The following is a 57,138-nucleotide window of genomic DNA, read 5'->3' on the forward strand; positions in this document are numbered from 1 at the left end:
GCGCCGTGATCGTCCACTGGAAGCCGATGCCGTCGATCTGCTCGACGCCATCGAGGGTTTCGGCCACCAGCACATCGCTTCCCAGCGACGTATGCAGTCGCAAGAAGCGCTGAGCGTGTGACGGGCCGGCCAGTGCCGCCCGCAGGTTGTTTACCAGTTCCATGGTGTTTCCCCGACGTCCCGGACTTCAAGGTGGTCTGCATGCGACGTACGCATCGGTTGCCTCCGCTTCCCGCTTCCGCGTGGCCTGCGCCCCTTCCGGGCCGCAGGCACACACGGCGATCAGGCCGCCTGGACGATCTCTTCCAGCTGCAGGCGCACGCCTTCGCTGATCTTCAGGCGATAGTCGCGGCCACCGGCGGTGATCTGCACTTCACGCGCATTGCTCACCAGCTGCGGCTTGCCCACGACCGGGGCATCCATGTGGATGCGCCAGGAACCGCGGCTGATCTGCGCAGCGATGTTGCGGGCATCCTGGCGGGCAGCCGGCACAGCGGTGTCCAGCAGTTCGATCACGTGTTCCGGACGCAGCCGGTTCCACGAACGGACGCGGTCCAGCTCACGACCCAGGCCCAGTTCCAGGCTGTCGCAGTGGTTCAGGGCTGCTTCGCGGTCAAATCCAAAGAATTCCATCAGCGTTCTCCTTTTGCTCAGTGTCATGACACTTTGTATTTGAAGTCACCCTTCTTGCCGGCGGTGACCTTGATGGCGTTGATCCGGTTCCCCTCGGCCATTGCTGCCAGCACGCTTTCGGCGATCTCCGGCAGCAGGGTTCCATTGAGGATGTGGTCAACGTTGCGCGCACCCGAGTCCACTTCGGTGCAACGTGCAAGCACGGCCTCCACCAGGCTGTCGTCCCAGCTGAAGGTGGCCTTGTGATTGGCGATGACGCGATCGCGGATGCGGCCGAGCTTGAGCGTGATGATCTGCACCAGCACGTCATCGTTGATGGGGTAGTACGGCACGACCTTCAGGCGGCCGAGGAAGGCCGGCTTGAAGGTACGCATCAGCACCGGGCGCAGGGCCTCGCCAAGCACATCGGCCGCAGGGATCTCCTCGGCCGGCTTGTTCAGGCAGGCCTGCATGATCTGCGAGGAACCGATGTTGGAGGTGAGGATGATGAGCGTGTTGCGGAAGTCGATCTCGCGGCCTTCGGCATCATCCATCACGCCCTTGTCGAACACCTGGAAGAACATTTCCAGCACGTCCGGATGCGCCTTCTCGACCTCGTCCAGCAGCACCACGCTGTAAGGATTGCGGCGCACGGCCTCGGTCAGCACACCGCCCTCGCCATAGCCGACGTAACCGGGCGGCGAGCCCTTCAGGCCGGACACGCTGTGGGCCTCCTGGTACTCGCTCATGTTGATGGTGACCAGCTTGCGCTCGCCGCCGTACAGGATGTCGGCCAGGGCCAGCGCGGTTTCGGTCTTGCCGACACCGGACGGGCCCACAAACATGAACACGCCGCGCGGCTTGTTCGGGTCTTCCAGCCGCGCCGTGGCGGTACGCACGCGCTGGGCGATGGCATCCAGCGCGTGGTCCTGGCCGATCACGCGTTCAACCAGCAGGTTGCCCAGCGTGCGCACCGTGCGGATCTCGTCCTTCACCATGCGGCCCAGCGGAACGCCGGTCCAGGCAGAGACGATTTCGGCCACCACCGTACCATCCACCTGCAACGGCACCATCGGGGTTTCACCCTGCAGCTCGCGCAGCTCGGCCTGCAGGCGTGCCAGCTCGGCATGCTGCGGCGACTGCACGGGCGCCGCCTTGCCACACTTGGCGGCAGGCTTGGCGACGGCGACATCGCCGTCACCGTCATCGGCAGCGCCATCGCGCTCGACCGGTTCCGGGCTGCCCTGCTCCAGCTGCTGGCGCAGTGCGGCGATCTTCGTGGCCAGGTCGCGTTCGCGGCCGAGGCGCTCTTCGTTGCTGGCCAGTACCGCCTGCGCTTCGCTCTGCTGGACATGCAGTTCCGCCAGGCGCTCGCCATGGTCGCTGCCGCCGGCGGATTCGCGTTGCAGCGCGCTGATCTCGGCGTGCAGTCGATCCAGGTGCTTGCGCGTGTCTTCGATGATGGCCGGCGTGGCACTCTGGCCCAGCGCCACCTTGGCGCAGGCCGTGTCTAGCACGCTGACCGCCTTGTCCGGCAGCTGGCGGCCGCTGATATAGCGGTGCGACAGGCGCACGGCTTCGGTCACGGCCTCGTCCAGCACGCGGATGTTGAAGTGCGACTCCATCAACCCGACCATGCCGCGCAGCATGGCGGCAGCCAGTGCTTCGGTGGGCTCCTCCACCTTGACCACCTGGAAGCGCCGCGCCAGGGCGGCATCCTTCTCGAAGTACTTCTTGTACTCGCTCCAGGTGGTGGCCGCGATGGTGCGCAGCTCGCCGCGGGCCAGTGCCGGCTTCAGCAGGTTGGCCGCGTCATTCTGGCCGGCCGTGCCACCGGCACCGATCATCGTGTGCGCTTCGTCGATGAACAGGATGATCGGATGCGGGCTCTTCTTGACCTCATCGATGACGTTCTTCAGGCGGTTCTCGAACTCGCCCTTGACGCTGGCACCGGCCTGCAGCAGGCCCATGTCCAGGGTGTGCAGCTCGACGCCCTGCAGGACATCGGGCACGTCCTTGTCGGCGATGCGCTTGGCCAGGCCCTCGACCACGGCCGTCTTGCCGACGCCAGCTTCGCCGGTGAGGATCGGGTTGTTCTGGCGCCGGCGCATCAGGATGTCGACCACCTGGCGGATCTCGCCGTCGCGGCCGATCACCGGGTCGATCTTGCCCTCGCGTGCGCGCTGGGTGAGGTTGGTGGTGAACTGGTCCAGCGCCGGGGTCTTCGACAGGCCGCCCTTGGCCTCCCCTGCCCCCACCTCGTCGCCTTCGGCCGGCTCGCCGGTTACCGACGCGTCGGCGAAGCGGACCGTCTGCACGGCTTCCTGCGAACCTTCGGTCAGCTTGGCGAAGTCGTGCTTGAGCTCATCGCGCTTGAAGCGCACGAACAGCTTCGAGCCGCGGTAGGCCAGCTGCGCCAGGTCGGGCTCGGTCAGCAGCGCCAGCAGCAGGTGGCCGCTGCGGATGCGGGTGGTTTCCGAATCCAGCGATGCGATCAGCCAGGCATGCTCGAACAGCTTGGGAATGTGCTGGGAAAACACCGGCGTGCGGCTGTTGCCGTTCTTGAACTGGCTGATCTCGTCGTTGAGATCGCGCTCCAGCGACTCGGGCAGGATGCCGCTGCGGCGTGCGATCAACACGAAATCGCTCTGCGGCTGCTCGAGCAGCGCCAGGAACAGATGTTCCAGGTCCACCTCGTAGTTGCCGCGCGCCATGCACAGGTTCGCAGCCCGCTCGGCCGCCTGGCGGCAGGTGTCGTCCAGCTTGCTGATCAGGGTTTTGAGGTTGATGCTCATGCGGAAACGCGCACTCCTTGCTGGAACCGTTCAGGGGCCGGCGGCGCGACGGCCACCGGCAGGTTGTCATTGCAGCGTGTGGATGCCATAGGTGGTGTCCTCACGCGAAGTCACCTGCGGCTGGGTGCAGAGGTAGCTGTCCCAGCCAAGGCGGGCGCCACCGCCACTGCCGAGTGCGCTGCCCTGCACATCCTCGGCACGCAGCACCAGCCGTACTTCGTATTCAAGAATGCCGCCGGTCAACAGCGACAGCCATTTGGCCAATGCTTCGGCAGCACTGCCGCCGGGCAGGAAATCATCGAACTGATCACGGCGCAGCGGGCCGATGCGCAGGCGCAGGCGCAGGTCGCGCTGCCAGACCCGGTCGCCGGCCAGTGCGCTGGCGCCAAGTACGGCGTTGGCCTGGCCCAGGCGGGTTGCCTGCCCCGCCGGCACCCGGTACCACGCGCCGACGAACTGCTCCACGTGCAGGGGCACCTTGAAGTAGTCCGAAAGCACGCGTTGCATCAGCGCTGCCGACACCGGCCGCTGGCGCACCGCACCGGCGTAGTAGGCCACCGCTTCGTCAAAGATGTCGCCCTTGCCCTCGTGCAGGCGATCGCGCAGCTCGCTCATGCCCATGCCGAGCAGCGACAGCACCAGCGGCAGGAAACGCTCGCGCCGGTCCAGTTCGTACTGCACGGCCAGGCGATGCTTCTTCCAGGCGGCATAGTGCAGCGACACCGCGCGGCTGGAGAAGATGTCCAGGAAGGCGCGTGCGGTGCGATCGCGCTGGTACAGCTCGCGCAGCTGCAGGGTTTCGGTGTAGTGCAGCGGCAACGCGCCGGCGGTACCGAGCAGGCCCATGAACTGCGGGGTCAGGTGCACTTCGGCGAGCGTCTCGCCGTGCAGTGCCTCCTCGATCGCCTCCTGCCCCTGCAGCCGGTCGCCCTGCAGCGAATAGACCTCGCCCTCGGCCGATAGCTCGGTGGCGGGGAAGCCCAGCGAGAGCGAATTGCGGAAGCGCACCCGCATGGGCACGGCCTGGCCGGGCTTGACGCCCTGCCGCTGGAACACCTGCTCGAGGACCCGCACCGCCTGGAAGAACTGGAAGCGGTGGGGCTCGGCGAGCAGCTGCTGGGCTACGCCAGGATCGATTCGCCGCTGCGCGCTGGGCATCGGACGATCTCCTCCCCGCTGTCGCTGGACACCAGCACCAGTCGGGTAAAGCTGTTGGCATGCACGTACAGTGCAAAGAAGTGGTCCATCACCTGGGCGAAGGCGGCCACACCGGTACCCACGAAATGGGCTTCATTGAGGGTCAACCGGATCTCCAGGCCACGGACCACCGAGGCGAACTGGCGGCCATGCATCCAGGTGGTGACCGGGGTCTGTTCCAGTTCGAGGATGCCGTCGATCTGGCGCGCCGAGACGTTGCTGCCCGACAGGTCGTACAGGCGCAGCATCTCCTTCAGCGCGGGCAGGCCACTGGCCGTCAGCGAAAGCTGGTTGAGGGAAAGATGGGAGATAAGGCGCCACTGGGCATTGCGGCCATGGCGGAAGCGCAGCGGCTTGGTCGGCTTGCGCAGCAGGCTGATCGCCTTGGCCGGGCTGCCGCCCTCGATGTTCAGGTCGCCGCCGGCCACGCCGAAGGCGAGCTGGTTGGGCAGGTCACGATTGCTGCAGGTCAACTCCAGGCTGACGGTATCGGTCTGCGGCAACACCGGGTTGAACGCCAGGTCGACGAAGCTGATTTCCGTCTCGAAGCCCGGACTCTGCCGCGCGACGTCCTCATCACGGCGCGCCACCCAGTACTGGCCGGTGCGCTCGGGATCTTCACCGTGCTGCAGCGAATAGAACGGGCGGAACGCCTGGATCAGCTCGCCCTGCGGGGTCTGCCGGATGCGGTGTACCGAATCGATCGAATGCACCTCATAGGCGAACGCGCGACGCGCGTCGGCCAGCACCGGATAGTTGACCGTGCGATGGGTGACCCGGATCGGCTCTCCGCTGGTCTTGAACAGGTTCACGATGGGCGTGCAGCCCAGGCGCAGGTTGTGCGGCCCCAGCTCCTCCAGCACCATCGTGCCGTTGCGGTCCTGCCCCTGCGCGTTGAGCACCAAGTGCAGGGTGAAGCGGCGGCTCGCACTGGCGATGAGTGCAGGCAGGTGCAGGTCGACGAAGCCGAACTTCTCCGGATAGGCGAACAGTTCGGTCAACAGGCGATAGGCCGGATGCGATCGCGCCGGGAAATCGATCAGCGCCTCGTTGTAGGCGAAGCCGACCGGGCTGAGCGGCACGGTATCCAGCCGGCGCCAGCGGCCATCGCCGTCGGACTCGACGTAGGCCGCCTTCACACCCAGCATCAGTGCGTCGCGCAAGGCAGCGCGCACCGACGGCTCACCATCGAGGAACAGGCGGAGGTGATCGGTGCCCAGCTGGTGGAAGCCCAGCTGGTCGGACAGCAGCTGGAAACCAAGGGAAATCTGCCCGCCGGTACCGGACGGCAGGGTCGTCGCCATCGGCGCATCGGCCACGCTGCGGTAGACCACCTGCTGCACGCCGATCGGCGCGAGTACGACGTCATAGGCGGTGCGGAAATCGCAGGGCACGCCGCGAACCGGGCGGCTCTGCAGGGCGGTGCCGCGCGGCACCCGCACCGGGGCGCTCAACTTGGACGCCACCCCTTCCATGTCGAAGCAGGCGATGGAACAGGACGGGAACGGCCGCAGGTAATGCGGGTACAGCACGTCCAGCAGCGCATCGGTGAATTCCGGGTAGTCGTCCTCGATGCGCTTGGAGACGCGAGCGGTCAGCAGTGCGAAAGCTTCGATCAGGCGCTCGACGTGCGGATCCTGGCTGCCGTCGGCAGAGAGCTGCAGGCGTCCGGCGATCTTCGGGTAGCGCTCGGCAAACTCCCGGCCATAGCGACGCAGGTAGCCCAGTTCACGTTCGTAGTAAGGCAGCAGATCCTGCATCAGGCGGCCTGCGTACGACGTGCGCGGCTGACCTGGTACTGCAGGGTCGAAGGCTGCAGCATCGCGTCGAAGCTGACCGGCTCGCGGGCCGGCTCCAGGTCGAGCAATGCATGGATGGTGAAGTGCAGGCCACCTGCAAACTGGTTGCCTGCATCCAGATGGACAGTGACATTGCGCAGGCGCCGCTCATGGCGCGCCACGGCCTGCTCCAGTGAACGGCAGATCGCAGCGCGATCGTACGCATTGGCAAGGCTCATCGCCGAGAAATCCGCCAGGCCGTAGGTCAGCAGCGATTGACGGCAATTGGGAAATTCCTTCATGTCCCCTTCCTGGAACGCGGCGCGTGAATTCAGCAGCCCCTCCAGGTCGCGGGCAATGGATTCCTTGTACTGCTCGAGCGAAACGGACTTGAACACAGGCCCGCCGGCCGGTTGCTTCGGCGCGTCGTCGAACAGTTTTTCCAGCAGGCTGGGTTCGAGTCCCTTCATTGGACGATCCACTCAGGTTCGGCATCCGTGCGGGCGGCAGCGGTGCAGCAAAGGCGAGGCCGTTCCTGGCCTCACCTGACGATCAGACTGCGATGGCGCACAAGGCGCCATCGCAGCGACACAACATCAAACGGTGTAGTTCGGGATGTTCTTGGTTGCGCTCCACTGTGCCACGGTCTTGCCACCAACTCCGCCTTCCGGCTTCTGCTGCTGGTAAGTCCACTTGATGGCGCCGAAGCTCAACTGAACAACTTCCTGCGGCATGCCTTCCTTGTCCACCGTGGTGGTGACGCGGTGGACCAGCACGTTCAGCAGCTCGACCATGTAGTAATTGATCGCGTTGCCGTCCTTGTCGGCGCGCATGAACTGGATCTGCGCCTTCGGGAAGGTGGTGCCGTTGGAAGCGGCCTGGTTCAGGGCCGTGGAGGCGAGGTCGATCGACTTGGTGATTTCGATCGGGGACAGGTTCACGCGGGCTGCGGTGGTGCCGCCGGAGGTCGACGCGGTGGCCGAACGCGGCTGCAGCAGGTCCTGCGAGAACGACTGGATTTCAATCCAGTCCTTGTGCTTGTCGTCGTGCGACTCGCCCTTGATGGTGTCAATCGAGAGGAAAGCGTGTTGCATATCTGGTCTCCTAAATTCCGTTCTTCCGTGAGATTTGGTGTGCCAGGCGGGGGCCTGGCGGTTAAGGGGGGCTACGCCCTCTTGAAATAAGCGTCACTGCAATCCGGGGGGTGAACTCCCCTGGACGCTTCAGGTACTGCAAATCGTTACGACTTTTTCGCGGACGCCGGCAGTTCGGCGACCAGACGCAACGAGACAGACAGCTCATCGAGCTGGAAATGCGGCCTGATGAAGGCCACCGCGCGGTAGACACCGGGCTTGCCCGGCACCTCCGAAACCTGCACAGATGCCTCGCGGAGCGGGAACTGGGCCTTGGCTTCCTGGGAGGCGTTGTCGTCCAGCAGCACGTACTGGGCGATCCAACGGTTCAGGAACTCCTCGACGTTCCCCGCCGAAGCGAAGCTGCCGATCTTCTCGCGCATCATCGCCTTGAGGTAATGGGCGATACGCGAGACCGCGAAGATGTACTGCAGCTGGGCAGACAGGATCGCGTTGGCATTGGCCGAATCGGTGTTGTACTTCTTCGGCTTCTGTGCCGACTGGGCGCCGAAGAACGCGGCGTAGTCGGTGTTCTTGCAGTGCACCAGCGGCATGAAGCCGAGGTCACTGAGTTCTTTTTCACGACGGTCGGTGATGGCCACCTCGGTGGGGCACTTCAGCGCCACTTCACCGTCGTCGGTACGGAAGGTATGGGTCGGCAGGTCTTCGACCAGGCCACCACCTTCCACGCCCCGGATGGCCGCACACCAGCCAAAGCTCTCGAACGCCTGGGTCAGGCGCGCGCCCATGGCGTAGGCGGTGTTGCACCACAGGAACTTGCTGTGGTCGGCCGCTTCGATCTCCTCGACGAAGTTGAAGCCCTCGACCGTGGTGCCATCCTTCGGGTTGTACGGCAGGCGGCCCAGGAAGCGCGGCATGGTCAGGCCGACGTAGCGGCTGTCTTCGCTCTCGCGGAACGACTTCCACTTCGCGTACTCGACCGTGTCGAACACCTTGGCCAGATCGCGGGGCTTGCCCAGATCGGTGAAGGTCTCCAGGCCGAACATGCCTTCACTGGCGGCGGAGATGAACGGCGCGTGCGCGGCAGCGGCGACGTGCGACATCTGCTCGATGAAGTACATGTCCTCCGGCTGGCGGCCGAGGAAGTAGTCACCGATCAGCGCGCCGAACGGCGCACCACCGAAGGTGCCGAACTCTTCTTCGTAGACCTTCTTGAACAGCGCGCTCTGGTCGAAGTCGATGGCGGACTTGAAGTCCTTCACCAGGTCCTTCTGCGGCGAATTGAAGACCTTGATCTTCATGTTCGGGCCGGTGGAGGTCTGCTGGCACAGGTAGTGCAGGCCACGCCAGCTGCCTTCCAGCTTCTGGAAGGACTCGGCGTGCATGACCGCGCTGAGCTGCTCGGAGATGATCCGGTCGATCTCGGCGATGCGCGCGTCGAGCGTCAGGTTGAGGTTGTCGGAGACCACGACGGTACCGTCCAGGACTTCCTTCGCCAGGGCGGCGATGATGTCCTTGGCGCGGTCGTGCTCGGTCTGCGACTTGGCGACCTTGCTCTTCTCGACGATCTGGTCGAGAAGACCGACGTCTTCCAGTTCGGTGGCCTGGGTGGCCAGTTGGCTGGCTTCGGCTGACATCGATCAGTCCTCCTTGGTCGCGCCGAGCTGCTTCAGCTGCTCGGTGTTGTTGAGCACATCGGTCAGCAGATCTTCCAGCTTCTCGTTGCCAGCCAGCTTGTTGCGCAGATCGGCCAGCTTGGTACGCGATTCGAGCAGGCGACGCAGCGGTTCGATCTGCTGCACGACGGACTCGGGACGGAAGTCATCGATGGAGTTGAACTTCAGCTCGACACCGAATTCGCCGCCCTCGTTGCTGATCTTGTTCGGCACGCGGTAGACCGCGCGCGGCGCGACGCCTTCCATCACTTCATCGAAGTTGTCCAGGTCCACGTTGACGAACTTACGGTCCTTGACCTTGGGCAGCGGCTGTTCCGGATTGCCGCTGAAGTCGCCCATCACGCCGACCACGAACGGCAGTTCCTTCTGCTCGATCGCGTCACCCTTCTCGACGTCGTAGGTGAGCTGGACGCGCGGCGGGCGGATCTTCTGCAGCCGCTTCTGGATGCTTTCCTTCTTGGCCATGTGTGTCTCCTGACTGGGGCCGGTTCCGGATCAGTTGCCGATGTTCTGGAACGGATCGGAGTTGTTCGAACGGGCAGCGGGCTTGGCCGGCTGGGCGGCGGGCTGACTTGCAGCCGGCGCGGCCGAACGCGTCGTGCGGGTGCGGGCGCGGGGCTTGGGCTTGGGCGTCGGGTCGGCGAGGATCGCATCACCCATCGTGGTGCGCAGGGTGTTGGCCAGCGTCTGCGCTTCCTTGCGGGCGGTATCCGATGCCAGTGCACCACGGCCCTGCAGGCGCGTCAGCGACTGGTTGGCAACGCGGAAGCCCGCAACGGTGATCACGCCATCGGCAACCAGATCTTCCGGGTCGCGCTGCAGGACTTCTTCGGCTGCCACGATGGCACGCGCGTACTGCCCCTGGTCGAACTGCAGCTGCGCGATGCGCACCCACGGCTCCTTGCGGGTCGGGTCAGCCTTGGCGGCTTCCTCGAACGCGGAGATCGCCGCATCGGCGCCACCCACCGTCACCTGCGCCTCAGCGTTGCTCAGCGTCGTCTCGAACGGAACGACTTCTGCCTTCTTCGGCGACGAGGAGCAGGCTGCAAGGCCCGACAACAACATCAGCGCGAACATCGGCCGGTACACAGCCTTCCCCATTGCCTTCACTTCCATAGTGATCCCTCGTCGAAATTAATTCCTGAAGGAAGCCGAATCTCCGCGGGTAGAACGCACGGGATTCCTGCCCCATTCGCCGGAAGTGTACATTCGCGAATACGCATCGGTATAGTGAATTTCGTCAAGAATATGGCGGATTTGCTGGACACATTCTTCACATGCCGATGTGATATTCGCGAGGAAAACACGCTGTTTGCGTGACTTTGAACCCACCATCAGAGCCCATCCAACCACATGAATGTGCAGCCCCTCTCATTTCAACGCGTGATATCCGTCACGTTTTTGACGCTGATAATCTCCTCTTCCCTTTCCGGTTGCGCCTCTGACAGCAAGCTGGGCAAGGCGATGGACAAGACCCTGCAGGTCGTTGGCATCCGCGAGGACAAGCCAGAAGCCCCACCCGTCATCCCCCTGCGCCTGTACGCTGGCACCAACCTCAATGCCGGAAACGACAAGCGCGCCTCCGCAGCCGTCGTGAAGATCTACCACCTGCGCAGCCTTCACCGCTTCGAACAGGCCCCCTTCAATGCCTTCCTCGACCAGGCCGGCGAACAGGCCGCACTGGGCGCGGACCTGCTTTCGGTCAATGAAGTGGTGCTGACCCCCGGGGCGCGGCAGGAATTGTCCGAGCAGTTGAGTGAAGGAAGTGCAGTCCTCGGCGTGGTGGCGCTGTTCCGGGCCCCGGCCGAGAACCGTTGGCGCCTGGCATTCGACACCAAGGGCAAGACGCTTCCCCAGGACGGCGTCACCATCGGCGTGCATGCCTGCGCGTTGACCAGTGATAGCAAGGCCCTGTTGACGCGGATCTCCGGCGATCCCGGCAGCCTCGCATCCATCCGCTGCGCGGGGGCAAAGTGAATGGCTGCCAGAATTCTGGCACTCGAATTCCACGATGGGATAGTATCTGCCACGCGAGGCCAGGCCTCGAACAAGTAAATATGTGGAGTGCCTCACACTTTCACATTGAAGCGCCGGACAGCTGTCATCCTGCCGCACGATAACGGCGGCGCCGCTGGCGCGGGCTTTTTTTTCAAGCTATTTCCAAGGATTGAACGTGGCTTATGTAAGCAGGATGTCGAAGGTTCTCTGGGGTGAAGGACTGTTCCTGCGCCCCCAGCATTTCCAGCGCCAGGATGCGTACCACGAGGCGCGACTGCAGGACCTTTCCCAGACGCTGCACCCGTATGCATGGGGCGCGCGTCGCGTACGTTTCGATCCACACGCGCTGTCCGGTGGCACCCTGCGTCCGCTGGACCTGTCGGCAGTGTTTCCCGATGGCGAAACCTACGACGCCCCCGCCCACGACAGCCTGCCCGACGCGGTGTCGCTGCATGAGCTGCCGCCCGGCATCCAGAGCACCGTGGTCTATCTGGCGCTGCCCCTGCTGCGTGACGATGGCGCCAACTGCGCTGACGCCGAAGGCACGGTGCTGGCGCGGTACCGCCAGGCCAACCGGGACACGCAGGACCTGTTCACCGACGCGGTCGAGGCCGAGCTGTCGTACCTGAGCAAGGCCGTGAAGCTGCTTACCGACGACCAGCCGCGTGATGCGTACAGCACCGTCGCGGTGGCGCGCGTGCGGCGCACGTCCAGTGGCGGCTTCGAGCTGGATGATGAGTTCATTCCGCCCTCCGCACAGCTGCAGGCTTCGCCGTTCCTGCACCGCGAACTGCGTGCGGTGCTCGATGCACTGCAGGCGAAGGTGGATGCGCTTTACGGCCTGCACCGGCAGACGTCGCAGAACATCATCGAGTTCCGCTCGGGCGACATCGCCTCGTTCTGGCTGCTGCACACCATCAACAGTTCCTTCAGTGCGCTGGCCCACCTGCTGCACCATCCGCAGCTGCATCCCGAGCGCCTGCACCAGGAGCTGCTGCGCATGGCGGGCGCACTGCTGACCTTCTCCAACGCCTACCAGCTCAGCGACCTGCCGGTGTACCGCCACGACCAGCCGGAAGCGTCGTTCCGCAAGCTGCTGGAGATCGTGCGTGCCCTGCTGGATACGGTGATCTCGACGCGCTACTTCAAGATCGCGCTCAACGAGGTCAAGCCGTCCTACCACCTGGGCCGGCTGGACTCGCAGCGCATCGACGGCGAGGCCTCGTTCTACCTGTCCGTGTCGGCATCGATGCCGGCGCAGGAACTGATCCAGAGCGTCCCGGTCCGCTTCAAGGTCGGTGCGCCGGACGACGTGGAGAAGTGCGTGCTGTCCGCGCTGCCGGGCGTGAAGCTGGTCCACGCGGCGCAGGTGCCCGCGGCGATTCCGGTGCGCCCGGGCAGCCACTACTTCGAGCTGGATGCACGCGGCGCACTGTATGAGCGCATGCTCAAGTTGCAGTCGCTGATGATCTACGTGCCGGCCGGCATTGCCGAACTGAAGATGGAACTTGTGGCGGTGACCTCATGATGAATTCTCCCCTGCCCCCGACCCCGGGCCCGATGCCTTCGCTGACCGCCAACGGCGCGATGGCCAACCCCACGCCGCAGGCCGCCAACCCGCAGAGCCTGCAGGACCTGATGGCCGACGGCTTCTACCTGCTGCTGCTGCTCAAGCGCGGCCAGCTGCCGAACGATGCCGAAGGCTTCGTGCAGACCGTGCAGAAGTTCCTTGATGGCGTGGAACGCAATGCGATGCGCCTGGGCGTGGCTTCGGAAGATGTCTATGCCGCCAAGTACGCCTTCTGTGCCGCCGTGGACGAGGCGATCCTGTCGCAGCCGTCGCAGCTGCACGAGACCTGGGAGCGCAACCCGCTGCAGCTGCGCATGTTCGGCGAGCACCTGGCCGGCGAGCACTTCTTCGATCGCCTGGAAGAGCTGCGCCGCCAGGGCGCCGCGCGCCTGCCGTCGCTGGAGGTCTACCACTACTGCCTGCTGATGGGTTTCGAGGGCAAGTACCGCCTCGAAGGCACCGAGAAGCTGGGCTACCTGACCGCGCGACTGGGCGATGAAATCGTCTACCTGAAGGGCAAGCGCCACGGCTTCGCACCGCACGCGCTGCCGCCGGACAACGTGCGCCACAGCCTGCGCCGCGTGGTGCCGTTGTGGCTGCCGGCGGTGGTGGTGGGCTGCTTCGGCATCGTTGCCTTCTTCGGCGTGCGCACCTACCTGGGCCACGAGACGCGCCAGCAGCTGGCCGCCTACAACGACGTGGTGCAGATGCCCGAGCGCACCGCCCACATCACGATTACCCTGCCATGAGCCTGATGATATGGACATCCCAAGCTCCTCCCTGCTTGCATCCCTCGCCTCGCTGTCGCACCGCGAACGCCTGATCCAGCTGCAGGGCCCCGAACAGGGCCTGGTGGTCGAGCGCTTCGAAGGCACCGAATCGGTCTGCGGCGACAACCGCCTGCAGATCGACTGCCTGGCGACTGACGCCTTCCTCGACCTGGCACCCTGGCTGGAACAGCCGCTGACCCTGCAGCTGCGCCAGGCCGACGGCGCGCTGCGGCAGTGGCATGGCCTCTGCACCGAGGCCGCCCAGCTGGGCAGCGATGGCGGCCTGGCCCGCTACCGCCTGATCCTCGAACCCTGGACCGCCCTGCTGCGCCTGCGCCGCAATGCGGTGATCTTCCAGGACCAGGATACGCGCGCCATCTGCGAGCAGATCTTCGGCGACTACCCGCAGGCGGTGTTCCGCTTCGACGTGCAGGCCGAACTGCCTGTGCGTGCGATCACCACCCAGTACCGCGAAACCGACTGGGCGTTCGTCACCCGGCTGCTGGCCGAAGCCGGCCTGGCCTGGCGCATCGAGCAGGCGCAGGGCGATAAGGCCGCACATACCCTGGTGGTGTTCGAGCCGGGTGCGGAGCTGCCGGACAGCGGCACCTTCCGCTTCCACCGTGCCGACATGGCCGAGGCCAGCGACGGCATCACCGCCTTCGCCGAGCGCCAGCAGCTGGTGCCCAACGCCAGCACCGTGGCCAGCTGGCACAGCGAGCAGGTCAACGCCGTGGCCGCGCAGTCCAGCGCCGATGCCGGCACCCTGCCCGCACTGGAGGTCTACGTGCAGCCGCGCGCCGGCCGCTTCGCCCAGCCCGGCTGGGCCGACGCCGAGGCGCAGGCGCGGCTGGATGCGCTGCGCGTGGGCCAGGTGCTCTACAGCGGCAGCGGCAGCGAGCGCCAGCTCGGTGCAGGCGCCACCTTTGCGCTGTCCCAGCACCCGCAGCATGCCGGCCAGACCTTCCAGCTGCTGGCCGTGCAGCACGTGGCGGTGAACAACCTGGACCAGGGCATCGCCGAACTGCTGGGCAACACCGCGCTGGAACGCGGTGCCTACCGCAACAGTTTCATCGCCACCGGCGCCAGCGTGCCGCTGCGCGCCCTGCCGCTGGACCGCCCCACCCTGCACGGCCCGCAGACCGCGCGCGTGGTGGGCGTGGCCGATGCCGCGCTCAGCCCCAACCGCGAACACCAGGTGCGCATCCAGTTCGGCTGGCAGCGCGGTACCAAACCGAACCCGGGCGGCCTGAACGACACCGGCAGCGCGCAGCCCGGCCATGCCCCCGGTGACCACACCAGCGGCAGCTGGGTGTCGGTGGCCGAATGGGTGGCCGGGCCCAACTGGGGCACCGCCTTCCTGCCGCGCGTGGGCGCCGAAGTGCTGGTTGAATTCCTGCACGGGGACATCGACCAGCCGCGCATCACCGGCCAGCTGTACAACGGCGAAGTCGTCCCGCCCTTCGGCGGCGGCATCGACGAGAACGCCCGCCATCCCGGCGTGCTCAGCGGCCTGCACACCCAGGCCCATGACGGCAGCGGCACCCAGCAGTGGGTGATCGACGACACGCCCGGCCAGCTGCGCACGCGCCTGCACAGCTCGCTGGCCGACAGCCGGCTGGAGCTGGGCTACCTCATCGCCCACCAGGACACCGCCCGCGGCGCCCTGCGCGGCGAAGGCTTCGAGCTGGCCACCCAGGGCTGGGGCAACGTGCACGCCGGCGAAGGCCTGCTGCTGTCGGCCAGCCTGCAGCAGCGCGCCGGCTCCACGGTGATGGACAACGCCAGCGTGGTATCGCAGCTGAAGGGTGCCGAGCGCAGCCTGGAACAGATGCAGCAGACCCTGGGCCAGCAGCAGGTGCCCGGTCTGGCCGAGTTCGAGCGGACCAAGCAGCTGCGCGAGCAGATCGATCCGCAGGCGCAGGGCCGCTACAGCGGCGACGTCAACGGGCAGAACGCGATGAAGCCCGGCAGCGATGGCCGCAGCCCCGGCGAGCAGCCGGTGGAACGGCTGGGCAAACCGCTGCTGCTGGCCGAAGCCCCGCACCATGTGGCCTGGACTACCCCGGCCAGCGCCGTGGCCTATGCCGGGCAGAACCTGCAGATGACCGTGCAGCAGGACCTGCACTTCAGCGCCGGCGAGACCATCGCCACCGTGTCCGGCGAGCATGTTTCGCTGTTCGCGCAGAGCGGCCCGCTGCGGGTGATCGCCGCGCAGGGGCCGGTCAGCCTGCAGGCCAACGACGGCGAGCTGGAGCTGCTGAGCGACCAGGCATTGACCATCACCGCCACCGACGACCGCATCGACGTGCTGGCGCAGACCAAGGTGGTGCTGCAGGCCGGCAGCAGCGCGATCACGCTGGAAGGCGGGAACATCACGTTCAGCTGCCCGGGCGAGTTCAAGGTCAAGGCGGGTGAGCATCCGTTCATGGGGGGCGGCAGTGACGCCCCCGCGATACCGGTCCTTCCGAGTGGCCTGTTTTCATTCAAGGACAGCCTGCGCTTCGCCTTGGAAGGTGCGGACTCGCTGGCTACGGAGATGGGATGGAAGGACAAGGCGTACCGTATCTTCAACGACGAAGGCGAACAGGTCGCCAGCGGTACCATCGGTGAAGACGGCAGGTTGCCGCGGGTAATGGCCGACGGCTTGGGCCGCCCGCTGACCCTGGAAGTGGGCGACGACCGTTGGGAGATGTTGACTTCGACGGCAGGCAATGCGCCCGAGAACGACGGTGATACCCCCGATTCCGATGGCGATGATCCCTTCCTGGGCGATCTCGACGGCAGCGAAGCAATCGGAACGCTGACACCGGAACAGATCCTGGAACTTCTCAACGAATCGCCATCCTCGACATGAACATCCGATCATTTCTGCTCCTGCTCCCGCTCGGCATCTGCCTGGCTTCGCTTGCCCAGGCACAGCAGTACTCGCCCGGCAGCACCGACATCAAGGCCGGCCAAGGCACGGTGCGCGTGAACGCTGGCTACGTCAGCCACTTCAACGCGAACAGCTTCCACGTCTACAGCTTTCAGTACCGCCCGACGGGCACTGATTCAGTGTGGAACCAGCTTCCACTGCTGGCACGCAGCGAGGCACCGCCCGCGGAGTTCCTGGTAAAGGCGACCGCGACGGCTGACTTTCCCTTGCGCGATGCCCGTGTAGTAGTCGAGGCGGGCAAGGTGTCCGTGTACATCGCCGAACTGACGTTCAAGGACACCCCGTATGACGACGATGCAACGGTCGAGCTCAAACGCTATCTGCTGAAGCAGCAACCCGATGAAGAGCGCTGGGTGCTGGTGCTCGACTCCACCCGACGGCTGGCAAAGGGCATCGATGTGACGCAGGCCCTGGCCAAGCTCCCGTCCCGATAGGAAGACACGGAATGCCTACCTATATCAGCGCTGTTTTCAACAAGGAAACGCGCACTGTGGAATTCACCGCCGACAACGGTGACAAGCTCATCCGCAGTGGCGGCTCGCTGGCATGGCTGCTCAACAACCCTGGCAATCTGCGCCCGGGCGGCAAGTATCTGAAGATGATCGGGCAGGCCGATACCAAGAGCGGCAAATTCGCTGTGTTTCCCACAGCGGAGGATGGGCGGGCCGAAAAGCGCGCGTTGCTGCGCCGCAAGTACAACGACATGACGTTGTACAACGCCATGCACACCTACGCGCCCGAATCGGAGAACGATACGGCCGCTTATCTGGCCTATGTGCGCAAGCGATCCGGCGCCACCGACCAGACGGTCATCAAGGACATGACCGACGAGCAGTTCAACGGCATGATCGGCGCGATGGAGCAGTACGAAGGCTTCAACGCCAAGCCCGAGACCCGCAAGGAGCGCATCGTGCATGCGACCCAGGTCACGCTGTCCGATGGTACCCGCCCCCTGCCGTCAACGCCGGTGATCGTGCGCAGCAGCACCGCCGGTGAGAAAAAGGTCAAGACCAACGAACACGGTGCTCTGCCCGCCTTCATCACCCGCCAGCCGGGCGAGATGATCGAGCTGTTCCTGGACGAATCCGGCAAGATCGGGACGCGCATCGGGCAGTTCGCGCTGCAGCAGGCCTCCGCATCCCTTGTGTTTGCGCGCAACATGATGACGGTCGGTGGAAACTCCCAGCCGCACAATCCTGTGCAGCCCAGCAAGGACAAGCGAACGTCACTGCGCTACGTCGTGCAACCCGGCGACACCCTGGCAACCATTGCCAGCCGTTTCAAGACCTCAGTGGACGAACTGGTGGCAAACAACCAGATCCGCAACCGTAACCGCATCTATCCGGGGCATGTGGTGTGGATCTACGGCAAGGCACCAGCCAGCGCCGCCAATGACGGTGGACCTGCACCGCCGGCGGCACGTGCTTCGGCGGCATACAGCGTGCGCTCCGGCGACACGTTGGGCAGCATCGCCGACCGTCATGGCACCAGTGTCGATGCGCTGATGGCCGCAAACCCGTCGATCAGCAATGCAAACCGGATCAGTCCGGGACAGAAAATCACCCTGCCGGCAGGCGCAAAAGCAGCGTCCTCCGCGTCGCAGACCGCGTCAACACGCAATACCGGTTCAACAGCTGCGAGCAAGGGCGATCGCCCTTCCCTTGTGAAGCAGCCGACGAGCACATCGGCGGGGACTTCGACCAGGCAACCTGCGGCAGTGCAGGCGCGTGACACTCGCAGTCGCGAGGGCGAAGGCCATCCGATCTCGATCATTCCCTTCTCCCAGAAGCGCGCTCCCTGGGTCGAGCATGCCTATGCACAGGCACGCAAATGGGCAGGCAAGAAGGAAGCCGAGATCAGCCGCACGATCAATTTCCATTCGGAACTTGGCTACGGCAAGCAGTTCACTACGCTTGCTGGCAGCTCGAACGCGTGGTGCGCCTCGTTCGTGAACTGGTGCCTGCGCAGCGCTGGCTTTGCCACTTCCTCGCCCCACCCCTACCGGGCACGTTCGTTCGCTGCCGACACCACCCGCTTCAGCCAGATCGATGGGCCGGTGTTCGGCGCAGTGGCACTGGTCGGAACATCGCATGTCGGCTTCGTCTACGCGATGGAGCGCGGCCGCCCAGTACTGCTGGGCGGAAATCAGAGCGATCAGATCAACTTCGTCCGCTTCAATCCAGCCACGCTGCGCTACTACGTGCCAAAAAGCTATCTGCCTTTCGCGCAGAAGGAACTCAAGGAATCCAAACTCGATGAACTGGCAGCCACCGATCTCAACGCGGCACTTGGCATTGTTGTGGCCAAGAAGGCTGGCGACAACACGCGCTGAACCGCTGCGATGGGCCCTGATCGCCACCATCGGGCTCGGGCTTGCGGGATGCGGTGCACCCAACTCGCCCGATGCCGAGCCAGCAGGTACCGCTGCGGCAGATGCAGCTACGCTGTCCGGTGAGGCTGATGCGGCCCCCACAGCCAAGCTGGAGATGCTGCCGCCGCTGGGCGACGCGCAGCTGACTGATCTCTACTCCGGCACGCTGCTGAAACAGGTGGTGTTCCAGGACGCCGACGGTGCCGGTGTACTGCTGCTGTCGCGCAGCGAAAAGACCCTGCCGGCCGAAGGCGACGAGGATCCGGTGGAGCAGGTCACCCTGCGTGCGGAGCTATACCGGCGTGCGGACCAGGCGACGCCTTGGACGTCGCGGTGGAGCGTCGACGACCCTATCCAATGCGAAGGCCTGGACCTGGACGCGGGCTATTTCCTCGACCAGGTGACGGCGACCGACCTCGACAACGATGGCCGCGCCGAGCTGACCCTGGCGAGCCACAGCTTCTGTGGCGGCGGGGTGGACCCGCAGCAGCTGCGCATCGGCCTTCGCCAGGGGGAGCAGTATTACGAAGTGCGTGGTGAATCGCTGGTGGAGGTCGAAGGCGATGAACCCTTCGGCGGCGACCGTCAGGACGACCCTGCACTGGCTTCGGCTGCGCCAGTGCTGCGCGCGCACGTAGACAAGGTGTGGGAGGCGATCAAGCGCGGAAGTTCACTGTGACGTCGTCACGATGCCAGAGCCTGTATCAGGCCCTCCTGCTGCTGGCGTTCTCCGCTGCTGCGGACGTCTCCATCGCGCGCACTCCGCTGCACACCTCGCTGCAACGCGCGTGTTCGACCGCCATCGATGACAGGATCGAACTGTTACCGGTGGATGGAAAGCGCGTCAGCGCGTGCCCACCGGGAAATGACGAGGGCTGCCCATACAGCGCCCAGGAAGGAAAGACCTTCTTGAACGACACGCCCGATCTCAACAACGACGGGCGCAAGGACGCGATCCTCACCTACTTCGGAAGCAGCTACGGCGATCTCGATGTTACCGATAGACTGATCCTTGCCCAGTGTGCGGATGGAACCTATATCCGTCTATTGGAGGGCAGCTTCACGACATTGACAGCTCCTGTCGCTCCGCATGCTGCCTGGCCAGCACTGGACGCGACACGGGACTGCCCAGCCGGTCAGAACGGCACCGTCCGTACCGAGAACATCCAGCTGCAGTTCGACGGGGTGACGATGCGGTATCGCGGTCCAGCAGGCATTGACCTGATCCAGGTCTGCAGTGAATAGCGACAGATGCGGCGCAGACGAGCCCCCTGCTTTGATCCAACGCATGCCGTCGCCACAGGCAGGGTAGTATGGTGGCGCCACCATCTCGCAGGAGCGCCGCTCATGACCCGTTTCGGTTCCGCCCGCCTCGCCCTTGCCGCCCTTGCCACGCCGCTGCTGCTGTCGGCCTGTGTCAGCACGCCTGGCCCGCAGGTCAAGGGCACGGGCCTCTGCGACGCCAGCCAGCTGGGGTGGGCCGTAGGCCAGCCGGGCAATGAAGAAAACATGCGCCGGCTGTCGCGTGAGAGCGGCGCGGGCCTGGTCAATCCGATCGGCCCGACCACCATCACCACCAAGGACATCCGCCAGGACCGCCTGCGGGTCTACGTGGACAAGAACAACATCATCACCGCTGCACGCTGCGAGTAACCGCGCCCTAGCGGGCCCGCGGCAGGCTGGCCACCTTGGCACAGTCCGGCAGCGGCCTGTCGGGCACGTAGCTGCCGCCGATGCTGCGGAACACCCGGTCGGCGGCACACGCGGCACGCTCGCCGCTGCGGTACTTCAACTGCGGCAGGACATCGGTGGAGGGCTGGACCTCAAGGCTGGCCCCCGCCTGCCACGGCACCACCAGCAGATCACTGTCGGCCTGCACGTCATCGGCCAGGTGACGAACCTGGCCCACGTGCAGCCAGGCAGGCTTTCCCTCCTGCTGCACGACCGCGGCGACCAGCACATCCTGCACCTCATTGCCGTCCACGCGGTGGGCAGGCAGGCGGATGATGTTCGGCCATACCGCAAGGCGTGCGCCTTCAGGCACGGCCACGGTCACCGCACGGTTCAGCGGTTCGCGTGCGCCGGCCATCGTTTCTTCCACCATCAGCGTGGCAAACGGCGTCTCATCGGCCTGCAGGGCCTGCGCGCACCAGGCGCGGTCCTCGGTGCAGTAGCGGGGGCCGTCCGCCGCAGTGTCTGCAGCAGCGGGCACGGGTGACAGTGCTTCCAGGCGGCTGCCGGTTGCGCTGGGCGCGGCCGCCGCAGCAATCAGCGGCATCATCAGCAGCGCGGCAGACAGCGCTCGGGAAACGGGGACATGGCTCATCAGGCATCCTCTGCGCAGCAGCGCATCCTTGCGAATGCAGCGATGGTAACGCAGTAGATGTTCAATGCCCGTTGCAGTCGCAGCTCCCCCACCCCTTCGCCTTGGAGGTGTGGCCAATACCCGGATTGAACGTGTTGCTCGGGTCGAGCTGCCGGTAGAAGCCGGCCAGTGCCGGCTTGGCCGGATACAGGTGGCCGACGTTGTGTTCGGCCGGGTACTCGGCACCGCGCTGGTCCAGCAGCGCCCACATCGCATGCTCGATCGCCATCGGGTCTTCGCCCTTGCGCGCGATGTAATCCTGATGGAACACATGGCAGAGGAAGTGGCCGTAGTACAGCTTGTGCAGCAGGCGCCCGTCGATGTCGGCCGGCAGGGATTCGAACCAGTCCGCGTCGTCGCGGCGCAGCGCGATGTCCAGCGCCACGATGTCCTGTACCTGCGCACGGTGGACTTCGCGGTAGCGCACCGCCGCACCGGCGACCGCGAAGCGATGCAGGAACGCCTTGCGCCCTTCTTCGGCCGTGCAGCGGAAGAAACCACCCTCGTGGTTGGCGAAACACCCGCGCAGCCAGCGCTCGGTCTCTGCGGCATCCTGTGCCGATACCTTCAGCAGCAGGTGATGTTCATAGCGCTGGCGGAACTCGCCCATGCGCGCCGGCAGATGCGAGGGCAACAGGCCGGTCAATGCCTGCATCACCCGGTCGGTCACCCCGCGCAGGCCCAATCGCTCGAACCAGCCATCGACGCGGCTCTTGAGCGCGAATGCGGCCGGCACGCGCGCGGTGCCCAGGCGGTCGATCAGCAGGAACGTGTCCTTTCCATAACGCTCGCCGATGTCATAGGCGTCGCGATGGATGTACTCACCTGCAATCGGCAGGCGCTCGAAGCCGGTCAGCAGCTGGCGGCGGATGGCGGTGAGCGTGGCGGTTCGGTTGCTGCCGATATAGAAGACCTCGGCGGCTTCCTTTTGGAACGTATCCAGGCGCACGGCAAATACGGCCAGCTTTCCCGCCGAACCGGCCGCTTCGTAATGGCGGCTGGGATCGGCATTGAACCGGGCGGGCGTATCGGCGTCGATCCGCCGCACCTCCTCGGCATAGCGTGGATCGGACGCGGCGCGACCGTCGCCGTCGCCGACGTCGGACGCGCTGTACTGCCCGTCCTGCAGGCGCTGCAGGATCTGCTCCGGGGTATCGCCCAGGGCGATGCCCAGGTGGTTGACCAGCTGCAGTGTGCCCTGCGCATCGACCTGCGCGTACAGTGCCAGCTCGGTGTACGCCGGGCCACGACGCACCAGCGCGCCGCCGGAATTGTTGCAGACGCCGCCCAGCACCGAGGCGCCGATGCAGGACGAGCCGATCACCGAATGCGGTTCGCGCCCCAGCGGTGCGAGCGTCTGCTCAAGGCGGTCCAGTGTTGCGCCTGGCAGGCACAGCACCTGGCGGCCTTCGTTCAACAGCTGGATGCCGGTCAGGCGCAGCGTGCTGACCAGCACGATCGGCCGGCCGTAGTCGTCGCCGTCCGGGGTCGAACCGCCGGTCAGGCCGGTGTTGGCCGCCTGCAGGATGATTGCTGCCCCACCCTGCACTGCCGCCTGCAGCACGCGCCACAGTTCCAGCAGCGTGCCCGGGCGCACCACCGCCAGCACCGGGCCATCACCGAAGCGGTAGCCGCGGCGAAAGCGCCGGGTGGCCTTGTCGCCGGTCAGTACATGGCGGCTGCCGACCGCGTCGCGCAACTGCGCCAGCACGGCGTCGTGGCCACTCATGGCAGGCTCACCAGCGAGTCACGGCCGATATCGGCGATGCGACGCGCGCCGGTCAGCGTCATCGCCACGCGCATTTCCTTGGCGATCAGGTCCAGCAGGTTGGCCACGCCGGCCTCACCCTGTGCGGCGAGCGCATAGACGAAGGCACGGCCCAGCAGCACGGTGTCGGCGCCCAGCGCCAGCATGCGCACCACGTCCAGCCCGTTGCGGATGCCCGAATCGGCCAGGATCTTCAGATCGCCCTGCACGGCATCGGCAATGGCCGGCAGTGCGCGTGCAGTGGACAGCACGCCGTCCAGCTGGCGGCCACCATGGTTGGACACCACGATGCCATCGGCTCCGAACTTCACCGCATCGCGGGCGTCGTCCGGATCGAGGATGCCCTTGATCACCATCGGGCCCTTCCAGAACTCGCGGATCCACTCCAGGTCCTTCCAGGAAATGGACGGGTCGAAGTTGCTGCCCAGCCAGCCGATGTAGTCTGCCAGCCCGGTCGGATTGCCGCGGTAGGCGGAGATGTTGCCGAGGTCGTGCGGGCGACCGAACAGGCCAACATCCCAGGCCCACTGCGGATGGGTGATGGCCTGGCCGAAGCGGCGCAGCGAGGCATTGGGACCGCTCATGCCCGAATGCGCGTCACGATAGCGCGCGCCCGGCACCGGCATGTCCACGGTGAACACCAGGGTGGTCACGCCCGCCGCCTGTGCGCGCTCCAGCGCATTGCGCATGAAGCCGCGGTCGCGGAGCACGTACAGCTGGAACCACATCGGCCGCTGGATGGCCGGCGCCACTTCTTCGATCGGGCAGACCGAGACAGTGGACAGGGTGAAGGGAATACCGCGGCTGTCGGCCGCACGCGCGGCCTGCACCTCGCCGCGCCGTGCGTACATGCCGGTCAGGCCGACCGGGGCCAGCGCCACCGGCATCGCCAGCGTCTCGCCGAACAATTCGGTTTCCAGGCTCAGGTCGGACATGTTGCGCAGGATGCGCTGGCGCAGCGCGATGTCGGACAGATCGGAAACGTTGCGCTTCAGCGTGTGCTCGGCATACGCGCCGCCATCGATGTAGTGGAACAGGAACGGCGGCAGGCGGCGTTGCGCTGCGGCACGGTAATCGGTGGAGGCGGAAATGATCATGGGGTCAACCGGAAGTAATCAGCCATGCGGAGAAGGTAGGCGCGAGGCGCGTGCACGCCGGGCCTCATTGTCATCGAGGGTGCGCAGCGTGGTGTGCACGAACGCGAGATGGGCGTGCGCGGCGGCGCGCGCGCGTTCGGGATCGCCGGCCAGCACCGCATCCATCATTTCGCGGTGCTGGTCGGACAGCGGCGAGAACGTGCGGGCCGAGGTGTAGAGCTTTTCGCGGCTCTGCGAGATGTTGGTCTGCAGCAGCTCGAACAGCCCGCGCATCACCTGCAGCAGCACCAGGTTGTGCGAGGCTTCGGCGATGGACAGATGGAACGCCGCATCGGCTTCGGCCTCGCCGGCCGGATCATCCTTGCCGTGCGCGTCCATCATGGTCTGGAAGGCCTGCGCGATGCGCGCGCGGTCTTCGTCGGTGGCACGCAGCGCGGCATGCCAGGCAGTGGCACCTTCCAGCGCATGGCGGATCTCGAGCACGTCGAAGCGGTATTCCGGATCGCCCTGGAACAGCGGCAGGTACGGTGCCAGCGGCTCGTCCAGCGCCTGCCGGGCCCGCGCGGCCGGCTCGGCCACGTAGGTGCCGCCGCCCACACGGGCAGTCAGCAGCCCCTGGCTGGCCAGCTGCGCGATCGCCTCGCGCAGCGCGGTACGCGAAACGCCAAGCTGCACCGCCAGCGCGCGCTCGGCCGGCAGCCGGTCACCCGGCTTCAGCTGCTGCTCCTGCACCAGCACGCGCAGCTGCGCGGCCACCTTGTCCGAAACCCGTTGCATGCTCATGGCGCCATTGTCGCCCGAAGCATGCAGCGGTGGGTCAGCCTGCCCGACATGGCTCAGGGAATCATCCAGGTCAGCCAGTAGGCCTGGGCCAGGGTGATCAGGCCGACCATCGTGGTGAAGATCAGGCTGTGCTTGACCGTGAAGCGGAACAGGTCCGACTCCCTGCCTGCCAGGCCCACCGCGGCGCAGGCAATGGCGATCGACTGCGGCGAGATCATCTTGCCGGTCACCCCGCCGGTGGTATTGGCCGCCACCAGCAGCACGTCAGACACGCCGATCTGCTGCGCGGTGGTCGCCTGCAGCGCCGAGAACAGCGCGTTGGACGAGGTGTCCGAGCCGGTGAGGAACACGCCCAGCCAGCCCAGGAACGGCGAGAAGAACGGGAAGGCCTTGCCGGTGTGGGCCAGTGCCAGCGCCAGCGTGGCCGACAGCCCGGAGTAGTTGGCGATGAAGGCGAAGGCCAGCACCATGCCGATGGAATAGATCGGCACGCGCAGCTCGCGCACGGTTTCGCCAAAGGTCTGCACGGCGGCCCTGGCCGGCATCCGCAGGGCCAGGATGGCGATGACTGCAGCGAGGAGGATCGAGGTGCCGGTAGCCGAGAACCAGTCGAACGTGTAGACCGCGTCGTAGCTCAGGGGTGTCGGCACGATCGGCGGCATCTTCTGCACCATCTGGTCCAGCCCCGGCACCGGGATTTTCAGCACCCAGCCCTGCAGCGGGCCGCCTGCTGCGAACAAGGCCTTGAACGGCTTGATGCTCCACAGGGTGACCATGGCGGTGAGGATCAGGAACGGCGACCACGCCTTGGCGATCTGGCCGACGCTGTAGCGCGGTGCGTCCAGCGCCTGCGCGGCGGCCTCGGCACTGGTGGCGGTGTCGAACCGGAAGATGCGCACCGGCTTCCAGTGGCGCAGGAACAGGGTCAGGCAGACCAGCGAGGCCAGTGACGCGGTGATGTCGGGCAGTTCCGGGCCGATGAAGTTGGACGTCAGGTACTGGGCGATGGCGAACGAGCCACCGGCCACCAGTACCGCCGGCCAGGTTTCCCGGATGCCACGCCAGCCATCCATGATGGCCATGATCCAGAACAGCACGATGATCGTAAGGAACGGCAGCTGGCGCCCAGCCATCTGGCCGATCTCGAAGGCATCCAGGCCGGTGACCTGCCCGGCAACGATGATCGGGATGCCCATCGCGCCGAAAGCCACCGGCGCGGTATTGACGATCAGGCACAGGCCCGCGGCATACAGCGGCTTGAAGCCCAGCCCGACCAGCAGCGCGGCGGTGATGGCCACCGGCGCGCCGAAGCCGGCCGCGCCCTCCAGGAAGGCGCCGAATGCAAAACCGACCATGAGCATCTGCAGGCGCTGGTCCTCGGTGACCGACAGGATCGAGGCGCGGATGATGTCGAACTGGCCGGTTTTCACCGAGACTTTGTAGAGGAACACCGCACCGATGATGATCCACGCGATCGGCCACAGGCCGTAGACGAAGCCGTAGCCCGCCGCACCCAACGCCTGCGCCAGCGGCATCCGGTAGAACAGCAGGGCAACGCCGACTGCGATGGCCACGGTGAGCGTGCCGGCCAGCCACCCCTTCATGCGCAGCACGGCCAGGGCAATGAAGAAGAACGCGATCGGCAGCAGCGCGATCAGGCTCGACAACCACAGGTTGCCGGCGGGGTCGTACAGGTGTTGCCAGGGCTGCATGGAGGCTCTCGACTGGGGACGGGTTCACCACCGCTTCCGGTGGTTCGTCGTGGCCTTCATTCCTATTGGTCGTACCAATAAGGAGAAACAGCGGACCACTGGACGCAGATTGAACCGTCGATCGTGCGTAGAGCCTATTAGACCATAGGGTTAGACGGATTATTGGTCCTACCAGTTCCCTGCAGAGCACTCACAACCGTTTCTCCACCCGCCGGATCACCGCCAGCACCAGTACGCAGAGCACGCTGACGCCGATGGCAATCACGTACTTGCCGATGCCCACGGCAATGCCGATGGCCGCAGCCATCACCAGTGAACTGGCGGTGGTCAGCCCGCTGACCTGGTCCTCGCGGTTGCCGCGCAGGATGGTGCCGGCGGCAACGAAGCCGACGCAGGCCACGACCGCCTCGATCAGGCGCACCGGGTCGACCTGCAGCAGGTCGCGGTAGCGCTCCTGCTGGAAGTGCTCAGCCACCGAATCACCGAGGCCGACGATCAGCGCTGCCGCCCCGGCGATCAGCATGTGGGTACGCAGGCCCGCAGCGTGCTTGCCCATCTCGCGTTCGACGCCCAGCACGCCGCCGAACAGCATCGCTGCGGCCACGCGCAGCAGGATCGATACGTCCTGGGTAAGTTCCATTGGCGCGCTCCGGGCGTTTTCCCGGAGCGTGGCGCGAGGGGCGTGGCATCACAGTGAAGGCGCCAGCACAGGCGGTTCACCCGCCAGCGCCGGGGGTTGCCCGGCGCTGTCTGCCCTCAGCGCATCACTGCGCCAGGTAACCGCCATCGATCGCGTAGTAGGTGCCGGTCGCGAACGAGGCGTCATCGCTGGCCAGCCAGGCCACCAGCGCGGCCACTTCCTCCGGCGTGCCCAGGCGCTTGAGCGCATGACGGCCTTCCAGCGTGGCCCGTACCTTGGCATCCATCTTGTCCAGCAGCGGAGTGGCGATGAAGCCCGGGCCGACCGCGTTGATGCGGATGCCATCGGGAGCATGTTCCCATGCCGCGGTCTGGGTCAGGCCAACCACGCCGTGCTTGGCGGCCACGTAAGCGGTGGAACCGGCATAGCCCACCTGGCCCAGGATCGAGGCCATGTTGATGATGCTGCCGCCCTTGCCCGCCGAACGCATCGCCTGGATCTGCGCACGCTGGCACAGGAACACGCTGGTGAGGTTCACGTCGACCACGCGCTTCCAGCCATCGACCGGGTAATCGCCACTGCTCGCGGCCGGGCCGCCGATGCCGGCGTTGTTCACCGCCACGTCGATGCCACCGAGTTCCTTCACCGTGCGCTGCACGGCGGCTTCCACCGCCGCTTCATCGGTGACATCCAGGGCGATGCCGGTGGCCTGCACGCCCTTGGCCGTGAGGGTCTGCACGGTGGCGTCCACCGCGTCCTGTTTCAGGTCCCACACCGAAATGCTGGCACCCGATGCAGCGAGCAGTTCGGCCACCGCCAGGCCGATACCGGATACACCACCGGTCACGATCGCGGTCTTGCCCTTGAGCTGGTAATCGATCATCTGTGTTCTCCACGTGTTGGTAAGGCGTGCGGAGCGCGTCCGCCTGGTGATGACGTTACGCCCGCGCGTGTTACGGACATGCCATCCCAGGGCGCCATCGACACGCACGGCCTGCAACGATCCTTCCCATCGCTGAAACGCGTTCGCGCCTATGCTCAGGCCCACACCTCTCCCCTGTGGAACCTTCGATGAGTCCTGCCGCCGATCTGCTGTTCACGCCTACACGCCTTGGCGACATCGCCGTGGCCAATCGCATCGCCATGGCACCGCTGACGCGCAACCGGGCCCTGCCCGACCGCGTGCCCTCGCCGCTCGCCATCACCTACTACCAGCAGCGCGCCAGCGCTGGCCTGATCATCGCCGAGGCGACGCAGATCAGCCCACTCGGCCAGGGCTACCTGGATACCCCGGGCATCTACAGCGACGCGCAGGTTGCTGCATGGAAATCAGTGACCGACGCGGTACACGCTGAAGGCGGACGCATCGTGCTGCAGCTCTGGCACGTCGGCCGCATCTCCCACACCAGCCTGTTGCCCGAAGGCGAAGTACCGGTGGCGCCGAGCGCGATCCGCGCCAATGGCAAGACCTTCACCGCCAATGGCTTCGAAGATGTGTCCGCGCCCCGGGCGCTGGCCATTGAAGAGATCCCGGCACTGATTGAGGACTACCGCATCGCTGCCCGCAATGCGATCGTCGCCGGCTTCGACGGTGTGGAAGTGCACGCGGCCAACGGCTATCTGATCGACCAGTTCCTGCGCGATGGCAGCAACCACCGCAGCGATGCCTACGGCGGCAGCATCGAGAACCGCACGCGCCTGTTGTTTGAAGTAGTGAGCGCCGTGGCCGAAACCATCGGCGCAGCGCGCACCGGCGTTCGCCTGTCGCCGGTCACGCCGGTCAACGATGCGCACGACAGCGACCCGCAGCCGCTGTTCGACCGCGCGGTGGAGCGCCTGGACACGATCGGCGGCCTGGCCTTCATCCATGTGATCGAAGGCGCCACCGGCGGCGACCGTGACAACCTCGCCTTCGACTACGCGGGCCTGCGTGCGCGTTTCCGTGGCCCGTGGATCGCCAACAACGGCTACGACGCTGCGCGTGCCGAGCAGGCCGTGGCCAGCGGCTACGCCGACATGGTCGCCTTCGGGCGTCCGTTCATCGCCAACCCTGATCTGGTTGCCCGCCTGCGCAGCGGTGCTGCGCTGGCCGATCTCGACCCCGCCACGCTGTACGGCGGCGGCGAGCACGGCTACACCGACTACCCTGCACTGGGCGCGTAAGCCAGCGTTGCGGCCCGTCGCTGCGGCGGCGGGCCCGCGCTAGAATATCGTTGCGAGCCGACGCCAGCACTTTCCTCCCCAGCTGAGCGGCTTAGCAATGTCCCGATATTTCACGTTTGCCGATTACCGTCGCTTCGGTGATCGGCACGGCTATGACTATCGCGCCGACCCGCGCGACCTGCGCGATGACCAATGGATCGGTCGTGGCGAAATGCACGAACAGACTCTGCGTGGTGGCCTCAGCCTGGTCGCCACGGATGTGTGCAACCGCGTGGGCTATACGGCCACTGCCGAGCAGCGCCCGGGCCTGTCGATCCGGATGATGCTGGATGGGCAGGTGGATGTGCAGGTGCCGCAGCGTGAGGCCTTCAGCCTGCGCGCGGGTACCGCGATGACCAGCCATCACCGCGAACCGGTCGAAATGCGCGGCGTGCATCCGGGCAGCGTGCGCCTGCGCGGCGTGAGCCTGTGCCTGCCCGCGGAGTTCGATGTGGAGCTGCTGCAGCAACCCGCGCTGCAGCAGGCGCTGCACGGACCCGGGTTCGGCTGCCGGCACTGGGCCATTCCGCACACGCTGCTGCCCGCGCTGTCGCAGTTGTTCGACAGCCCCTGGCAGGGTGGACTGGATGCGCTGTGGCGCGAGGGCCTGGCCCTGCAGATCCTGGCCGTGGGCCTGCAGGCCGATGATCTTCATCCCGCCACACCCCGTGCGCTGCGTGCCGGCCAGCGCGCGCGGCTGGAACGCGTGCGTGCGTTCCTGCGCGAGGATCCCAGCCATGAACACAGCCTGGTCGAGCTGGCGCAGATCGCCTGCATGAGCCCCAGTTCGCTGCGTCGTCATTTCGTGCAGCAGTACGGCTGCTCGGTGTTCGATTACCTGCACGAGCAGCGCATGCACCACGCCGAACAAGGCCTGCGCGAGCGCGGCTGGAGCGTGGAGCAGGCCGCGGCGGCTACGGGCTATCGGCACCCGAGCAACTTCGCAGCCGCCTTCCGCAAGCGCTTCGGGTTGGTGCCCAGCCGCTGGCGCACCGGGCCCTCGAAGGTAGGGTGACCTGCTCTCGCGCGATTCCCGCGCTGGTGGGTGTCGACCGTTGGTCGACACGCTCTTGCATGGCATGCCGGCCAGCGGCCGGCACTACCAACGCCGGGCACGGCCCGGCGCTACCTGGTGGGTGTCGACCTTGGTCGACACGCTCTTGCATGGCATGCCGGCCAGCGGCCGGCACTACCAACGCCGGGCATGGCCCGGCGCTACCTGGTGGGTGTCGACCGTTGGTCGATACGCTCTTGCATGGCATGCCGGCCAGCGGCCGGCACTACCACCGCCGGGCACGGCCCGGCGCTACCTGGTGGGTGTCGACCGTTGGTCGACACGCTCTTGCATGGCATGCCGGCCAGCGGCCGGCACTACCGTTACGCGTCCAGTGCCTGCCGCAGCGGGGCCAGGAAGGCGCCGGCCCGCTGGGCGGCTTCGTCGGCCGAGGCGGCATCGGCCAGCGCCGCCACCAGGGCACTGCCGACCACCACGCCATCGGCCTGGCGGGCCATGGCCGCGGCACTGGCCGCATCCTTGATGCCGAAGCCAGCCACCACCGGCACGCTGGCGCGTGCACGCAGGGCCTGCAGGCGAGCGCTGGCGGCCTCGCTGTCCAGGCGCTCGGAGGCGCCGGTGACGCCGGCGAAGCTGACGTAATAGAGGTAGCCACGGGCCAGCGCCAGCAGCTTGTCGGCACGGGCCTCGCTGGTGGTCGGCGAGGCCAGCAGGACCAGCGCCAGGCCGGCCGCGTCGAACGCCTGCAGCGCTTCGGTGGCTTCTTCCGGCGGCAGGTCCACCAGCAGCACGCCGTCCACGCCGGCTTCGACCGCGGCCTTGGCGAACGCCGCATACCCGGGGATCTCCACCGGGTTGAGGTAGCCCATCAGCACCACCGGGGTCTGCGCATCGCGCTGGCGGAACTGCGCCACGGCCTGCAGCACGTAGCGGCTGCCGGCGCCGCGGGCCAGCGCGCGCTCGGAGCTGCGCTGGATGGTCGGGCCATCGGCCATCGGATCGGAGAACGGCACGCCCAGTTCGATCACGTCGGCGCCGGCCTCGACCAGCGCATGCATGACCGGCACGGTGGCCTCCAGCGACGGATCGCCGGCAGTGATGAACGGGATCAGGGCCTTGCGCTGCTGCTCGCGCAGGCGCTGGAAACAGGCATCGAGTCGGGAAACGGACATGTCAGGTACATCCTTCGATCAGGTCAACGGCGCCGCTGGCGCCCCAATACATTCGGGATACGGTGCCGTCGACGATCTCCACGCGGATCGCCAGGTCGGAACCGGGGTCCTGCCAGAGCAGGGTCTCGCCGGCCTCGGCATCTTCGCCATAGGGCCGTGCGGTGGCGCCCGCTGGCAGCAGCTTCAGGGCCTGTGCGCGCGGCATGTCCAGGTGCAGGCCGAACGGCCCCGGCTGCACCACCACCTGGCCCGAATCGTCGATGGGGGCCAGGTCGAAACGCACCACGTCGCCGTCCTGCACCATCATCGCCACGCCCTCGGGCAGCGTGCCACGCTCGTAATACTCGCAACGCCCGGCCGTGGCCTCGCCGAGGCCTGCCGAATGCCACTGCGCCTCTCCCTCCAGCTCGCTGAAGGGTTGGCCGATGAGCACATCGCCTGCGTGGTCCAGCGCCACCGAGACCACCGCCGGGGCGGTTTCGCCGCCAGCGTCGTCGCCTGCCGTGGGCGCGGGTGCATCCTCGATGGGGCGATGGGCCGCATCATCATCGTTGCTGGCCACCTGCCGCGCCGGGGCAATGGCCGCAGGCGCGGCCGGTGCGGGCGCCAGCACCGGCGGATCGGGCGGCGTGCAGCCGCCCAGGCCGACCGCCAGCACCAGCGCGCCACCGTGGCGCAGCATGCAGTTCACAGCACCAGGCCTTCGCGCGCGGCGATGGTGTGCACGTCCTTGTCGCCTCGGCCGGACAGGTTGCACAGCACCATCTGGTCACGCGGGCGCTCGCGCGCCAGCTTGATGGCCTGGGCCAGCGCATGGCTGGATTCCAGTGCCGGCAGGATGCCTTCGGCATGCGCCAGCAGGTGGAAGGCCTGCAGCGCCTCTTCATCGGTGATGCCGAGGTAGGTGGCGCGGCCGCTGTCGGCCAGGAAGGCGTGCTCCGGGCCGACGCCGGGGTAATCCAGGCCGGCCGACACCGAATGCGTTTCGATGATCTGGCCATCGTCATCGCACAGCACGTAGGTGCGGTTGCCGTGCAGCACGCCGGGACGGCCGGCTGCGATCGATGCGGCATGGCGGCCGGTATGGATGCCGTCACCGGCCGCTTCTGCGCCGAAGATCTCGACCTGGCGGTCGTTGAGGAAGGCATGGAACAGGCCGATGGCATTGCTGCCGCCGCCGACGCAGGCGGTGATCGCATCGGGCAGGCGGCCATACTCGGCCAGCATCTGTTCGCGCGCTTCGCGGCCGACGATGGCGTTGAAATCACGCACCATGCGCGGGTACGGGTCCGGGCCGGCCACGGTGCCGATGATGTAGAAGGTGTCCTGCACGTTGGTCACCCAGTCGCGCATCGCTTCGTTGAGCGCGTCCTTCAGGGTGGCCGAGCCGGAGGTGACCGGCACCACCGTCGCGCCCAGCAGCTTCATGCGGTAGACGTTGATCTTCTGCCGCTCGATGTCGGTGGCGCCCATGTAGACCACGCACTCCAGGCCCAGGCGCGCGGCGACCGTGGCACTGGCCACGCCGTGCTGGCCGGCGCCGGTCTCGGCGATGATGCGCTTCTTGCCCATGCGCGCCGCCAGCAGGGCCTGGCCGATGGTGTTGTTGATCTTGTGCGCGCCGGTGTGGTTCAGGTCTTCGCGCTTGAGCAGGATCTGCGCGCCACCGACATGGTCGCTCAGGCGCTTTGCGTGGTAGATCGGGCTCGGCCGGCCCACGTAATGGGCCAGGTCGCGGTCGTAGGCCTGCTGGAATGCGGGGTCCTGGCGGGCCTCGTCATAGGCCTGGGCCAGTTCCTGCAGCGGGCCGACCAGGGTTTCGGCGACGAAGCTGCCGCCATAGCGGCCGAAGTGGCCCTGGGTATCCGGGAAGGCGTGAAAGTCGGCAATGGGGGAGGCAGACATGGAAGCGACCGCTGGTTCGAGACAGGTGGATACTCTAGCGCACGGATCCTGACCGGAATATCGATATTATCTGGCGCATATCGTCAGGAAATTTCACATGAGCACCTCGCTGCTGCCACCGCTCAATGCCCTGCGTGCCTTCGAGGCCACCGCCCGCCTGGGCGGCGTGGGCCGCGCCGCGCAGGCCCTGCATGTCACCCACGGTGCGGTGAGCCGGCAGCTGAAACTGCTGGAAGATCACCTGGGGCTGCCGTTGTTCCAGCGTGCCGGGCGCGGGCTGCGCCTGACCGACGCCGGGCAGCGCCTGCATGCGGCCTGCGGTGAGGCCTTCGCCGGCATCGAGGCCTGTGTGCGCGAACTGCGCCAACCGGCGCGCTCCCCGGCGCTGGTGCTGGGCTGCAGCGGCAGCGTGCTGGCGCGCTGGATGATTCCACGGCTGCCCGCGCTGCAGGCGGCCCTGCCCGGGGTGAACCTGCAGTGGTCGGCCCTGGATGGCGCCTTCACCGAGGCGCAGGCGGCGCTGGACGCGGTCCTGCTGCTGGCGCAGGCGCCGTGGCCGCGCGGCTGGCAGGTGCGCGAACTGGCGCCGGAACGGGTGGGCGTGGTGGTGGCGCCCTCGCATCCCGCCGCGCAGCGGTTGCGCCATGTGCCGCCCCCGGCACTGCTGAAGGAGACGCTGCTGCACACCAGCTCGCGCCCGCAGGCATGGCCGGCCTGGGCGCAGGCGCATGGGCTGGACCCGGCGCAGTTGCAGATGGGCACCGGCTTCGAGCATCTGTACTACCTGCTGGAAGCGGCCGTGGCAGGCCTCGGGCCAGCGATCGCGCCGGAGCCGCTGGTGGCCGAGGACCTGGCCGCCGGGCGGCTGATCGCGCCCTGGGGATTCTCGGCGACAGGCGGGTTCTGGGTGCTGGCGCGGCCGGACGGCCCGGCCGACCCGCGCGTGGATGCGCTGGCCGAGTGGGCGATGGCGCAACTGTAGCGTCGAGCCTGCTCCACTACCTCAGTCGAGCAAGCTCGACGCTACGACTACCTCAGTCGAGCAAGCTCGACGCTACGACTCCCTCAGTGCCGTGGGTGCGGCCAGCCGCTGCTGCAGGTCTTCGCGCAGGCGCGACAGTTCGACTTCGGCCTGCTGCCGCTGCTGCATGCCTTCGCGATGGATGCTGCGTACTTCCTCCACCGTGGCGATCAGCTGGTCGTGCACGTGGCGCAGCGTGGCCACGTCGATCACGCCGCGCTGGTTGCTGCGTGCGGTATCCACCGATGCCTGGCGCAGCAGATCGGCATTACGGCGCATCAGCTCGTTGGTGGCATCGTCGATGGCGGTGGACAGCTCGACCGCGGCCTTCTGCTCGCCCAGCGAAAGCTGGATGGCGAACTGGCGCTTCCACGACGGGATGGTGATCTCGCGCACCGTATTGAATTTCTCGATCAGCTGCAGCGCGTTGGCCTGGATCAGGCGGATCATCGGCAGCGACTGGTCGGCCGCGTGCTGCATCAGCTGCAGGTCGGACACGCGCTTTTCGATCAGGCGGATCGCGTTGTCGACTTCGCTCTGGCGGATGCGCTGCTGCGGGTCGTCGCTGCCCTGCCCTGCCAGCTGCTCGGCCTGCAGTTCGGCCAGGCGCTGCTTGCCGGCGGCTGCGTACAGGCCCAGCGCGTGGCGCTCCTCGCGCACGATCTCGTGCATGCGGTCGAACTCGCCCACGCGCTTGCCCATCAGCGCCTGCTGCACGCCCACGTCGCCCAGCAGCTGCTCGATCTGCGCGTTGGTATCGCTGAACTTCTGCACCAGTTCGCCCTTGGACACGCGCAGGCGATCGATCAGGCCGCCGATCACCGGCACCTTCGAACGCTGGGCGAAACCGTCCAGTTTCAGGCTGCGCGCGATGCGCACCACTTCGCCCAGCTTGTCGCCGCTGGCATCGAGGTCGCGGTTGCGCACCTGGTCCAGCAGCTGGCTGGAAAACGCTGCCGTGCGCGTCGCTGCCTCGCGGCCGAACACCTGCAGGTTGCCCGGGCGCAGGTCGTCCAGTTCCATGCGGATCTCGGCGATGCGCGGCAGGTCCTCGCGGACCAGGCCCAACGCCTGCAGCGCGCCTTCGTCGAGTGCGGAAGGGGTGGCCGGGGTCGGCACGAGGGTGCCGGGGTGCTGGCTGTCCTGGGTCATCGGGCAGTCTCCTTGCAGGTGGGTTGGCGGCAGCGGCGGCCGGCTCAGCGCAGTCTAGCCTGAGCCGCCGCGACCTCGTCGTCGATCTGTGCATGCAGCGTGGCCGCCTGGCCGGCACGGGCCGCGCCGGTGGCGGCCTGCGCGGCCAGTGCGGCCTGCCGCCACGCTGGCAGCAGGACATCGTGGATGCGGGCGAAGCGCTGCAGCAGCACCTCGTCCTGTTGCTGCAGCAGCTGCCACTGCCCGGCTTCGATGCGGCGCAGTGCCGCCAGCCGCTGCAGGTGGTCGATGCGCGCCGCCAGTGCTTCCTGGCCGGCGCCCTGCAGCGCTGGCACGTCCGCAGCGGCCGCGTCCGCCCAGGCCTGCAGTGCTTCGGCGGCCTGGCCGGTCGCGCTGATCGCGGTGGCACGCATGGCCATGTGCTGCTGCAGCTGCTGGGCCTGCTCGCGTGCCTGCAGGGCGAGAACCCCCAGCTGCGACTGCAGGCCGCGGCCCGCGGCCTCACGCTCGACATCGCGGCCAAGCAGGCGGCCCCACCAGCTTTCCTGCCGGCGCAGGCGTGCCGGGTCGGCAGCCTGCAGCGCCAGCGCGATGCGTGCCAGCGCCTCGACCAGCCCATCGCCGGCGGTCGCCGGCAACGCGACGTCGCGCACGGCCAACGCCTGCAGCAGCGGTGCGCCGTAGTCGGCCAGGCGTGCGACATCCGCCGTGTCCGGCCGCTGCGGCGTCGGCAGGGGCGCCGTATCGGTCATGGCAACGGCGGCGGCATCGGCGCGCTTCCCGCCGGGGCGTCGCCAGTGGCTTCCGGTGGCAGCGACTCGCCGTAGAAGTGGCGCATCAACGCCTCATCCAGTGCGCGCTCCTCCGGCGTGCTGGCCCGCCGCACGCGCGGACGACGCGCGGTGGTGGTGCTGCCGCCGGCCGCGCCTTCGACCTGCTGCCGCGCCCACCCGGCGAAGGCCGCCAGGGTCTGCGATACCTGTTCCTGCTGTGCCTGCGAGGCCACCAGCAGTTGTACCAGCGGAGCCAGCCCCGCCTGCAGGTCCTCGGCCAGCGGCGTGGCCGGGGGGCTGGGCGCGGCAATCACCACCGGCTCGGCGGGCTGCACGGCGGCCGGTGCGTCCGGGCGTGCTTCGGCCAGGCGCTGCAGCGCTTCCAGCAAGGCCGGCCACGGTGCCGGATCAGCCTCCACCAGCGGCGCAGCCGGTGGCGGCAGCTGCAGTGCGCTGGCGATGTCGGCCAGCTGCGCGACCACGCGACCACCGACATCGCTGTCGTCGGCACCCATGGCCTTGTTGCGCAGGAAATCACGCTTGATCTGCGCCCAGCGCTGCGCCTGCGCCTCGTCCAGCACGCCGCGCAGTTCGCCCAGCTTCAGCAGGTTTTCCTCGGCGCCGGTGGTCAGCAGCTGCGCCTCGCCCAGGTAATGGTCGGAGATCAGCTGCTGCAGCTCGTCCTCGTTCATCACCGGCGAGATCTTCTCGGCCAGCTTGTTCATGTTGCGGTAGCTGCCCTGCAGGCGGAACGGCGGCTCGGTGCGGTAGCGGTCATCCTGCGCGGCGCTGGCGATGTACTGCTGGTTGACCCGGTAGACCACGTCGCGCACGCGCAGCATGCGCTGCAGGGTGGCGGTGATCTCGTTGATCTCGGCACCGCTGTAGGCGTGGCTGAGCCCGTTGGTCGACACGTCCTTGCCCATCGCACGATCGACCAGCAGGTACAGGTCGGCCATGTCACGGGTCGCCAGCGGTGCCAGCACCGGGTTGGAGGTCAGGCTGTTCTCGATGTAGCTGAGGGTGAACGCCGCTTCCATGCCGCCCAGCACGTCGCCGAGGTTGTAGATGTCGGCGCGGTTGGCCAGCATGTCCGGAATCTTGAACACCTCGCCCGACTCGGTATACGGGTTGCCGGCCATCACCACGCAGAACTTCTTGCCGCGCATGTCGTAGGTGCGCGTGCGGCCGCGCCACACGCCTTCGATGCGGCGGGTGCCATCGCACAGCGAAATGAACTTCTGCAGGAACTCGGGATGGGTGTGCTGGATGTCATCCACATACAGCATGGTGTTGTTGCCCATCTCCAGGGCCAGGTTGAGCTTTTCCAGCTCCTGCCGCGAGGTGGCGTCGGGCGCCTGCTCCGGATCCAGCGAACGCACGTCGTGGCCCAGTGCCGGGCCGTTGATCTTCATGAAGACCAGGCCCAGCCGGTGCGCCACGTATTCCATCAGCGTGGTCTTACCGTAGCCCGGCGGCGAGATCATCATCAGCAGGCCCATCAGGTCGCTGCGCTTGTTCTCGCCCACCGTGCCCATCTGCTTGGCCAGGTTGTCGCCGATCACGCCGAGGTAGACGTCGTTGATGAGCTTGTTGCGCACGAACGACGACAGCGGCCGCGCCTTGAACTCGGACAGGCGCAGGGCCTGCCGCTCACGGCCGATGATGCCCTGGCGCACCGCCTGGTAGGCGTGGAATGCCGGCACGAACTGCTGCAGGTGGGCGTGCAGGCGGGCCAGGAAATCATCCAGCGACAGCGCCAGGGTGCCCTGCACGATGCGCGGATGCTCGCCGAGCAGGCCGTTCACTTCCACCCGCAGCGTGGCGTCGCTGGCGCGCGTGCGCAGCTGCCGCTGCACCAGCAACAGTGCGGCGGCCTCATCGGTGTAACCGGCATGGGCGGCCTGCGCCGGCAGCCGGCCCAGCGCGCGCAGCCACTGCCCGGCCAACGCCCAGCGCAGCGGCAGCGGATCCTGTCCACGCTGCAGCGCGCGTTCCAGTGCTTCGCGCTGTCCCGCCTGCTCGAGCTGCTGCTGCAATGCCTCCAGCAGCGCCAGCGCATGGCGGCTGCTGGCGAATACCGGATCGCCCGCGCTCAGTTCGTCACCGAGGTAGGCAGCGGCACCTTCGATCGCGGCGGCGTCGAACGGCAGGGCCTGCGCCTGCACGAACGCATCCAGCGCAGCGGCCATCTCCGCGCGCAGCGCCTGGCGTCCTTCGTCGGAACCAAACAGGCGGGCGATGGCATCGGCACCGGCCTGGCGCGCCGGCCACTGCGCCACGGCCTCGTTGCGCTGCTCGGCGGCCCAGAACAGCATGGCCAGTGCGCGGACGCGCGGTGCATGGCGCAGGCTGCCGGCGGCCTGCTGCAGCGGCAGCAGGGCGTGCAGGATCAGCGCCGCATCGTGGTCGTGGATGCCGCGCTCATACCCCTCGCGGTAGCGCGGCGCGGCGAACGCACGCACGCGCTGGTCCAGCGCCTCGGGGCTGGCGAGATCGTGCTGCAGCTGGGCCATGTCCAGGCCATCGCGGCCGTCCTGCGCGGCCAGCAGCAGGCTGCCAGCCAGGTACTCGCCGCGGTAGATCGCATCGGATTCCGAATCCAGGGTCACCGGCCAGAACGGCTTGAGCGCCTCCAGTTCGGGGTCGTGCAGGGTTTCCAGGAAATCGGTACCGGTGAGGTGGATGGCCAGCGTGTCGCCGCGCGGCAGCAGGGTCAGGTCCAGCGCCTGGGTGTTCACGCTGAAACGGTGGCGCGGGCCGAGCCGGACGACGTTGCCGCCGGCTTCGTACAGGTCGCTGCGGTCACGCAGCTGGCGCACGGCCTGGTCGCGCACGCCCTTCAGGCGCGCCTCGATGTCATCGGCCTTGACGTTGTCGCGCAGCGCACGCAGCCGCTCGGCCAGTTCACGCAGCTTGAGGATCAGCGGATCGCCGGCGAAGAACGCGTTGAGCTCGTCGGCGGTGGCGAAGCGCTCGGTGCGCTTGGCCAGGCCATCGAGGATGCGGTTGGCCGCGTCGAGCACCGAGCGCGCCTTGCGCTGGCGGTCGTCCAGCAATGCCTGTTTGTGCGTCTCGAAGGCTTCGACCAGTTCCTCGCGCTTGCTGAGGATGTCGCCGAGGAACTGCTCGTGCTCGCCGAACTGGCTTTCCAGTTCCTCCAGCTGCACCAGCAGGCGCGACAGCTGTTCGTCGGCCTTTTCCGGATCGTTGGCCATCGCCAGCGCACTGGTGATGGACTGCGAGAACAACGCGAACTGCGCGGCGAACTGGGCCACGGCCTCGGCCGAACCGAGCGTGCGGCGGCGCTGTTCGGCACGCGTGCGCGCCTGGTTCAGCCGCCCGTACAGCGCGGAAATCGACTCGACCACGCGGGTACGCGCGGTGGCATCGTCCACCTTCAGGCCGGCCATCAGTTCGGACAGCATGTCCAGGTCGGCAGCCATGCCACGCATGCCGTCCAGCTGCTCGTCCAGCTGGCGCGCACTGCTGGCCTGCTGGGCGGCTTCATCCAGTGCCTGCAGGCGGCTGCCCAGCGGTGCCAGTGCGGCATCGCCGGCCAGGAATTCGCCGGTGGCGGCGCCCACGCGATCCTGCGCCTGCACCAGTTCGGCGGCCATCGCCTCGATGCGCGCGGTGTCGATGTAGCGCAGCTCACGGATGGTCAGCAGCCGCCCGCGCAGCGCGGTGATCTCGTTCAGGGCCTCGACGAAGGCCTGCACCTCGTTCCAGTTCTGCGGCTGCAGGCGGCCCAGCAGCGCCTTGTAGTTCGCTTCCGCCTCGACCATCGCCTGCGCCGACTGCTCGCGGATGGACTGGACCTTCTCGTACTCGTCCAGCACCGACTCGCCGGTGGCGCTGATCTGCCGCAGCAGCGCTTCGGCGCCGTCGCAGGCCTCGTCCCCCAGCCAGTGGTGGGTATCGAACAGGCGGCGGGTGTCGGCCACCAGGCGCTGGTAGCGCTGCACCGAGACATCCTGGCCGTCGATCTCGCGGGACAGGTTGAACAGGTTGGAGATGCCGCGCACCAGCTCGGCATTGCCGATGCGGCCCATGAAGGTGTTGCCGGGCGGCCGGCTGGCGGCGAACTCGTCGCTGCTGAACGGCGTCTGCCAGACCTGCATCGGATGGATGCGGGTGGGTTCAGCGCCTTCGGCATGGAACAGCACCATGCGCCCATCCTGCATGAAGGCATAGCCGTGGCCGAACACCGGGTTCTGCAGCATGCGCTGGATGGTGTTGTAGACGAACAGCGCCGAGCGCCCGCCTTCGCGCTCGTAGAAGATGTAGAGCACGTCCTCGCCGTTGGGCGAGCGGATGCTGCGCTTGAACTGCATGCCGGCCATCGAGGCATCGAAGGCCTTGTGCTCGCCGCCCTGCAGGTAATAGCCGCCGGGGAAGATCACGCCGTGGTCTTCGGGCAGCTGCACGCAGGCCTGGACGATGGCGTCGTTGCGCACGATATCGCCGGTGAGCGTGTTGTAGATCAGCCCGCGCCAGACGGTCTCGCGGTACGGCAGCACCTTCAGCAGCAGCAGCGAACCGACGCGCGCGAATTCGAACTGGGCGTCGTCCAGCGACTGCGTGCTGTCCTCCACCGGTTCGCTGTAGATGCCCTGCCCGGTTTCGGTGTTGTTCTCGACCTTGATGGTCAGGTCGCCACCGGTGGTTTCCACGAACAGGGTGTCGAGGATGTTCAGGTGCGAGTGGCGGCCGTTGACCGCGAGGTCGCGGGTGGCCTTGGTCCATTCGAAGTCGAACGGCGGCGGCAGGGCGATATCGCGTTCGCCGCGCGCATCGAGGTAGGTCAGCTCGCCTTCGCGCGACAGCGCCCAGCGGAACACGCGCACGTCGCTGCTGCGCTCGCCGATCTGGAACGAGGCCAGCAGCTTGTCGCCGACCACGATCAGCTGCAGCAGGCGCGCATGCTTGTAGTAGGCGTACAGCTCGTTGAAGTCGTGCACGAAGCCAGGCTGGTCGAGGAAGCTGCCCTTCAGCTCCAGCGCAGCCACATCGTAGCCGTCCTTGCCCTGCACCAGCCGGTACAGGCCGAACACATCCTCGATGCGGGTATGGGTCTTGAGCCCGATGTAGACGTTGTAGCCGAACAGCAGGCGGTCAGGCCCGACCTGGACGATGTCACGGCCGACGCAGTTGTTCTCGCTGCGGATGCGGAAGCGACCGACCACCTCCAGCCGGCTGTCGCCGAACTCGGCCAGTCGCTGGCGGTTGAGGGCTTCGGCCAACGCCTGCAGGCGCTGGCCCTGTTCGCCAAGGCGGCGGCGCAGGACTTCGTAGGCGCCGCCCTGGGCAACGGCCTGGTCGACGGTGTTGCCGCCGGCCTCCGGCGCGGTGGTTTCGGCGGACGGATGGGTTTCAGACATCAGCAGGCTTCCGGCTTACGGACGGCCGGCCGTGGTTGCGGCCGGCGCGGGCGGGCGGTGGCCGCAGCGGCCACCGCCCGGTGCATCAACGGGCGCTGTCGACCACGGCGGCCGACACGGCCGGGGCCGCGTCGGCGTCCTCGGCGATCTGCCGCGGTGCCGGTTCGGCCACGGCCACGCCCAGGTAGCGCTGCATCAGCTCCTGCACGATCGGGCTCTTGCCGGCGAAGCCTTCGATCGACTTGCCCAGCGACACGGCCTTGACCAGGTTCTCGAACATGCCGCCGTCGCCACCGACCAGGTCGATGTCGGCATTGCGCAGCGCGCTGGCGATGACGTTGGCGTTCTCGCGCGAGACTTCCTTGCCCGCTTCGATGGAGGCCAGTGCCTGCTTCAGGCTGTTGTCCAGCATCATGCGGAACTCTTCGTGGCCACGTGCCTGGTCGCTCAGCGAGGCGATGGCTTCGAACTTGCGCACCAGGCCTTCGGCCTCGGCCAGCAGCTTCTTCTGCACCACGCCGGCTTCGGCGTTGCCCAGCGATTCGGTGGCGGTGGCACGGGCCAGGCCCATCTTCTCTTCGCCCTGGGCCTGCGCCTGCAGGGTTTCGGCCAGCACGCGGGCCTCGTTGCTGCCCTGCTTCAGGTTGGCTTCGGCCTTGGCTTCAATCACGCGGGCTTCGGCGATACCGACCTTCTCGATGGCCAGTGCGGAGGCTTCACGCACCTGCGCTTCGGCCAGGCCCGGCGCCGCCTGTTCGGCACGGAAGGCGTCGGCCAGCAGGCGCTTGGCTTCGGCCTGCTTGCCGGCCGCTTCGTGTTCGGCCTGGGCCAGGGTGGTCAGTTCCACCGCGCGGTGCTTGGAGGCGGTTTCGCGGGCCTGCGCTTCCTTCACTTCGCGCACCAGCGATTCCTGCGCCTTGGCTTCGGCTTCCAGGATCAGCACCTGCTTCTGGCGGTCGGCCTCGGAGACCTCGCGCACTTCCTTGATGCGCTCTTCTTCCTGGGCCACGGTCTTGTCGATGGAGATGCGTTCGCGGGTGATGTTGGCCACGTCCATCTTGCCCTGCTCGACCACCTTGTCACGCTCCACGCCCTGCAGCTGCACTTCGCGGTCGGTGGTGACCTGTTCCAGCTGGCGCGCGCGCTCCACGCGCTCGGCTTCGATGGCCACCGCACGCTGGCGGTTCTGTTCGGCCACTTCCACTTCGCGCAGGCGGTTCTGGTCACGGATGTCGATCAGCTGCTGCGCTTCGATGCGTGCGTTCTCGGACAGCTGGCGCTGTTCTTCCTGCACCTTGGCGGTCTCGGCTTCCTCGCGGGCGCGGATGGTCTCGATCTCGCGCTTCTGCCGCGCCTCGGCCTCGGCCTGCTGGCGTTCCAGGGCCAGCAGCGCTTCGCGCGCTTCCACGTTCTTCTTGGTGATGGCGAGCTTCTCGTTCTGCTCCAGCTCGTTGGTCACCACGTTCTGCGCGGCGGTCAGCTCGGTGATCTTGCGGATACCCTGCGCGTCGAGGATGTTGAACTGGTCCAGCAGCGATTTCGGGGTCTGCTCCAGGTAGTCGATGGCCACGTCTTCCAGCACATAGCCGTTCAGGTCGTTGCCGATGACCGCGATGATCTCGTCGCGGAATTCCTGGCGCTTCTCGAACAGCTCGGTGAAGTCGAACTTCTTGCCGACCGTCTTCAGCGCTTCGGAGAACTTGGCGTTGAACAGCTCATCGACGGCGTGCTTGTCCGAGGCACGGTCGGCACCGATGGCCTTGGCCACGCGCAGCACGTCGGCCTGGGTCTCGTTGACCCGCAGGTAGAAGGCCACGGCGATGTCGGCGCGCATGTTGTCGCGGCAGATCAGGCCTTCCTTGCCACGGCGGTCGATCTGCAGGGTGATCAGGCTGATCCGCATCAGCTCGGCGCGGTACAGCACCGGGATGATCAGCGCACCGGTGAAGTGCACCTTGGGCGTGGCGCTCATGTCGTTGACGATCAGGGCCACGCCCTGGTCGACCTTGCGGTAGAACGCCTTGAACAGTCCCGCCAGGCCGAGCAGCAGGCCTACGAGGACGATGATCCCGATCAGGAAGGGGGCCGCGCCAGCAAAACTCATCAGTGATTCTCCTTGTTGCCCGGAAGCAGGTTGTCCTGGAAATCGAGGGCGACCGCATCAGCGCGGACCACCCGGTAGTAATGGTGTTCGGCCACGTGCTCGACCAGCACGATGCGCTCGCCACGCTGCAGTTCGATGTCGCTGCGCACCTGCAGCACCAGCCCGGCACCGCCGTCATCGACCGTGGCGTGGCCGCTGCGCGCATCCACCCGGGGCGAGGCGACCACGCCCACGCGCCCCAGCAGGGAAGCCTGTGCGACCGGCTGCAGGCGCTGCAGGAAGGTGCGGATGGGCCGCAGCAGCAGCGCGGTGATCGGCACCGCCGGCAGCGGCGCGAGCACGGCCACGAGCGTGCCGAAACCCCAGCGCAGCAGGTCCGGCAGCGGCAACAGTACGAACAGATGGATGAAATAGGTCAAGGCCCAGCCGAAGAAGCCCAGCAGGGTGACCACGACCATGACCGGCACGCCACCGAGGCCGAAGCGCTGCAGCAGGGCCGAGAGGCCGCTGAGATCGGTGTCGCTGTCCAGCGCACCATCGGCGCCGAGATCGCCGAACCCGTCATCGACCAGGCCAAAAGCGGCAAGCCCCCAATAGACCAGCGACACCGCCAGCAGGACGCTGTACGGCAGGGTCGGGTAGCCGAACACGACGGTGAGGAATTCCTGCATCGCTTTGCCTTCCTGGGCTATGGGCGCGTGACGCCCCGTTCGGAATCCGCCGGGAGCGGTTCCGTCGATCCCGCCACGGCCCTCATGGCCATGGCTTCCCCTTCATCCTATGTGAAGAGGGTGTACAGGGACAAATGTGAAGACGCGCGCCGACCGCAGGCGGCGACGCGCGCGGGGTCGTGCCGGGTCACTCCAGCACGGTGCAGTCGGCGCTGCGCACCTCTTCGACGAACGTGCGCATCTTGTAGCCGTCCTTGATGCCCGGCTCGACCTCGATGCCGCTGGACACGTCAACGCCCCACGGCAGGGTAGCGAGGATGGCGTCCTTCACGTTCTCCGGGTTCAGCCCGCCGGCCAGCAGGAAGGGACGGTGCAGGCCGGTCGGAATGCGCGCCCAGTCGAAGGCCACGCCGGTGCCGCCACCGCCACCCGGGGCGTGGCTGTCGAACAGGAAACCGGCAGCACTGGGGTAGCGCAGCTGCAGGGTGCGCGCATTGACGTCCTCGCGACCGCCCATGGCGATCGCCTTCAGGTACGGCATGTTGAAGCTGCGGCAGAAGCTTTCGTCTTCCTCGCCATGGAACTGCAGCAGGGTCGGACGCACGGTGCGCAGCACTTCACGCACTTCTTCCTTGCTGTTGTTGCGGAACAGCGCCACCACGTCGACCATCGGGGCGATCGCCTGGCGCATCGCGCGGGCTTCGGCCGGGGCCACCCGGCGGCTGCTTTCACGGGCGAAGATGAAACCCACCGCGTCCACGCCCAGTTCGCCGGCCAGGCGCACATCGCCGGCGCGGGTCATGCCACAGAACTTGATGCGGGTACGGTAGTAGGAGCGGCTCATAAGGTGACCTCGGCAGGCAGATGCCAGTTGTCGGGGTACAGCGGCCCCAGGAACACCAGCCCCTGCGGAGGTGCGGTAGGGCCGGCAACGGTTCGGTCGCGTCCGGCCAGCAGCTCGGCGATCCACTCCACCGGTTTCTCGCCGCTGCCGACCAGGATCAGCGAACCGACGATATTGCGGACCATGTGATGAAGGAATGCATTACCGCGCACCGCCACCTCGATCACCTCGCCCTGGCGGCTGACCTGCAGCGACTGCAGCTCGCGCCGCGCATGCAGGGCCTGGCACTGCACCGAGCGGAACGCGCTGAAGTCGTTCTCGCCGAGCAGGGCCTGTCCAGCGGCATGCATGAGGGTCTCGTCCAGCGCCCGTCGTTCCCAGCTGAGGGTCTGCCGGTCCAGTGCCGGGCGCACCTCGCGGTTGAGCAGGCGGTAGCGGTAGCGGCGGGCGCGCGCCGAGAAGCGGGCGTGGAAATCGTCGGCCACCGGCACGCACCAGCGCACCGCGATGGAACGCGGCAGGCGGGTGGTGGTGCCCAGCATCCAGGCACGTGGATCGCGCACCACGTCGGTATCGAAATGCACGACCTGGCACTGGCCGTGCACGCCGGCATCGGTGCGGCCGGCGCAGACCACCTGCAGCGGCGCATCGGCAACCGAGGACAGGGCCTTCTCCAGGCTGGCCTGGACGCTGGGTCCACCCTCGCCCAGGTTCTGCCAGCCCCTGAAATCGCTGCCGTCGTATTCGACGCCGAGCGCGTAACGCATGTGCTGCTACCTCGATGTTGCGGGTGGGACGGCGCTCAGCCCGGGTCGCGTTCGGACCAGACCGCCAGCTCGTTGCCACCGGGCTCGACGAACTGGAAGCGGCTGCCACCGGGGAAAGAGAAAACGGGCCGGACGATCTGGCCGTCGGCCGCGCGCACGGCCGCTTCGACCGGTGCCAGCAGATCGGCATACAGCACCAGCAGCGGTGCGCCGGCTTCGGCCCGCTGCGGCTGTCCACGGAAGAAGCCGCCCTGCAGGCGGCCATCGTCGAAGGCGGTGTAGTCCTCGCCGTAGTCGACGAACGACCAGCCGAACACGGCCTCGAAAAAGGCACGGCTGGCGGCCGGGTCGGCCGAGGCGAACTCAACGTAGTCGATGCGGTTTTCGCGGGTCATGGGCGGCGCCTGTGGTCCTGTGGTCAGTCCAGCCGGGCGAGCAGTTCGCGCGCCTGCGCCTGGCAGTGCACGTCGCCGTCGGTGGCGACTTCTTCCAGCAGCGTCCGCGCGGTCTGCGCGTCGCCCAGGTCGAGGTAGGCGATGGCCAGTTCCAGCCGCTCCTGGCCCGCGCGCGGGGCCCAGTCGGGGTCGGTGGATCCATCGGCCGGCACTGCCTCGTCGAAGGGCGCGGCCGCGGGCGGCGCAGCCTCCGCCGGTTCGGCCGGCAGATCGAACACGCCGCGGAACTCTGGCTGCTGCTCGGCCTGCAGCGCGTAATCGGGCACGCCGACCTCGTCGGCCGGTTCCGGCGCGGCGGGCGAGAACCCGGGCGCGGGTTCATCCCAGCGCGGGGCGTCGCTCACCGCCGGCGGCAGTTCGTCGCCCTCGTCGGTCACCAGCGCCCCCACCTGCCAGGACGTCTCGACGTCGGCAGCTGGCGGTGCCATCGGTTCTTCAACCGGCTCGGGCGGCAGCGCATCCTGGTCGGCATGCGCCTGGGCGGCACGGTCGTCTTCGAGGGCCCAGGCCGGCATCGACGGTTCCTGGCGTCCATCCTCTTCGTGGCCCGCGGCCCACGACGACTGCTCGGCCAGCGAATCCAGCGCCGCACCGGCAGGCACCGCTGCGGCCAGGGCCACGGCGTCGCCTTCCTCACGCAGCGGCGGCAACGGCGAGGGCTTGCGCCGGCGCAGCAGCCAGGCGGCACCGGCCACCAGCAGCAACAGCGGCAGGCCCAGCCAGTACCACGGCGTGCCGCCGGCGGGTGCGCCGGGCGGTTGCGCCAGGCGCTGCTGGGCAGCGGCCAGGTCGTTGTCCTTCATCGCAATCAAGGACTGCTGCTGTTCCTTCAGCTTCTCCAGCTCGGCCACGCGCTGCTTCAGCTCACCGATCTCGGCATCGCGGGTGGCAACGTCTTCCCTGGCCTGCCGCAGTTGTTCATTGCCCAGCATGTCACCCTCGCTGCCGGCACCGGTGCCGGTGGTTGTGCCCGCGTGCGCGGCGTCGGACGCCAGCGCCGGAGCGATCTCAAGACGTGCCCCTGCGCTGGCGGCAGCAGCAGCAGCAGCGGGCGTGGCGGTGGCGGCCACGGGCGCGGCCGCCGGTGCACCGGCAGGCTGTGGCACCGTGCGCGCCTGGCGCCACTGCGCGACATGTTCGCGGACCAGCGCGGCGGCTTCGTTGCCGTCGATCGCGGCCAGGGCGTCGCTGCCCGGCACGCGCAGTACCGCGCCCTGCTTGAGCAGGTTGACGTTGCCGCGGATGAAGGCCTCCGGATTGGCACGCAGCAGGGCGATCATCGCCCGCTCCCGGCTGATCTGGTTGCCCCGGGCCAGCGCACCGGCAATCTGCGAAAGGGTCTGGCCCCGCTGCACGGTGATGCTGCCGTCGGCAGCGGCGCGGGCAGCGGGTGCGGCGGCACGCGGCCGCGGCTCGGCCGGTCGCGCGGCGGTGGCCGGCGCGGCGGCAGGCGCCTGCGCTGCCGGCGGCGGCGGCGTATCGCGGGTGATGGTGTTGCCCAGCACCCCGGCCGGGGCGACGATTTCCGGCTCGGCCACGGCCAGTGCGCTGGCCGGTGCATCGACCAGGGCGGAATATTCGCGGACCAGGCGGCCCTGGCCCCAGTCGGCTTCGACCAGGAAGCTCAGCGACGGGGTTTCCACCGGAGCCTGCGAGGTCACCCGCACCACCGCCCTGCCTTGGCTGTTGGTGGTCAGTTCGAACTGGAGTTCGCTGACCAGGCCGGTCGGCCGCTGCAGGCCGACCCGCTCGAAGGTGGCGGCCGAGGCCAGCGCCACGCGCAGGTTCTCGAGCTCGGAAGGATCGGCGGACACCACCGGAATCTCGGCCAGCAGGGGCTGGCCGGGACGTGACAGCACGCGGATGTCGCCCAGGCCCAGGGCCATGGCCGAACTGCTGGCCAGTGCCAGCAGCGCGGCGGAGAGATAGATGAGCGGGCGCGATGCGCCCCTGGCCCGTTTATTCATGGGCGACACTATAAAGCGTGCGGACCGCGGTCCGCACCCACCTGAAACACCCTTGCGGTAGTGCCGGCCGCTGGCCGGCAGACAGGCAGACCCGCCCACCATGGCAATGCCGGCCAGCGGCCGGCACTACCGGTGAGGCAACAGCGGATGATCAGCGCTGTTCGGCGGCGACCAGCTCGGCCAGCTGCACGGCGTTCAGCGCCGCGCCCTTGCGCACGTTATCCGAGACGATCCACAGGTTCAGGCCGCGCGGGTGCGACAGGTCTTCACGGATGCGGCCGACGTACACCGCATCGGTGCCCGAGGCGTGGGTGACCGGGGTCGGGTAGCCACCGGCTTCATGGCGGTCCACCACTTCCACGCCCGGCGACTGCTCCAGCAGCGCGCGCGCTTCGGCCACGGTCACCTTGTCGCGGGTTTCGATCGCCACCGATTCGGAGTGGCCGTAGAACACCGGCACGCGCACGGCGGTCGGGTTCACCAGGATGCTCTCGTCGCCGAGGATCTTGCGGGTTTCCCAGACCAGCTTCATCTCTTCCTTGGTGAAGCCGTTGTCCTGGAAGTCGTCGATGTGCGGGATCAGGTTGAAGGCGATCTGCACCGGGAAACGCTGCGGATCGATGTCCTGGAAGCTCAGCAGCTGGCCGGTCTGCTTGCCCAGCTCTTCCATTGCCGAACGGCCACCGCCGGACACCGACTGGTAGGTGGACACGTTGATGCGCTCGATGCCGTACTTGCGGTGCAGCGGCGCCAGCGCCACCAGCATCTGCATGGTCGAGCAGTTCGGGTTGGCGATGATGCCGCGCGGACGGTTGCCGACCTGGTCCGGGTTGACCTCGGACACCACCAGCGGCACGTCATCGTCGTAACGGAAGGCCGAGGAGTTGTCGATCACCACCGCACCGGCGGCGGCGAACTTCGGCGCGTATTCCTTGGACACGCTGCCACCGGCCGAGAACAGGGCGATCTCCACGCCGCTGGGGTCGAAGGTGGCCAGGTCCTGGATCTTCACCTTCTGGCCTTCGAACTCGACTTCGCCGCCAGCCGAGCGCTCGGAAGCGAGCAGGCTCAGGGTACCGACCGGGAAGTTGCGCTCGGCCAGGATGGCCAGCATGGTCTCGCCGACGGCACCGGTGGCACCGACGATGGCGACGTGGAAGCTGCGTTGTGCATTGCTCATGGGGGAACTCTCACGAAAAACGGGAAGGGGAAAAACTCACGCACGACAGCTGGGTTCGGGGAACCTCCTCAGGCGGGGCGCGCAGAGGTTCCCTATCGTTTCCCGGTTTTTTTGCCCAGCGCGGCACGCGCGGCGAGGGCCGCGTCGGCATTGATCGCGCTCGGCATGCGCGCTGCTTCGCCGGCCAGGCCGAGGCCGGCCAGCAGGTTGTCCACGGCCAGCTGCACCATGGCGGTACGGGTGCCCAGCGACGCGCTGCCGATATGCGGGGTCAGCACCACGTTGCGCAGCGCCAGCAGTTCGGGGCGTACCTTCGGTTCGCCTTCGTAGACATCCAGGCCGGCGGCGGCCAGGCGGCCATGGGCCAGCGCATCGGCCAGGGCCAGCTCGTCGACTATGCCGCCGCGGGCGATGTTCACCAGGGTGGCCGACGGCTTCATCTTCGCCAGCGCGGCCGCATCGATGATGTGGTGCGAGGCGGGGGTGTACGGCAGCACGGTGACCAGGTGGTCGGACTGCGCCAGCAGCGTGTCCAGGTCCACGTAGGTCGCGCCCAGTGCCGCTTCGGTTTCGGCCGGCAGGCGCGAACGGTTGTGGTACAGCACCTTCATGCCGAACCCGTGCGCACCCCGGCGGGCGATGCCCTGGCCGATGCGGCCCATGCCGAGGATGCCCAGCGTGCTGCCATGGATGTCGGCGCCGAGCATGGTCTGGAACGACCACTGGCCCCACTGCCCGTCACGCAGCCAGCGCTCGGATTCGGTGATGCGGCGCGCAGTGGCCATCAGCAGGGCGAAACCGAGGTCGGCCGTGGTCTCGGTGAGCACGTCCGGGGTGTTGCTGGCGAGGATGCCGGCCGCGCTCAGCGCGTCGACATCCAGGTTGTTGTAGCCGACGCCGACGTTGGCGATCACCTGCAGCTGCGCGGCATCGGCCACCTGGGCCGCGCCGATGCGCTCGTTGAGGGTGATGATCGCGCCGTCGACCGAGGCCAGGCGATCGGCGATCTGCTGTGGCGACCAGGCGGTGACGGTATCGGTGGCCAGCAGCTGCACGCGATCGCGCAGCGGCGCGATGGCCGCGTCGATCAGCGGCTGGCTCACCCACACCGTCGGCCGGGTATCAGCCATCGATCTGCCCGGGAATGCGCGGGGTGATGGTGCCGACATCGCCGCACTGGGCGCGGTGGCGCAGCGCCTGGTCCATCAGCACCAAGGCCATCATCGCCTCGGCGATGGGGGTGGCACGGATGCCGACGCAGGGGTCGTGGCGGCCGGTGGTGACCACCTCGACCACGTTGCCCTCGGTATCCAGCGACGGGCCGGGCAGGCGCAGGCTGGAGGTCGGCTTGAGCACGATGGACGCGACCACTGGCTGGCCGGTGGAAATGCCACCGAGGATGCCGCCGGCATGGTTGCTGGCAAAACCCTGCGGGGTCAGCAGGTCACGGTGTTCGGTGCCCTTCTGCGCGGCGCTGGCGAAGCCGTCGCCGATCTCCACGCCCTTCACTGCATTGATGCTCATCAGCGCGGCGGCGAGGTCGCCGTCGAGCTTGCCGTAGATGGGTTCGCCCCAGCCCGGCGGCACGTTGTCGGCCACCACGTCCACGCGCGCACCGACCGAATCACCGGACTTGCGCAGCGCATCCATGTACGCCTCCAGCTCGGGCACCTGCTCGGCATGCGGCCAGAAGAACGGATTGTCTTCCACCGCCGACCAGTCGAAACCGGCCGGACGGATCTCGCCCAGCTGCGACAGGTAGCCACGCACGGTCACGCCGAAGCGCTCGGCCAGCCACTTCTTGGCGACCACGCCGGCGGCCACGCGCATGGTGGTCTCGCGCGCGGAAGAACGGCCGCCACCGCGCGGGTCGCGGATGCCGTACTTGTGCCAGTAGCTGTAGTCGGCATGGCCCGGCCGGAACTGCTGGCCGATGTTGGCGTAATCCTTGCTGCGCTGGTCGGTGTTGCGGATCAGCAGCGCGATCGGGGTGCCGGTGGTCAGGCCCTCGTACACGCCGGACAGGATCTCGACCTCGTCGGCCTCGCGGCGCGCCGAGGTGTGCCGGCTCTTGCCGGTGGCGCGGCGCTGCAGGTCGTGGGCGAATTCGGCCGCATCCAGCGCCAGCCCCGGCGGGCAACCGTCGAGCACGCAGCCGATGGCCGGCCCGTGCGACTCGCCGAACGTGGTGACGGTGAACAGCTTGCCGAACGAATTGGAACTCACGGGCGCTGCGCCGCCAGTTCGGTGATGCGGGCGCTGTGGGCGATCAGCTCGCGGCATTCGACTGCGAAGATGCCCATCTGGCCGACCTTGAATTCCACCCAGGCGAAATCGACTTCCGGCAGCAGCTTGACCAGGTGCTGCTCGGATTCACCCACTTCGCAGATCAGCAGGCCGTCCTCGCTCAGGTGCAGCGGGGCGTCGCGCAGGATCTTCAGCACCAGGTCCAGGCCGTCGTCGCCGGCACGCAGGCCCATTTCCGGCTCGTAGGAGTATTCCTGCGGCAGGGCATCGGTCTCGTCGTTGGTGACGTACGGCGGGTTGGTGACGATCAGGTCGTAGTGGCGCCCGGTCAGGCCGTTGAACAGGTCCGACTTCAGCAGGGTGACGTTGTGCGCCTGCAGGCGTTCCTTGTTCTCTTCGGCCAGCGACAGCGCGTCATCGCTCAGGTCGACGCCGTCCACTTCCCAGTTCGGGTAGTAGTGGCCCATGGCGATGGCGATGCAGCCCGAACCGGTGCACAGGTCCAGCGCGCGGCTGACGTCACGGCCGGCCAGCCACGGCTCGAAGCCGCACTCGATCAGCTCGGCGATCGGCGAACGCGGCACCAGGGCGCGCGAATCACTCTTGAAGCTGAGGCCGGCGAACCACGCTTCACCGGTCAGGTAGGCGGCCGGGACGCGCTCGTCGATGCGGCGCTGGAACAGCTCCAGCACGCGCAGCTTTTCGGCCTGCAGCAGGCGTGCCTGGCCGTAGGCCGGGCCGAGGTCGTGCGGCAGGTGCAGGCTGTGCAGCACCAGCTGGGTGGCCTCGTCCAGGGCGTTGTCGTAGCTGTGCCCGAAGGTCAGCCCGGCTTCGTTGAAACGGCTGGTGCCGTAGCGGATCAGGTCGATGATCGTGTGGAGTTCGGCGGCCGTTTCAGCGGTCATGGCGGTACTGCGGGCAAAGTGGCCCACGATTATAGGGGCTGGCGCCCGCGGCGGCATCCGTTGCGACGGAAACGATCAGGCTGCAGCCGGTATGATGGGGATTACTTCCTGCGGGGGCTCCCATGTTCAATCGCAACGTCGGCATCATCCTGCTGATCGCCCTGGCGGCGGGCCTGGGCCTGCTGGCCGCGCAGCAGGTGTTCGCGCCGAAGCCGCCGGCCAACCAGCCGGCCACCGAAGCGATCACCCTGTACCCGCACACCCGCGAGCTGCCCGACTTCAACCTGGCCCAGTCCGATGGCACCCGGCTCATCCCCGGCGAGCTGAAAGGCCACTGGACCCTGGTGTTCCTTGGCTTCACCTTCTGCCCGGACGTGTGCCCGACCACCCTGGCCGAGCTGGCCGGTGCGCAGAACCAGTGGGAGGCCCTGCCCGACACCCTGCGCCCGCGCGTGCTGTTCGTTTCGGTGGACCCGGACCGTGACAACGCCACCCGCCTGGGCGAGTACGTGCACGGCTTCCACAAGGACACCCTGGCCGCCACTGCCGACATTCCCTCGCTGGAGCGCTTCGCCACCTCGCTGGGCTTCGTGTTCCAGAAGGTGCCGGGCAAGCATTTCGACGAGAATCCCGAGGATTACACCGTCGAGCACTCGGCCAGCCTGGCCGTGCTCGACCCGCAGGGCCGGCTTGCCGGCCTGGTGCGGCCCCCGTTCAACGCGCCGGCCATCGCCCGCGACCTGCAGAAGCTGACCGAGAAATCCGCCCCATGAGCCTGACCACCGCCCTGACGTACGCCCTGCCCCACCGCCTGCTGTCCTCGATGGCGCGCTCGCTGGCGTACTCGGACGACCCGCGCGTGTCGCGCTGGCTGATCGATACGGTCACCCGCAAGTTCAACGTCAACCTGGACGAAGCGGCCAACCCCGATCCGCGCAGCTACCCGACCTTCAACCAGTTCTTCACCCGCGCCCTGAAGCCGGGCGCACGCGTGGCCGATGCCGATCCGCGCAGCCTGGTGATGCCGGCCGACGGCCGCATCAGCCAGCTGGGGAAGATCGAGGCCGGCCGCATCTTCCAGGCCAAGGGCCAGTCCTTCACCGCCGCCGAGCTGCTGGGCAGCGAGGAGGACGCCAAGCCGTACAACGACGGCCTGTACGCCACGGTGTACCTGTCCCCGCGTGACTACCACCGCGTGCACATGCCCTGGACCGGCACCCTGCGCGAGACCGTGCACGTGCCCGGGCGCCTGTTCAGCGTCGGCCCGGCCGCGGTGAACGGCGTGCCGCGCCTGTTTGCCCGCAACGAGCGTTTGGTCTGCCACTTCGATACCAGCTTCGGCCCCATGGTCAGCGTGATGGTCGGTGCGCTGCTGGTGTCCGGGGTGGAAACGGTGTGGAGCGGCGAAGAGATCCCGGCCTACGGCGACCGCATCACCCGCAAGGATTACCGTGGCCAGGGCATCCAGCTGGAGCGCTTCGCCGAAATGGCGCGCTTCAACTACGGCTCCACCGTGATCGTGCTGCTGCCGCCGGGCGTGGCCGAGTTCGCCCCGCAGCTGGGCGCCGAAAGCCCGGTGCAGCTGGGCCAGGCGCTGGCGAAGCTGCGCTGAGGAAGCGGCAACGCCGGGTCTGTAGAGCCGAGCCCATGCTCGGCTGTTTCTGCCGGCAGCCGAGCATGGGCTCGGCTCTACAGAAAGCGGTGCGTTATTGCAGGGTCGGGGCCGGGCCGACGTCGACGCCGTCGTAGTCTTCCACGCCGGTCTGGCTGGCCAGGGCGGCCAGTTCCTGGTTGCGCAGGTCCAGCGAGGTCTCGTCGTGGATTTCCACGCGCTCCACGTGCAGCACGTGGAAGGGCGCATCGCCCTCCTCCGGCTCCTGTTCGAACAGCTCCACCACCTCATAGCCCTGGGCTTCCAGGGTGGTCGCCAGCGCCTGCAGGCGGTCCGGGGTGGAGTGCACGAAGTAATAGCCCCATAGCAGGGGCGTGGCGAGATCCCAGTCGGTGTTCTCGCGCAGGTTGGCGAACAGATCGCGGGTTGCTTCCAGGTCCATGGCTCTCTTCCGGTTCGGTTACTTGTCGCAGCCCTGCAGTTTCAGCACCTGGCCGGGGCGCAGGCTGTAGCTGGGGGCCTTCAGGCCGTTGGCGCGCGCCAGGGTCGGCAGTTCGCACTGGAACTTCGCCGCGATGCGGCCCAGGGTGTCGCCCTTGCCGACCTTGTAGGTCTTGGCAGGCTTGGCCCTGGGCGCAGCCGGACGCGGCGCAGCCACCGGCGCGCTCGGTGCGGTCGGCACCGTGGTACTGGCATTCGGGTCGGCCAGCGGCACCACGCCACCCACCGCCACGCTGCCGGTGTAGCTGGCGGCGGTCGGGCGCACGATGGCCGCGTTCAGGTCGGCGGTGATGAGGGTGCGGGCGAGGTCCGCGCGCGGGCCGCTGACGCAGTTGCGCTGGTACAGGCCGGCAATGCGGGTGGTGGCATTGATCAGCGTGCCGGCCGGAATCCAGCCATCGGCTTCATAGCGCGGATTGAGGTTGCGCAGCACGCGCATGTAGCCATCACGGGTGCCGTGGCTGCCCAGGCAGATGGTCAGCTCGTAGATGGTGGTGGACTTGGCCAGGCGCAGCGTCGCCGGCTGCGCGCTGATCTTCGGGAACTCCACGCCGTACTGCTGCGGGTGCAGGAAGATCCAGGCGGCAGCGATCACCATCGGCACGTAGTCCTTGGTCTCGCCGGGGAACTGGTTGTAGACGCTGTCGGTCCAGAAGCTCTGCCCGCCGCTCTGCTTGAACACGCGCGCGGCGCGGCCTTCGCCGCCGTTGTAGGCGGCCACCGACATTTCCACGTTGTTGTTCAGTTCGCGCAGGCGCTCGTTGAGATAGCTGGCGCTGGCTTCGGCGGCACTGCGCGCGTCAAAGCGCGTATCGAAGCCGGTGCCGTCCGGGCCCAGCCCGAAGCGGCGGCCGGTGGCAGGCATGAACTGCATCAGGCCGGCAGCGCCAGCGCGCGAGGAGGCATGCACGCGGCCATTGGATTCCTTGGCCATGATGCCGAACAGCAGCGCTTCGGGCAGGCCGCGCTTTTCCCACTCGGGCCACATCACCGCGCGCAGGTTCTGGTAGTTCTCATAGCTGGTCAGCAGCGCCGGGCGCATGTCGGTCAGCCAGCGGCGGATGCCCGCCTGCACGGCCGGGTTGTAATCGACCATGTTGTCGAAGGCATGGCGCTTGTCGTTGAGGAGGGCCGCGGCGCGGGCCGCCTCGGGCACATCGGCGGTGAGCGGGCCGACGTGGTCCGGGTCGGCTTCCAGGCGGTCGCCGCTTTCATCGGCGGCGTCATCGCTGGCGGCCGCATCGGCATCACGCTTGAGCAGGCGCTTGTAGGTGGCCAGCATGTTGCTCATCTGGCAGCCCTTCTGCTTCACGCATTCGCTGATGACATCTTCCATGTCCTCCAGCGCGGCGTCGGCTTCGTTGCTGCCCTTCGGGTCGGAATTGGCGACCAGCAGCAGGGCATCGCTGTAGCGTTTCTCGGCGGTCGCCATGCGCTGCTGCAGCGCCTCGGCCTTCGCCTGGTCCCGCGCCGAGACACGCTGCGCATGGGCGTCGGGCGCCAGGGATACCAGGCCGGCAAGTGCCAGCAGCGGCCAACCACGGGAAATCAGGACAGGAACGGGCATTGGTGGCACTGTGTGCGAAACAGGCAGGCAGAGTAGCGGGGCCGCCAAGGTCCGGGCAACCCGGCCGTCGGCCCGCCACCGTCGCCGGTTAACATTGGGCGCATTCACCACAAGGGCTGGACCATGGATCCGATTCTGCTGGGCAAAGGCATCACCGATGATGTGGCCGTCACCCTGCTGCCGAAACTCGGCAACCGCCATGGCCTGGTCGCCGGTGCCACCGGCACCGGCAAGACCGTGACCCTGATGACCCTGGCCGAGGGTTTCTCGCGGCTGGGCGTGCCGGTGTTCCTGGCCGATGTGAAGGGCGATGTGTCCGGCCTGGCCGTGCCCGGTACCGGCGCCGATGCGCTGCTGCAGCGCGCCGCCGATATCGGGGTGGCCGACTATGCCCCGGCCGCCAGCCCCACCGTGTTCTGGGATCTCTACGGCAAGCTCGGCCACCCGGTGCGCACCACCATCAGCGAAATGGGCCCGACCCTGCTGGCGCGCATCCTGGAGTTGAACGACACCCAGGCCGGCGTGCTCGA

General features: G+C 67.5%; 49 protein-coding genes (1 of these 49 only partly in view). 15 read left to right on the forward strand and 34 right to left on the reverse strand.

From position 1 onward, the window contains the following. Positions 1-282 precede the first annotated feature (282 nt). From AC3WL7_RS12225 to AC3WL7_RS12265, 9 genes are all read right to left on the reverse strand, one after another. Positions 283-633: a hypothetical protein gene (locus tag AC3WL7_RS12225; protein ID WP_108758440.1), complete on the reverse strand. Its 351-nt coding sequence runs from the start codon at positions 631-633 to the stop codon at positions 283-285. A gap of 23 nt (positions 634-656) precedes the next feature. Further along, complete coding sequence (tssH, locus tag AC3WL7_RS12230) at positions 657-3,407, reverse strand: type VI secretion system ATPase TssH (RefSeq protein WP_492750427.1); 2,751 nt, start codon at positions 3,405-3,407, stop codon at positions 657-659. A 66-nt stretch (positions 3,408-3,473) separates the two neighbouring features. Further along, positions 3,474-4,565, reverse strand: a complete 1,092-nt coding sequence (gene tssG, locus AC3WL7_RS12235; RefSeq protein WP_079222219.1) for a type VI secretion system baseplate subunit TssG — start codon at positions 4,563-4,565, stop codon at positions 3,474-3,476. Continuing rightward, on the reverse strand, positions 4,529-6,364 hold the full coding sequence (gene tssF, locus AC3WL7_RS12240; protein ID WP_492750428.1) for a type VI secretion system baseplate subunit TssF: 1,836 nt from the start codon (positions 6,362-6,364) through the stop codon (positions 4,529-4,531). Before tssF ends, tssG begins: the two co-directional genes overlap by 37 nt. Next, on the reverse strand, positions 6,364-6,852 hold the full coding sequence (gene tssE, locus AC3WL7_RS12245; protein WP_492750430.1) for a type VI secretion system baseplate subunit TssE: 489 nt from the start codon (positions 6,850-6,852) through the stop codon (positions 6,364-6,366). Before tssE ends, tssF begins: the two co-directional genes overlap by 1 nt. A gap of 126 nt (positions 6,853-6,978) precedes the next feature. After that, positions 6,979-7,476 carry an Hcp family type VI secretion system effector gene (locus tag AC3WL7_RS12250; RefSeq protein WP_079222222.1) on the reverse strand — a complete coding sequence of 166 codons (498 nt, stop codon included), beginning with the start codon at positions 7,474-7,476 and terminating at the stop codon, positions 6,979-6,981. Positions 7,477-7,622: 146 nt separating this feature from the next. Further along, a complete protein-coding gene (gene tssC, locus AC3WL7_RS12255; RefSeq protein ID WP_079222223.1) occupies positions 7,623-9,113 on the reverse strand; it encodes a type VI secretion system contractile sheath large subunit in 1,491 nt (496 codons plus the stop codon). A gap of 3 nt (positions 9,114-9,116) precedes the next feature. Continuing rightward, positions 9,117-9,617, reverse strand: a complete 501-nt coding sequence (gene tssB / locus AC3WL7_RS12260; RefSeq protein ID WP_079222224.1) for a type VI secretion system contractile sheath small subunit — start codon at positions 9,615-9,617, stop codon at positions 9,117-9,119. Between the two features lie 30 nt (positions 9,618-9,647). Next, positions 9,648-10,268, reverse strand: a complete 621-nt coding sequence (locus tag AC3WL7_RS12265; protein WP_492750434.1) for a tetratricopeptide repeat protein — start codon at positions 10,266-10,268, stop codon at positions 9,648-9,650. A gap of 237 nt (positions 10,269-10,505) precedes the next feature. Between AC3WL7_RS12265 and tssJ the strand changes: the two genes are divergently transcribed. The 9 genes from tssJ (at position 10,506) to AC3WL7_RS12310 (ending at position 20,452) form a co-directional block, all read left to right on the forward strand. Then, a complete protein-coding gene (tssJ, locus tag AC3WL7_RS12270) occupies positions 10,506-11,129 on the forward strand; it encodes a type VI secretion system lipoprotein TssJ (protein WP_079222225.1) in 624 nt (207 codons plus the stop codon). Positions 11,130-11,343: 214 nt separating this feature from the next. Further along, entirely contained in the window at positions 11,344-12,678 is a 1,335-nt protein-coding gene (gene tssK, locus AC3WL7_RS12275) for a type VI secretion system baseplate subunit TssK (protein ID WP_492750437.1), read from the forward strand. After that, positions 12,678-13,469: a type IVB secretion system protein IcmH/DotU gene (gene icmH / locus AC3WL7_RS12280; RefSeq protein WP_108758436.1), complete on the forward strand. Its 792-nt coding sequence runs from the start codon at positions 12,678-12,680 to the stop codon at positions 13,467-13,469. The genes tssK and icmH overlap by 1 nt, the downstream gene beginning before the upstream one ends. A gap of 10 nt (positions 13,470-13,479) precedes the next feature. Next, on the forward strand, positions 13,480-16,347 hold the full coding sequence (locus AC3WL7_RS12285) for a type VI secretion system Vgr family protein (protein ID WP_492750440.1): 2,868 nt from the start codon (positions 13,480-13,482) through the stop codon (positions 16,345-16,347). Then, entirely contained in the window at positions 16,344-16,862 is a 519-nt protein-coding gene (locus AC3WL7_RS12290; protein WP_079222229.1) for a hypothetical protein, read from the forward strand. Before AC3WL7_RS12285 ends, AC3WL7_RS12290 begins: the two co-directional genes overlap by 4 nt. 11 nt (positions 16,863-16,873) lie before the next feature. Next, the gene (locus tag AC3WL7_RS12295; protein ID WP_492750442.1) at positions 16,874-18,760 is read left to right on the forward strand and encodes a TIGR02594 family protein; all 1,887 of its coding nucleotides are present in this window, start codon (positions 16,874-16,876) and stop codon (positions 18,758-18,760) included. A 154-nt stretch (positions 18,761-18,914) separates the two neighbouring features. Beyond that, positions 18,915-19,478 (forward strand): M949_RS01915 family surface polysaccharide biosynthesis protein, encoded by a 564-nt coding sequence (locus tag AC3WL7_RS12300; RefSeq protein WP_079222231.1) that lies wholly within the window; start codon positions 18,915-18,917, stop codon positions 19,476-19,478. Next, a complete protein-coding gene (locus AC3WL7_RS12305) occupies positions 19,475-20,044 on the forward strand; it encodes a hypothetical protein (protein ID WP_079222232.1) in 570 nt (189 codons plus the stop codon). The genes AC3WL7_RS12300 and AC3WL7_RS12305 overlap by 4 nt, the downstream gene beginning before the upstream one ends. A gap of 102 nt (positions 20,045-20,146) precedes the next feature. Then, positions 20,147-20,452: an I78 family peptidase inhibitor gene (locus AC3WL7_RS12310; protein WP_492750446.1), complete on the forward strand. Its 306-nt coding sequence runs from the start codon at positions 20,147-20,149 to the stop codon at positions 20,450-20,452. 7 nt (positions 20,453-20,459) lie between these two features. Here the strand turns inward: AC3WL7_RS12310 and AC3WL7_RS12315 are convergent, their stop codons facing one another. The 7 genes from AC3WL7_RS12315 to AC3WL7_RS12345 form a co-directional block, all read right to left on the reverse strand. After that, the gene (locus tag AC3WL7_RS12315; RefSeq protein ID WP_492750448.1) at positions 20,460-21,125 is read right to left on the reverse strand and encodes a hypothetical protein; all 666 of its coding nucleotides are present in this window, start codon (positions 21,123-21,125) and stop codon (positions 20,460-20,462) included. Positions 21,126-21,186: 61 nt separating this feature from the next. Next, positions 21,187-22,893, reverse strand: coding sequence for a D-lactate dehydrogenase (gene dld, locus AC3WL7_RS12320; protein WP_492750450.1), 1,707 nt, complete (start codon positions 22,891-22,893; stop codon positions 21,187-21,189). Further along, entirely contained in the window at positions 22,890-24,029 is a 1,140-nt protein-coding gene (gene lldD, locus AC3WL7_RS12325; protein ID WP_108758580.1) for an FMN-dependent L-lactate dehydrogenase LldD, read from the reverse strand. Before lldD ends, dld begins: the two co-directional genes overlap by 4 nt. 18 nt (positions 24,030-24,047) lie before the next feature. Next, positions 24,048-24,812 (reverse strand): transcriptional regulator LldR, encoded by a 765-nt coding sequence (lldR, locus tag AC3WL7_RS12330; protein ID WP_079225270.1) that lies wholly within the window; start codon positions 24,810-24,812, stop codon positions 24,048-24,050. A gap of 53 nt (positions 24,813-24,865) precedes the next feature. After that, the gene (lldP, locus tag AC3WL7_RS12335) at positions 24,866-26,524 is read right to left on the reverse strand and encodes an L-lactate permease (protein WP_492750453.1); all 1,659 of its coding nucleotides are present in this window, start codon (positions 26,522-26,524) and stop codon (positions 24,866-24,868) included. Between the two features lie 190 nt (positions 26,525-26,714). Further along, positions 26,715-27,164 (reverse strand): MgtC/SapB family protein, encoded by a 450-nt coding sequence (locus tag AC3WL7_RS12340; protein ID WP_079222238.1) that lies wholly within the window; start codon positions 27,162-27,164, stop codon positions 26,715-26,717. Positions 27,165-27,288: 124 nt separating this feature from the next. Then, the gene (locus AC3WL7_RS12345; RefSeq protein ID WP_492750455.1) at positions 27,289-28,047 is read right to left on the reverse strand and encodes an SDR family NAD(P)-dependent oxidoreductase; all 759 of its coding nucleotides are present in this window, start codon (positions 28,045-28,047) and stop codon (positions 27,289-27,291) included. Positions 28,048-28,235: 188 nt separating this feature from the next. Here AC3WL7_RS12345 and AC3WL7_RS12350 point away from each other — a divergent pair, with 188 nt between their 5' ends. Together AC3WL7_RS12350 and AC3WL7_RS12355 are read left to right on the forward strand one after the other, a co-directional pair. Continuing rightward, positions 28,236-29,327: an alkene reductase gene (locus tag AC3WL7_RS12350; RefSeq protein WP_492750456.1), complete on the forward strand. Its 1,092-nt coding sequence runs from the start codon at positions 28,236-28,238 to the stop codon at positions 29,325-29,327. A 97-nt stretch (positions 29,328-29,424) separates the two neighbouring features. Continuing rightward, positions 29,425-30,381 (forward strand): helix-turn-helix transcriptional regulator, encoded by a 957-nt coding sequence (locus AC3WL7_RS12355; protein ID WP_492750458.1) that lies wholly within the window; start codon positions 29,425-29,427, stop codon positions 30,379-30,381. Positions 30,382-30,743: 362 nt separating this feature from the next. Here the strand turns inward: AC3WL7_RS12355 and trpA are convergent, their stop codons facing one another. From trpA to trpB, 3 genes are read right to left on the reverse strand one after another with little or no spacing between them, the layout of a single operon-like run. Beyond that, complete coding sequence (gene trpA / locus AC3WL7_RS12360; protein WP_492750460.1) at positions 30,744-31,553, reverse strand: tryptophan synthase subunit alpha; 810 nt, start codon at positions 31,551-31,553, stop codon at positions 30,744-30,746. 1 nt (position 31,554) lies between these two features. Continuing rightward, positions 31,555-32,244 (reverse strand): hypothetical protein, encoded by a 690-nt coding sequence (locus AC3WL7_RS12365; protein WP_492750462.1) that lies wholly within the window; start codon positions 32,242-32,244, stop codon positions 31,555-31,557. Then, positions 32,241-33,458 carry a tryptophan synthase subunit beta gene (trpB, locus tag AC3WL7_RS12370; RefSeq protein ID WP_492750464.1) on the reverse strand — a complete coding sequence of 406 codons (1,218 nt, stop codon included), beginning with the start codon at positions 33,456-33,458 and terminating at the stop codon, positions 32,241-32,243. Before trpB ends, AC3WL7_RS12365 begins: the two co-directional genes overlap by 4 nt. Before the next feature lie 97 nt (positions 33,459-33,555). Here trpB and AC3WL7_RS12375 point away from each other — a divergent pair, with 97 nt between their 5' ends. Then, complete coding sequence (locus tag AC3WL7_RS12375) at positions 33,556-34,440, forward strand: LysR family transcriptional regulator (protein WP_492750465.1); 885 nt, start codon at positions 33,556-33,558, stop codon at positions 34,438-34,440. Positions 34,441-34,512: 72 nt separating this feature from the next. Here the strand turns inward: AC3WL7_RS12375 and AC3WL7_RS12380 are convergent, their stop codons facing one another. From AC3WL7_RS12380 to prmB, 13 genes are all read right to left on the reverse strand, one after another. Then, positions 34,513-35,631: a toxic anion resistance protein gene (locus AC3WL7_RS12380; RefSeq protein WP_079222626.1), complete on the reverse strand. Its 1,119-nt coding sequence runs from the start codon at positions 35,629-35,631 to the stop codon at positions 34,513-34,515. Between the two features lie 44 nt (positions 35,632-35,675). Then, on the reverse strand, positions 35,676-36,383 hold the full coding sequence (locus AC3WL7_RS12385; protein ID WP_492750467.1) for a hypothetical protein: 708 nt from the start codon (positions 36,381-36,383) through the stop codon (positions 35,676-35,678). Then, positions 36,380-41,788 carry a DNA repair ATPase gene (locus tag AC3WL7_RS12390; protein WP_492750468.1) on the reverse strand — a complete coding sequence of 1,803 codons (5,409 nt, stop codon included), beginning with the start codon at positions 41,786-41,788 and terminating at the stop codon, positions 36,380-36,382. Before AC3WL7_RS12390 ends, AC3WL7_RS12385 begins: the two co-directional genes overlap by 4 nt. 85 nt (positions 41,789-41,873) lie before the next feature. Then, positions 41,874-43,892 (reverse strand): flotillin family protein, encoded by a 2,019-nt coding sequence (locus AC3WL7_RS12395; RefSeq protein ID WP_108758127.1) that lies wholly within the window; start codon positions 43,890-43,892, stop codon positions 41,874-41,876. Further along, positions 43,892-44,563, reverse strand: a complete 672-nt coding sequence (locus AC3WL7_RS12400) for an OB-fold-containig protein (protein ID WP_079222629.1) — start codon at positions 44,561-44,563, stop codon at positions 43,892-43,894. The genes AC3WL7_RS12395 and AC3WL7_RS12400 overlap by 1 nt, the downstream gene beginning before the upstream one ends. Positions 44,564-44,750: 187 nt before the next feature. Continuing rightward, entirely contained in the window at positions 44,751-45,407 is a 657-nt protein-coding gene (locus AC3WL7_RS12405) for a phosphoribosylanthranilate isomerase (RefSeq protein WP_108747095.1), read from the reverse strand. Further along, positions 45,404-46,174, reverse strand: coding sequence for a tRNA pseudouridine(38-40) synthase TruA (gene truA / locus AC3WL7_RS12410; RefSeq protein ID WP_079222631.1), 771 nt, complete (start codon positions 46,172-46,174; stop codon positions 45,404-45,406). The genes AC3WL7_RS12405 and truA overlap by 4 nt, the downstream gene beginning before the upstream one ends. 35 nt (positions 46,175-46,209) lie before the next feature. Then, positions 46,210-46,569 carry a VOC family protein gene (locus AC3WL7_RS12415; RefSeq protein WP_492750472.1) on the reverse strand — a complete coding sequence of 120 codons (360 nt, stop codon included), beginning with the start codon at positions 46,567-46,569 and terminating at the stop codon, positions 46,210-46,212. 23 nt (positions 46,570-46,592) lie between these two features. After that, positions 46,593-48,596, reverse strand: a complete 2,004-nt coding sequence (locus AC3WL7_RS12420) for a FimV/HubP family polar landmark protein (RefSeq protein ID WP_492750474.1) — start codon at positions 48,594-48,596, stop codon at positions 46,593-46,595. Positions 48,597-48,747: 151 nt separating this feature from the next. Next, a complete protein-coding gene (locus AC3WL7_RS12425; RefSeq protein ID WP_108747098.1) occupies positions 48,748-49,776 on the reverse strand; it encodes an aspartate-semialdehyde dehydrogenase in 1,029 nt (342 codons plus the stop codon). A 92-nt stretch (positions 49,777-49,868) separates the two neighbouring features. Then, positions 49,869-50,906 carry a 2-hydroxyacid dehydrogenase gene (locus tag AC3WL7_RS12430; RefSeq protein ID WP_492750477.1) on the reverse strand — a complete coding sequence of 346 codons (1,038 nt, stop codon included), beginning with the start codon at positions 50,904-50,906 and terminating at the stop codon, positions 49,869-49,871. Next, entirely contained in the window at positions 50,899-52,002 is a 1,104-nt protein-coding gene (aroC, locus tag AC3WL7_RS12435) for a chorismate synthase (RefSeq protein WP_079222636.1), read from the reverse strand. The genes AC3WL7_RS12430 and aroC overlap by 8 nt, the downstream gene beginning before the upstream one ends. Next, positions 51,999-52,928: a 50S ribosomal protein L3 N(5)-glutamine methyltransferase gene (prmB, locus tag AC3WL7_RS12440; RefSeq protein ID WP_492750480.1), complete on the reverse strand. Its 930-nt coding sequence runs from the start codon at positions 52,926-52,928 to the stop codon at positions 51,999-52,001. The genes aroC and prmB overlap by 4 nt, the downstream gene beginning before the upstream one ends. Before the next feature lie 122 nt (positions 52,929-53,050). Here prmB and AC3WL7_RS12445 point away from each other — a divergent pair, with 122 nt between their 5' ends. Continuing rightward, complete coding sequence (locus AC3WL7_RS12445) at positions 53,051-53,701, forward strand: SCO family protein (RefSeq protein WP_108747100.1); 651 nt, start codon at positions 53,051-53,053, stop codon at positions 53,699-53,701. Beyond that, positions 53,698-54,540: an archaetidylserine decarboxylase gene (gene asd / locus AC3WL7_RS12450; RefSeq protein WP_079222638.1), complete on the forward strand. Its 843-nt coding sequence runs from the start codon at positions 53,698-53,700 to the stop codon at positions 54,538-54,540. Before AC3WL7_RS12445 ends, asd begins: the two co-directional genes overlap by 4 nt. A gap of 94 nt (positions 54,541-54,634) precedes the next feature. Here asd and AC3WL7_RS12455 read toward each other — a convergent pair whose 3' ends face one another. After that, the gene (locus AC3WL7_RS12455) at positions 54,635-54,982 is read right to left on the reverse strand and encodes a ribonuclease E inhibitor RraB (RefSeq protein ID WP_108758118.1); all 348 of its coding nucleotides are present in this window, start codon (positions 54,980-54,982) and stop codon (positions 54,635-54,637) included. 18 nt (positions 54,983-55,000) lie between these two features. Beyond that, complete coding sequence (locus AC3WL7_RS12460; protein WP_283221954.1) at positions 55,001-56,608, reverse strand: transglycosylase SLT domain-containing protein; 1,608 nt, start codon at positions 56,606-56,608, stop codon at positions 55,001-55,003. A 123-nt stretch (positions 56,609-56,731) separates the two neighbouring features. On the opposite strand from AC3WL7_RS12460, the gene AC3WL7_RS12465 reads away from it, so the two are divergent. Then, positions 56,732-57,138, forward strand: the 5' end (the start) of a protein-coding gene (locus tag AC3WL7_RS12465) for a helicase HerA-like domain-containing protein (protein WP_492750486.1). It continues 1,099 nt past the right edge of the window; only the first 407 of its 1,506 coding nucleotides appear in the window; its start codon is at positions 56,732-56,734; its stop codon lies beyond the right edge, outside the window.

This window comes from Stenotrophomonas sp. FW305-3-2-15-E-LB1, assembly GCF_058787375.1.

Bases quoted from the DNA above. Each gene is read 5' to 3' on its own strand.
- AC3WL7_RS12225 (WP_108758440.1), bottom strand. From the start codon at position 633: ATGGAATTCTTTGGATTTGACCGCGAAGCAGCCCTGAACCACTGCGAC.
- tssH (WP_492750427.1), bottom strand. From the start codon at position 3,407: ATGAGCATCAACCTCAAAACCCTGATCAGCAAGCTGGACGACACCTGC.
- tssG (WP_079222219.1), bottom strand. From the start codon at position 4,565: ATGCCCAGCGCGCAGCGGCGAATCGATCCTGGCGTAGCCCAGCAGCTG.
- tssF (WP_492750428.1), bottom strand. From the start codon at position 6,364: ATGCAGGATCTGCTGCCTTACTACGAACGTGAACTGGGCTACCTGCGT.
- tssE (WP_492750430.1), bottom strand. From the start codon at position 6,852: ATGAAGGGACTCGAACCCAGCCTGCTGGAAAAACTGTTCGACGACGCG.
- AC3WL7_RS12250 (WP_079222222.1), bottom strand. From the start codon at position 7,476: ATGCAACACGCTTTCCTCTCGATTGACACCATCAAGGGCGAGTCGCAC.
- tssC (WP_079222223.1), bottom strand. From the start codon at position 9,113: ATGTCAGCCGAAGCCAGCCAACTGGCCACCCAGGCCACCGAACTGGAA.
- tssB (WP_079222224.1), bottom strand. From the start codon at position 9,617: ATGGCCAAGAAGGAAAGCATCCAGAAGCGGCTGCAGAAGATCCGCCCG.
- AC3WL7_RS12265 (WP_492750434.1), bottom strand. From the start codon at position 10,268: ATGGAAGTGAAGGCAATGGGGAAGGCTGTGTACCGGCCGATGTTCGCG.
- tssJ (WP_079222225.1), top strand. From the start codon at position 10,506: ATGAATGTGCAGCCCCTCTCATTTCAACGCGTGATATCCGTCACGTTT.
- tssK (WP_492750437.1), top strand. From the start codon at position 11,344: ATGTCGAAGGTTCTCTGGGGTGAAGGACTGTTCCTGCGCCCCCAGCAT.
- icmH (WP_108758436.1), top strand. From the start codon at position 12,678: ATGAATTCTCCCCTGCCCCCGACCCCGGGCCCGATGCCTTCGCTGACC.
- AC3WL7_RS12285 (WP_492750440.1), top strand. From the start codon at position 13,480: ATGGACATCCCAAGCTCCTCCCTGCTTGCATCCCTCGCCTCGCTGTCG.
- AC3WL7_RS12290 (WP_079222229.1), top strand. From the start codon at position 16,344: ATGAACATCCGATCATTTCTGCTCCTGCTCCCGCTCGGCATCTGCCTG.
- AC3WL7_RS12295 (WP_492750442.1), top strand. From the start codon at position 16,874: ATGCCTACCTATATCAGCGCTGTTTTCAACAAGGAAACGCGCACTGTG.
- AC3WL7_RS12300 (WP_079222231.1), top strand. From the start codon at position 18,915: ATGCTGCCGCCGCTGGGCGACGCGCAGCTGACTGATCTCTACTCCGGC.
- AC3WL7_RS12310 (WP_492750446.1), top strand. From the start codon at position 20,147: ATGACCCGTTTCGGTTCCGCCCGCCTCGCCCTTGCCGCCCTTGCCACG.
- AC3WL7_RS12315 (WP_492750448.1), bottom strand. From the start codon at position 21,125: ATGAGCCATGTCCCCGTTTCCCGAGCGCTGTCTGCCGCGCTGCTGATG.
- dld (WP_492750450.1), bottom strand. From the start codon at position 22,893: ATGAGTGGCCACGACGCCGTGCTGGCGCAGTTGCGCGACGCGGTCGGC.
- lldD (WP_108758580.1), bottom strand. From the start codon at position 24,029: ATGATCATTTCCGCCTCCACCGATTACCGTGCCGCAGCGCAACGCCGC.
- lldR (WP_079225270.1), bottom strand. From the start codon at position 24,812: ATGAGCATGCAACGGGTTTCGGACAAGGTGGCCGCGCAGCTGCGCGTG.
- lldP (WP_492750453.1), bottom strand. From the start codon at position 26,524: ATGCAGCCCTGGCAACACCTGTACGACCCCGCCGGCAACCTGTGGTTG.
- AC3WL7_RS12340 (WP_079222238.1), bottom strand. From the start codon at position 27,164: ATGGAACTTACCCAGGACGTATCGATCCTGCTGCGCGTGGCCGCAGCG.
- AC3WL7_RS12345 (WP_492750455.1), bottom strand. From the start codon at position 28,047: ATGATCGATTACCAGCTCAAGGGCAAGACCGCGATCGTGACCGGTGGT.
- AC3WL7_RS12350 (WP_492750456.1), top strand. From the start codon at position 28,236: ATGAGTCCTGCCGCCGATCTGCTGTTCACGCCTACACGCCTTGGCGAC.
- AC3WL7_RS12355 (WP_492750458.1), top strand. From the start codon at position 29,425: ATGTCCCGATATTTCACGTTTGCCGATTACCGTCGCTTCGGTGATCGG.
- trpA (WP_492750460.1), bottom strand. From the start codon at position 31,553: ATGTCCGTTTCCCGACTCGATGCCTGTTTCCAGCGCCTGCGCGAGCAG.
- trpB (WP_492750464.1), bottom strand. From the start codon at position 33,458: ATGTCTGCCTCCCCCATTGCCGACTTTCACGCCTTCCCGGATACCCAG.
- AC3WL7_RS12375 (WP_492750465.1), top strand. From the start codon at position 33,556: ATGAGCACCTCGCTGCTGCCACCGCTCAATGCCCTGCGTGCCTTCGAG.
- AC3WL7_RS12380 (WP_079222626.1), bottom strand. From the start codon at position 35,631: ATGACCCAGGACAGCCAGCACCCCGGCACCCTCGTGCCGACCCCGGCC.
- AC3WL7_RS12385 (WP_492750467.1), bottom strand. From the start codon at position 36,383: ATGACCGATACGGCGCCCCTGCCGACGCCGCAGCGGCCGGACACGGCG.
- AC3WL7_RS12390 (WP_492750468.1), bottom strand. From the start codon at position 41,788: ATGTCTGAAACCCATCCGTCCGCCGAAACCACCGCGCCGGAGGCCGGC.
- AC3WL7_RS12395 (WP_108758127.1), bottom strand. From the start codon at position 43,892: ATGAGTTTTGCTGGCGCGGCCCCCTTCCTGATCGGGATCATCGTCCTC.
- AC3WL7_RS12400 (WP_079222629.1), bottom strand. From the start codon at position 44,563: ATGCAGGAATTCCTCACCGTCGTGTTCGGCTACCCGACCCTGCCGTAC.
- AC3WL7_RS12405 (WP_108747095.1), bottom strand. From the start codon at position 45,407: ATGAGCCGCTCCTACTACCGTACCCGCATCAAGTTCTGTGGCATGACC.
- truA (WP_079222631.1), bottom strand. From the start codon at position 46,174: ATGCGTTACGCGCTCGGCGTCGAATACGACGGCAGCGATTTCAGGGGC.
- AC3WL7_RS12415 (WP_492750472.1), bottom strand. From the start codon at position 46,569: ATGACCCGCGAAAACCGCATCGACTACGTTGAGTTCGCCTCGGCCGAC.
- AC3WL7_RS12420 (WP_492750474.1), bottom strand. From the start codon at position 48,596: ATGAATAAACGGGCCAGGGGCGCATCGCGCCCGCTCATCTATCTCTCC.
- AC3WL7_RS12425 (WP_108747098.1), bottom strand. From the start codon at position 49,776: ATGAGCAATGCACAACGCAGCTTCCACGTCGCCATCGTCGGTGCCACC.
- AC3WL7_RS12430 (WP_492750477.1), bottom strand. From the start codon at position 50,906: ATGGCTGATACCCGGCCGACGGTGTGGGTGAGCCAGCCGCTGATCGAC.
- prmB (WP_492750480.1), bottom strand. From the start codon at position 52,928: ATGACCGCTGAAACGGCCGCCGAACTCCACACGATCATCGACCTGATC.
- AC3WL7_RS12445 (WP_108747100.1), top strand. From the start codon at position 53,051: ATGTTCAATCGCAACGTCGGCATCATCCTGCTGATCGCCCTGGCGGCG.
- asd (WP_079222638.1), top strand. From the start codon at position 53,698: ATGAGCCTGACCACCGCCCTGACGTACGCCCTGCCCCACCGCCTGCTG.
- AC3WL7_RS12455 (WP_108758118.1), bottom strand. From the start codon at position 54,982: ATGGACCTGGAAGCAACCCGCGATCTGTTCGCCAACCTGCGCGAGAAC.
- AC3WL7_RS12460 (WP_283221954.1), bottom strand. From the start codon at position 56,608: ATGCCCGTTCCTGTCCTGATTTCCCGTGGTTGGCCGCTGCTGGCACTT.